Below are 56912 nucleotides of genomic sequence, written 5' to 3'. Positions count from 1 at the left end.
CAGCTTTTAATTCTCTTGCTTTTTGTGTAACAGCAATAGTAGGTGAAGGTTTAATCTTTTTTAAACTGTCTGATATTATGCTCATTGAAATATAAATAAATCCTATTACGTTGTTTAATATATGGAAAATACTTATCAAGATTTAATTACAGATATTCAGAGTAAAAATCCTAAAATCAGTGGAAAACTCGAGGGTGGAAAAAAATTTAAAATTAAATCTGATTTTAAACCTGCAGGTGATCAGCCTGAAGCAATAAAAAAATTAGTTAATGGTGCTAACAAAGAACAATTTAATCAAGTTCTTCTTGGAGTTACGGGATCTGGAAAAACGTTTACTATGGCCAAAGTTATTGAGGCCACCAACAGACCTGCCTTGATATTGGCTCCAAATAAAACACTTGCTGCTCAACTTTATGGTGAAATGAAAACTTTTTTTCCCGATAATGCTGTTGAGTATTTTGTTTCTTACTATGACTATTATACTCCAGAGGCTTATGTGCCAAGATCTGACACATATATAGAAAAAGAAGCCTCTATTAATGAACAAATTGATAGAATGAGGCATTCAGCAACAAGATCTCTATTGGAAAGGGATGACGTGCTAATTGTTGCAAGTGTTTCTTGTATTTACGGTCTTGGATCTGTTGAAGCATATAGCAAAATGACTTTAACACTTCAGAAAAATTATGACTATAACAGAGAAGAAATAATTAAATCATTAGTTGCTCTTCAATACAAACGTAATGATCAAAATTTTTATAGAGGAACTTTTAGAGCAAGAGGAGAATATTTAGAAATTTTTCCATCACATTTGGAAGATAGAGCTTGGAGGTTATGTTTATTCGGTGATAAACTTGAGCAAATAGAAGAATTTGATCCATTAACAGGTGATAAAGTAAGAGAATTAAGCTTAGTAAAGGTTTATGCTAATAGTCACTATATCACACCAAAACCAACAATTGAACAAGCGGTAATCAATATTAAAAAAGAATTAGAAGTTACTTTAAAAAAACACCGAACTGAAAATAAATTGTTAGAGGCCCAAAGATTAGAGGAAAGAACTAAATTTGATCTTGAAATGATTGAGGCAACTGGTTCTTGTGCAGGCATTGAAAACTATTCTAGATTTCTATCTGGAAGAAAGCCTGGAGAGCCTCCTCCTACTCTTTTTGAATACTTCCCTGATAATACTTTAATATTTGTCGATGAGTGTCACGTTACAGTTCCTCAGCTTAATGGAATGTATAAAGGAGATAGATCAAGAAAAAGTACCTTAGCAGAATATGGATTTAGACTTCCTTCATGTATGGATAATCGGCCACTAAAATTTGAGGAATGGGACTTAATGAGAACTCAGACTGTTTTCGTTTCTGCAACGCCTGGTCCATGGGAACTAGAACAAACAAAAGGTAAATTTATTGATCAAGTTATAAGACCAACAGGTTTAATAGATCCACCTGTAGAAATACGTCCAGCAAAAAATCAGGTCGATGATTTAATGCATGAATGTAAACGAGTTATAGAGAATAATCATAGAGTATTAGTAACCACACTAACTAAAAAAATGGCTGAAGATTTAACTGAATATCTTCATGAGAATGGAGTCAAAGTAAGATACCTCCACTCAGATATTGATACACTTGAAAGAATTGAAATCATGCGAGATTTAAGAATGGGTGTATTTGATGTTTTAGTTGGAATTAACTTATTGAGAGAAGGATTGGATATTCCTGAATGTGCATTAGTTGGAATTTTAGATGCTGATAAAGAGGGTTTCTTGAGATCTGAAACTTCATTAATTCAAACAATTGGTAGGGCTGCAAGAAATGTTGATGGTAAAGTAATTTTATATGCTGACAAAGAGACAAAAAGTATAAAAAAAGCAATTGCAGAAACTGATAGAAGAAGAAAAATTCAATTAGCTTATAACAAGAAACACAAAATAGATGCAAAGTCGGTAAAAAAAGATATCAGCGATATTCTAGAAAGTGTCTATGAGAAAGATTACGTCAAAATAAGCGAGGGTTCAAATATTGGTGGAAATCTTAAAAAACATCTCAAAGGCTTAGATAAAAAAATGAAAGAAGCAGCGTCTAATTTAGAATTTGAAGAGGCTGCTAAAATAAGAGATGAAATAAGAAAATTGGAAAGCACTGAATTAGAAATTACATTAAATCCAAAAATAAGGCAGTATGATGTAAAAAATAAGCTTTATCCAAAAGGTAGATCAACTATGGGTATGCCAGGTACAAAAGTTACAAAAAAAAGAGATAAAAAATGGAAGCACGGAAAATAATCATAACTGGTGGAGCAACTCGAATGGGAGCAGCTATTGCAAGAAAATTATCTGGCCCAAATATAGAAATTTTGATCCATTTTAACAAATCGAAATTAAAAGCAGAAAAATTAAAAAAAGAATTATCTAGTAAAGGTACAAAAGTTTACTTGGTCAAAGGTGACCTAAGTAAAGAAAATGATTTAAATAAAATAGTAAAATTTGCAAAATCCAAACTTAAATATTTTGATTGTTTAATTAATAATGCTTCATTATTTGAAAATGACAAATTAGAAAATTTTACAACAGATGGTTGGGGACAACATCTAAGAACTAATTTAAGAACACCAGCATTGTTGTCTAAAGAATTTGCAAAAAATGTTAGAAAAGGAAATAACAATATTATTAATATTATAGATCAAAGAGTATTTAAACTAACTCCATATTTTTTTTCTTATACTATAAGTAAAACAGGTCTTTACACTCTCACAAAAACTAGCGCCATGAGCTTGGCTCCAAATGTAAGAGTAAACGCAATTGCACCTGGCCCCACTATAAAAAATCAAAGACAATCTGAAAAACATTTCAAAAAGCAATATTTGGCAACCCCTTTAAAAAGACAAGTTGATGTCGAGCAAATATGTAATGCTGTTGACTTTTTTATTAAAAATATATCTATTACTGGTCAAGTTTTAGCTATTGATAGTGGTCAGAATCTTAACTGGCAAACACCAGATGTTATGGGCAAAGAATGAAAAAAAATAATTTGAAAATTGTCAAAATAGATAAACATAAAAGCCTATTTAATTATGAGAAAAAAATCCTAATTAATGAATTAATCTTAGATTTAAAACTTGGTTATTACGATTTTGAAAAAGAAAAGCCTCAGAAAGTAAAATTTAGTCTTGAAATAGACTACGAGGACAAAAAACCTTCAAGCGACAAAGATATAAAATCCATTGTTAATTATGGAACTATAGTAAAATTAATTACGAAACTTGTTAAAAAGAAACATTATAATTTCCTAGAAACTTTAGCAGAAGCTGTTTTTGATGAATTATTTAAAGACAAAAGAATCGGTAAAATAATGCTGAAAATTGAAAAATTAGAAATCTTAAAACAATGTTCATCTGTTGGTATTCAAATTACCAAAAAGAGAAGCCATGATAAGCTCTGAAATAGGAAAAGAAGTAATTAAAAAAGAGCTACCTCTAGTACCAAAACTTCCAGGCGTATACAGGATGCTTAATGAAAAGAATGAAATTCTTTATGTAGGTAAAGCCAAAAATTTGACAAATAGATTAAAAAGTTATGTTGCAGAAAAAAATCATATAATTAGAACTGAACGAATGTTATCTCAAACAAGAAAATTAGAGATAACAACTACATCTAACGAAAGTGAAGCATTACTTCTAGAAGCAAATCTAATTAAAAAGCATAAACCAAAATTTAATATCCTATTACGTGATGATAAGTCATTTCCATTTATATTTATTGGTAATAAAGATAAATGGCCTCAAATAAAAAGACATAGAGGAAAAAAAACAAAAGAAGGTTTTTACTTTGGACCATTTGCTTCTGCTGGTTCAGCTAATTGGACAATTAAAATGATACAAAAAATTTTTCATTTAAGAGTTTGTGATGACACCGTTTTCAAAAATAGAGAAAGACCTTGTATTTTATATCAAATAAAAAGATGTTCTGGACCTTGTGTAGGGTATGTAAAAAAAGAGGAATACAATCAAACAGTAGAAGATGCTATTGAATTTGTTTCAGGCAAATCTAGGAAAATTCAAAAAAATCTTTCTAACCAAATGGAAAAGGCAAGTGAGGATCTTGATTTTGAAAAAGCTGTAATTTTAAGAGATAGAATTAAAGCATTAAACATCATTCAATCTTCACAAAGAATTAATGAAGCAAACTTAGTTGAGGCAGATGTTATTGCTGGATATAAAGAATCAGGAAAAACTTGTATTCAAGTATTTTTTTATAGATCAAAACAAAATTGGGGTAATCAAGCTTTTTTTCCAAAACATGATCCAGATGAAAAGTTTAGTGAGATCCTTAATTCTTTTGTTTCTCAATTTTATGAAAATAAAAGTGTTCCTTCCTCGGTTATCCTTTCAGAAGAAATAAAGGAAAAAGGACTAATTGAAAAAACACTGACACAAAAAGAAGGTAAACAAATAAATATTTCGGTTGCGAAAAAAGGCTCAAAACTAAAAGTAATTAATCAAGCAATTAAAAATGCAAAAGATAGTCTTAATAGAAAACTTTATGAAAGTCAGAATAATAAAGAATTATTCGAAGCTGTAGCTAAAAAATTTAATTTAGAAACTAATATAAATTTAATTGAAGTTTATGATAATAGTCATATTCAAGGTACAAATAGTGTTGGCGCTTTAATAGCTTACGGTGATGAAGGGTTTATTAAAAAAAGATATAGAAAATTTAATATTAAACACAAAAAAAATGAGCAAGACGACTATGGAATGATGAGAGAGGTATTAAATAGAAGGTTTAAAAGAGCAGTTCAAGAAAAAGACAACTACCTCGCATTTCCTGATTTGGTTCTAGTAGATGGGGGAAAAGGTCAATATTCAGTTGCTAGAGAAAGTCTTAATGAGTTGGGGCTTCACGACATTCCAATTATTGCAATAGCAAAAGGTAAATTTAGAAATAGTGGAAATGAAACTTTTTTTCACAATGGCAAAGAATATAAATTCACCAGAAATGACCCTACCCTATTTTTTCTTCAAAGAATAAGAGATGAATCACATAGATTTGCCATAAGCGCTCACAGAGCGAAACGAAAAAAAGGTATCAGCAAATCTCTATTAGATCAAATAGAGGGTATTGGGGCTATAAGAAAAAGAGCTTTATTGAACCATTTTGGATCTGCAAGATCGGTTGAGTCCGCTAGCTTGGATGAAATAAAATCTGTAGAAGGTGTTGAAGAAAAAGTAGCAAAAAAGATATATAACTTTTTTCACGAATAATTATGCTAAAAAAAATTCCAAACATATTAACGATAGGGCGAATAATAATTGTTCCCTTTTTTGTTTTAGCTTTTTATCTTCCAGGATTTTATGGTGATCTTACTGCTTTAATATTATTTATTGTTGCGTCATTTACAGACTTTTTAGATGGTATGTTGGCCAGAGTGTTTGGGGTAGAGTCAAAACTGGGTGAATTATTAGATCCTATAGCTGATAAAATTATTGTTGCTACAGCATTAATACTTCTAGTTATGGATGGAACGATCAGAAATTATGAAGTAATTGCAGCAATAATAATACTCACAAGAGAAATTTTAATTTCAGGTTTGAGAGAGTTTTTAGCAAAGGGAAAAATAAAACTTCCCGTTTCAAACCTTGCTAAGCTTAAAACAGTATTACAAATGGTATCGATAGCTCTATTATTATCTGGAGATACAGGAAATAAAATAATTAATTTCCAAGATTATAACGCTCAAACAATAGGTATAATTCTTTTGTGGTTATCAGCTGCTTTAACACTTTTTACTGCATATGATTATATGCGTAAAGGTATTGATCATGCTATGTCTGAAGACGGTAAAGACTAGGCTGCTTTTTTCTTCCTCACTAATCCTTGATAACTTTTATTTAAATCAATAATAGTATCACAAACTTTAAATTGATTTTCAGCAATGCATGATACAGGTGTTACTTCTGCTGCTGTTCCAGTTAAAAAACATCCAACAAAATTAGGTAATTCAATTGGACTTATTTTTCTTTCATGTACTATTATATTTTTCGATTTTGCAATTCCAATTACAGTTCTTCTTGTAATACCATCTAAAAAAGAGTCTGGTATTGGAGTGTGAATTTCCCCATTTTTATCTTTGAAAAAAATATTAGCTCCAGTTGCTTCAGCAATATTCCCTTCGTGATCAAGCATTAAAGAGTCTGTATATCCTTGCTTTTCTGCCTCATGTTTTGAAAGAGTACAAATCATGTAAAGACCTGACGCCTTCGTATCCCATGGGATTGTGTTTGGCGCTGGTCTTCTCCAATTTGAAATATTTAATCTAATTCCTTCTACTTTAAGTTTAGGATCAAAATATGATCCCCATTCCCATGTTGCTATAGCAACATGTATTTTTGTTTGTTGCGCAGAAATAGCCATCATCTCACTACCCCTCCAAGCAACAGGTCTTACATAACCATTTTCTACTTTTTGAGTTGCTATAATTTTATTTGATGCATTATTGATTTCTTCTTCTGTATATGGAATTTCAAAACCCATTCTTCTTGCAGAATGAAAAAATCTGGCTGTGTGCTCTTCTAATTTAAAAATTGAACCATCATAAACTCTCTCACCCTCAAATACACAACTAGCGTAGTGCATACCATGGCTTAAAACATGTAGTTTAACGTCAGCCCAATCAACTAATTCGTTGTTGTACCATATTTTTCCAGATCGCTTGTCATAAGGTATCATGTGTGAAAATTTTTTTAATTTATAAATGAAAAATATCTTTGTATCTTTAATATGTCAATATAACTTACCTATTATGAAAGAACTTTTATATTTAAAAGATGACCAGCTTAAAGATCTAATTGAAAAACTATTCGTAAGCTATAGAGAAACCTTTTCTGACTCTAAAAAAATATTAGATAGATATTCAATTGGTTTAGCGCACCATAAAGTAATTCATTTACTGTCAATGTATGAGGGGATCTCAATTTCTGAGCTGCTTAAGAGATTAAAAGTCACAAAACAAAGCTTAAATCGTGTTCTCAAAGATTTGATTGCACTTGAAATCGTTATTTTTAAAAAAGATGACCAAGATACTAGAGTAAAGCATGTTTTTCTTAATGATAAAGGTAAAAAAATTTTTAATGAAATTTTCAATTTACAAAAAAAGAGAATTTATAATGCTTTGCTAAATTCAAGTTCTGAAGAAGTTATAAATTTTGATAATGTACTAAGTAAAATAATTAATGGATAAGTTTATTGCGCATATACTAGTAGTTGATGATGATGATGGAATTAGATCTCTCGTAAAAAAGTATTTAAATGAAAATAAATTCCTAGTCACTACTGCAGAAAGTGCAGAAAATGCTTTGGAGAAAATAAAAATAATAAAGTTTGATTTAATAGTTTTAGATATCATGATGCCAGGTAAAAGTGGACTTGAATTTTTAGAAGAAAATAAAAAAAAATTAGATACGCCAGTTATACTTCTAACAGCTAAAGGAGAGGCAAGTGAAAGGGTTGAAGGTTTAGAAATTGGTGCTGATGATTATTTGCCGAAACCATTTGAACCAAAAGAATTAATTTTAAGAATACAAAACATATTAAATAAAACTATTAAAACAGATCAGAAAAGGGTTATAGAATTTGCAAATGTGAAAATTGATTTGAATAAACTTTTAATATTTAAAAGTGATAAAGAATTTAAGATTAATGCAACCGAAAAAACGATTTTAGAAAAAATGATTAATAACCCAGGCAAAACATTTTCTAGGGAAGATATTGGTCAATTAATTAATCTAGATAAAGAGAGATCAATAGATGTTATAATTACTCGGCTTAGAAAAAAAATTGAGATTGATCCAAAAAATCCAAAATTTTTACAGACAATAAGAGGTGCAGGATATGTTCTCTGGATTGAGTAATTACTTAAAAAAAATATTACCAAAAAGATTATTTTATAGAGCGCTTCTCATAGTTGCTATTCCTGTTTTGGTTTTGCAACTAGTAATTACAATTGTTTTTTTTGATAGCCTTTGGATCAAAACAAATAAAGGTATGACAAGAACCTTGGTAAATGAAATTAGTACATTTATTGAAGCCTATGGAAGTGAGCAAGAAAATAAACAAGAGTTGGTAGATCTCTTTTCCATATTTTTAGATTTAAATATTGAGTTCACCAATAACGAAAAATTGCAAAATACTGATACTGAAAGATGGTTTAGTCCTATAGATAGAACTTTAAGAAGAGAACTAAAATCTAAATTTGGATTAGATAAATACTGGTTTGATACAACAAGTTATAAAGAATTAATTGATTTAAGAATTAAATACGAAGATGGTTATTTTAAATTTTTAGTGCCTAAAGATAGAGTTGCAAGTTCTTCAGCAAGAATATTTGCACTTTGGATCACAGTACCTGCAATTATAATGGTAATTATTTCTCTAATATTTTTAAAAAATCAAACTAGACCCATCACTAACCTAGCTCGTGCAGCTGAAAGGTTTGGTAAAGGAGAAAATATTGAAGAGTTCAAACCTTCTGGAGCCCTTGAAATAAGACAAGCAGGACATGAATTTGATAAAATGAGAAAGAGAATTGAAAGACACATAAATCAAAGAACAGAAATGTTATCTGGAATAAGTCATGATTTAAGAACACCTTTAACAAGGATGAAACTACAATTAGCTTTTATAAAAGATAAAGAAACTGTTAATAAATTGACTGAAGACATCAATGAAATGGAGAAAATGCTAAATGAATATTTGCAATTCACCAGCTCATCATATGTTGAAAAAGATGAAATGTTTAATCTATCTGAATTAATTTCAGAAGTTATTGAAAAATATAATAATGAAAATATTTCACAAAACTTGACACCAAGAATTTACTTTAATGGCAGGAAAAATTTAATTAATAGATGTGTAAATAATTTAATTGATAATGCACTGAAATATGGAAATAAAGTTGAAATTAGCTTAAATAAAAAAAATACAAACTTATACATTATTATTGATGATGATGGTCCTGGAATACCAAAAAAAGAGTATGAGAATGTATTTAAACCTTTCTATAAAATAGATAAGGGTCGGGCAGAATCTAAATCAAGTGTTGGTCTTGGCTTATCAATTTCATCAGATATTATCAAATCTCATGGAGGAAATATAATGTTAGAAAAATCAAAAATGGATGGTTTAAGAGTTAAGATTTTCTTGCCTGTTTAACTTTTTTACTTTTTTTTTTCTTAAGTTTATTTATCATATTTTCAAGATTCTCAACACGTTTTGAGAGTACTTCAAACTCATCTTTGCTTGTAAGTTTCATTTTAAATACAAACTCATCTCTTTTAGATTTTAAAATATTAAATAATTCAGTCGTTAAGTCTTTTGAAGATACTAGTCCCTGCTCTATTAATTTAGCAAACTTATCAATTATAAATTTAGAATTTTTCATATTTAAGATATACAATATAAGTATTATTAAAAATGTTCATTAATAATTTTGACCCAGTAGCCTTAGAAATATTTTCTTTAGAAATCAGGTGGTATTCTTTAGCTTATATATTTGGAATTATATTAGGCTGGATTCTTGCTAAAAAATTATTTATCCAAGACATAGAAGTTAAAAATAAATTTGATGATTATTTAACTTATTTAATCATAGGTATAATTTTAGGGGGAAGACTTGGTTATATTTTAATTTATAATTTAAGTTTTTATATAAATAATCCATTAGATATATTTAAAATTTGGCAAGGAGGAATGTCCTTCCATGGTGGTTTAATTGGAGTTATTTTCGCATCTATATTTTTTGGAAAAAAAAATAATCAAAACCCATTCTTATATTTGGATATTGTCGCTTTAGTAGCTCCAGTGGGGTTATTTTTTGGACGAATAGCAAACTTTATAAATTCAGAGTTATATGGAACTATAACTAATGTACCCTGGGCAGTAACATTTGTTCAGATAGATAATCTTCCTAGGCATCCCTCGCAATTATATGAAGCACTATTAGAGGGTTTATTTTTATTTTTATTATTAATTTATTTTAAAAACAAATTTTCAAATAAACCTGGTGTAATTTCAGGATTATTTTTAATAATTTACTCAATCTTCAGATTTATTGTTGAATTTTATAGAGTACCAGACGAACAGCTAGGTTTTATATTTTTAAACTTAACGATGGGACAAGTAGTAAGTTTAATATTTATATTATCAGGGGTAATCTTATTTTATTTAAAATATGAAACTCGCTAAAATAAATAATTTACCATTAGATCAATTTATAAATTTTGCTCTTTACGATAAGGATAAAGGTTTTTATATGAAAAAGAATCCTTTTGGTGAAGATGGAGATTTTATTACTGCTCCCAATATCACAAGATTATTTTCAGAGATTATTGCAATTTGGATAATTACTTTTTGGAAAAGTTTAGGCTCTCCAAAAAAATTTAATTTGCTAGAGCTGGGAGCTGGAAATGGCGAAATGATGAAAGTCATTGATGAGACACTTATAAATTTTCCCAAATGTTACAATGCCTGTAGTTTTATAATTCATGAAAAAAGTGATTTTTTAATAAATCAACAAAAAAAAAATTTAAATTTTAAAAAATTTTCATGGTTAAAAAATATTGAAAAAATAAACTCCAACCCAACAATTTTTTTAGCTAATGAATTCTTTGATGCCGTACCAATCAAACAATTTTTTAAAAAAAAAGATGGTTGGTTTGAAAGATACGTGTTTATGAATGATGCAAAAAAAGCTGAATTTAAGGAAGAAAAAATAGATATAGAAAAAATTGAAAAATATCTAAATTTTGAAATATCAAAAAATCAGAACATAATAGAATATTCACCAGACACTTTTAAATATTTAAGAACAATTTGCGACCTTGTGCAAAAAAATGATGGAGGAATGTTAATAATTGATTATGGTTACGCAGACAGCAAAATGCATGAAACCCTTCAGGCTGTAAATAACCATAAATATTCTAACATTTTAGAAAATATTGGAGACTCTGATATTACTTACAATATAAACTTTCATTCTTTTGAGAAATTTATAAGTCAGTTTAAGGAAATTAATTCAATTTTTACAAATCAAAAAAAATTTTTAACAAGTATGGGTATTATTCAAAGAGCAGAAATAATCAGCAAAAATATAGCATTTTCTAAAAAAGCAGATTTATTTTATAGGGTAAGACGTTTGATAGATGACAAACAGATGGGTGAATTATTCAAAGTCATGCTTATAAAAAATAAGAAAAATAATTTTAGAACAGGTTTTCAAAATTGATAAAATCAAAAAAACTCTCAAAAATTAAAACTATTAAACATGGTTTTTTTAATAAAACTGGCGGTAAATCAAAAAAAATTTATAAAAGTTTAAACTGTGGTCCTGGTTCTAAAGACAATCCGTCAGATGTTAAAAAAAATTTAAAAATAGTTATAAAAAAAATAAAAAGCACCGCTAAAAGTATTTTTTTACTTCATCAAATACATAGTAATAAATTTGTTTATATTGATGAAAAAAACTCACTTAAATCAAAACCAAAAGCAGATGCAGTAATTACAAATCAAAAAAACATGCCAATTGGCGTTTTAACTGCTGATTGTGTACCAATTTTAATCTGTGATGAAAAAACAAAATTAGTTGCAGCAATTCATGCGGGGTGGAAAGGTGCATACAAAGATATAATTAGCAAAGTAATCCAATTTATGATCAAAAAAGGATCTAATCCTAAAAATATTACTGCAGCTATCGGACCTGCTATCTCGGCTAAAAATTATGAAGTAAAAGCAGATTTTAAAAGAAAATTTATAAAAAAGGATAAAAAAAATAATAAATTTTTTAGAATTAAGTACAAAAAGCTTTATTTTGATTTACCTAAATATGTAAAATCATGTCTTTTAAAGAATAAAATAAAAAATATTGAGTCTTTAAATATTGATACATTTGATATTAATAATAATTTTTTTAGTGCAAGAAGAGCGTTAAGGCTAAATCATGATGATTATGGTAGAAATATTTCAATAATTATGCTTTATTAAGCTTTTTTAATGAAATTATTATCCGGAAATAGCAACAAACCATTAAGCAAGAGTATTGCTAAATATCTAAAATCTAAATTAGTAAACTCTAGTATTAGAAATTTTTCTGATGGAGAAATCTATGTGGAAATAAATGAAAATATTAGAGGTAATAGTATTTTTTTAATTCAATCTGTTTCATCTCCTGCAAATGATAACCTAATGGAATTACTACTATGTATTGATGCACTTAAGAGATCGTCAGCAAAAAATATTACTGCTGTTATTCCATACTTTGGTTATGCTAGACAAGATAGAAAAGTAGCACCAAGAACCTCAATTTCAGCAAAACTTGTCTCAAATCTAATTACTAAAGCAGGAGCAGATAGAGTTGTTACTGTTGATTTGCATGCAGGACAAATTCAAGGATTTTTTGATATCCCAGTAGATAACTTGTTCGCAACACCTATTTTTGCAAGACATGTAAAAAAAAAGATAAAAAGTAAAAATCTAATTTGTGTTGCACCAGATGTTGGTGGTACTGAGAGAGCTAGAGCACTAGGAAAGATTTTAAATGTTGGACTAGCAATTGTAGATAAAAGAAGACCAAAGCCAGGTCAATCTCAAGTAATGAATATTATTGGAGATGTTAAAGGAAAAACTTGTATTCTTGTTGACGATATAATCGATTCAGGTGGTACAATTGTAAACGCAGCTAAGGCTCTTAAAGATCGAGGTGCCAAAGAAGTTTATGTTTACATTACTCACGGTGTACTTAGTGGAGAAGCTGTAAATAAAATTAAAAAATCAGTAATTAAAAATTTAGTAATAACTGATACAATTGATAACATGAACAGAGTTAAAGGTGCTAAAAACATTGAAGTTCTGTCAATTTCAGGTCTTATGGGTGAAGCAATTAAAAGAATATCTAATTCAACTTCAGTATCAGATTTATTCAAATAAATACCTTGAGTTATTAAGGAACTTGAGCTAAAAACCTTTGTTTTTATGAATTCATTAGACGCTAACATCAGAACTACAAAAACTAAAGGTGAGCTTAATTCGCTGAGGAGTAACGGTAATGTGCCCGCGATAATTTATGGCGGTGAAGCTCAAAACGAAAAGATTTCAATATCTAAAAAGGTACTTAAATTACTAATTGAAAATGAAAATTTTTTATCAAGCATCATAACTTTAAATGTTGATGGCAAACCTCAAAAAGCTCTTCCAAGAGAAATAAAATATGACATTATTTCAGATGAACCAATTCATGTAGACTTTCTAAGAATAGTAGCAGGAATAAAAGTTAGAATTGAAGTTCCAGTAAAATTTTTGAATCATGAAAAATCTCCTGGTTTGAAAAGAGGTGGGGTTTTAAACATTGTAAGAAGAAAAGTTGAGCTAAAATGTCCAAGTGAAAAAATTCCTGAAAATCTTGTAATAGATCTTGATGGAGTTGATATTGGAGAGAGTTTTAAAATTTCTTCTATAAATCTTGACAGTGATGTTACTCCTACAATTCAAGGAAGAGATTTCGTAATTGCAACTCTAGCAGCTCCGACTGTTATGAAAGAACCTGAGAAACCTGCAGAAGCTGAGGCGGCTGAGGGAGAAGGTGCTGAAGGAGCAGAAGCAGCAGCAGCTGAGAGTGGAGATAAGGCAGCAGCTGAAGGTGATAAAAAAGAAGGTGAAGATAAAAAACCCGCTGAAGAAAAAAAATAAGTTAATTTAAATTGAATTTTATCCTCCAATATTAATATTTTATGCTTCTACTTGTAGGATTAGGCAATCCAACCCCAGACAGTGAAAACAATAGACACAATATTGGTTTCAAGATTATAGATGCAATAAATAAAAAATTTGGACTTTCAAAACAAAAACCAAAATTCAAAGGACTTCTTACAACTGGTACTGTGGGAGACCAAAAAGTTTATGCAATTAAACCCTTAACATTTATGAATAATTCTGGAATTTGTATTAGAGAATTAATTGAATATTTCAAAATAGATGCTGAGGATGTTATCGTATTTCATGACGATCTAGATGTAGAATTTGGAAAAATAAAAGCAAAATTTGGTGGCTCTGATGCAGGACATAACGGAATTGCATCGATAGATAAATTTATCGGTAAAGATTATTCAAGAGTGCGAATAGGAATTGGTAAACCAAAAGATAAAATGGAAGTTAGTGATTTTGTTCTTCAAAATTTTGATGAGGAAGAAATGCTTGGATTGGAAGAAATTACCAATAACATCACAGACTCTATTTCAATACTTATAGACAAAAAATTAGATTTATTCTCTAGCAGTGTAAATAATAAATAATGAGTTTTAAATGTGGAATTGTTGGTTTACCTAATGTGGGTAAATCTACACTCTTCAATGCTCTAACAAACTCAAGCAAAGCCCAAGCTGCAAATTTTCCATTTTGTACGATAGATCCCAATGTGGGAGTAGTACCTGTTCCAGATGAAAGATTGAATAAATTATCAGAAGTTTCAAAATCAAAAAAAACAATAAATACAACTATTTCATTTGTGGATATAGCTGGTCTTGTTAAAGGTGCATCTAAAGGCGAAGGATTAGGCAATAAATTTCTGTCCCACATAAGGGAAGTTGATGCAGTTATTCATATGATTAGATGCTTTGACTCAGACGATATTCAAAATGTTAATCCTGACGTTGACCCTATAAGAGATCTTGAGATCATTGAAACTGAGATGATGCTAGCTGACCTAGAATCAATACAAAAAAGACTTGAAAAAAATAATAAAAAAAATTTGGACGAAGACCAGCTAAAGATTTTAGAGATTGCATCAGACTGCATTAATAATGATAAAGATATATCAATATTAAGTTCTCAATTTGATACAAAACAACTTAATCAAAGTGGTCTTTTATCAATAAAACCAAAGATCTATGTTTGTAATGTAGATGAACAAAGCGTACAGAATGGAAATAAATATACTAAAGACTTTATCGAAAAATTTGGAAAAGATAACACTCTGATTGTTTCTGCAGACATAGAAAACCAAATAAATGAATTAGCAGAAGATGAAAAAAAAAATTATATGGATATGATTGGTTTAAAAGATACAGGTTTAAGTATGTTAATTCAAAAGGGGTATAAAATATTAGAACTTGATACATATTTTACCTCTGGACCTGAAGAAACAAGAGCGTGGACAATACAAAAAAATTGTACTGCACCTAAAGCTGCAGGAGAAATTCATACAGATTTTGAAAAAGGTTTCATTAGAGCTGAAACTATATCTTATGAGGATTTTGTAGCCAATAATGGATGGGTAAATTCTAAGGCTAACGGAAAAATGAGATTAGAGGGTAAAGACTATATTGTTAAAGATGGAGATGTATTAAACTTCAGATTCAACACGTGACCAGATTCTTTTCATACTAAAATAAACTAAAACAGTTAAAATAATTAAATAAACAATCGCTTTAAAGCCCATTTGATGTCGAGATTCTAAATGAGGTTCAGCTGACCACATTAAGAAAGTCGTTACATCTTTTGACATCTGTTCTACTGTTGCATTTGTTCCGTCACCATACTCTACTAATCCATCTGATAATGGAGCAGCCATTCTAATTTTATTACCATACATATATTTGTTGTAATAAACTCCGTCATCTAAAGATACGTTGCTAGGAGCTTCTTCATATCCTTGTAATAAAGAATATATGTAATCAACTCCACCACCTCGAGCTTTAACCAAAACAGACATATCTGGAGGGTATGCACCACCATTTGCCGCTTGGGCAGCTTTTACATTGTCATATGGCATTACAAATTTATCAGATAATTTACCTGGTCTTGTAAACATTTCACCATCTGAATTTGGACCATCAGTTACTTCAAATGAAGCTGCTATAGCTTTAGCTTGAGCCTCAGAAAATTCTGGCCCTCCTGGCTCTGCTAAATTTCTATAACTTAAATACTTCATCGAGTGACATGAAGCACATACTTCAGTATAAACTTGATAACCTCTTTGAAGAGAAGCTCTATCAAATTTTCCAAATATACCCTTAAAACTCCAATCAGTTTTTAGATATTCTGCTTTTTCAGCAGCAAAAGAATATGAATTTGATGTAATAATAAAGATTATGATAGAAAATAATTTAAATAAACTTTTCACCTTATTCTATTTTACTTTCTTTATTTCTGGCGGCAGCTAGATTTGGTGAACCACCTAGAACAGGTTCGGTAATACTTAGAGGCACTGGTAAAGTTTTTTCTTTAAACCCTAAAACAGGAAGAATAACTAAAAAATGTAAAAAGTAATACGCTGTTGCAACTCGTGCTATCAACAAGTAAAGTCCTTCAGCTGGCATCGCGCCCACATAGCCAAGTATCAAAACATCTGCAACTAATATCCAGTAAAATTGTTTATATAAAGGTCTAAATACTGCTGATCTTATTTTTGAAGTATCTAACCAAGGTAAAACTGCTAATATTAATATTGCAGATAACATAGCCACAACTCCTAGTAATTTATCAGGAACTGATCTTAATATTGCATAAAAAGGTAAGAGATACCATTCAGGAACAATGTGTGCGGGTGTTACCATTGGGTTTGCCTCGATATAATTATCCGCGTGACCTAAAATATTTGGTGCGTAGAATACAAAGAAAGCAAACACAATCATGAACATTAATAAAGCAAAACCATCTTTAATTACTATGTAAGGATGGAAAGGTACAGTGTCTTTAGAAGGTTTTTTTATATCTATTCCAACTGGATTGTTGTTACCAGGAACATGTAAAGCCCATATATGTAAAACAACTAATCCTAAAATTAAAAATGGAATTAAATAATGCAAAGTAAAAAATCTAGTTAACGTAGGGTTGTCGACTGAATAACCTCCCCACAACCAAGTGACAATACCCTCTCCAACTAATGGAATAGCACTAAATAAATTTGTGATTACAGTTGCTCCCCAAAAGCTCATTTGTCCCCAAGGCAATACATAGCCCATAAATGCAGCCGCCATCATTAATAAATAAATTATTATTCCTAAAATCCATATTATTTCTCTTGGAGATTTATAAGAACCATAGAATAATGATCTAAATATATGAATATAGACCGCTAGGAAAAACATTGAAGCACCGTTTGCATGAATATATCTGATTAACCATCCATAGTTAACATCACGCATGATATGCTCTACACTTTCAAAAGCCATATCAGCATGAGCAATATAATGCATTGCAAGAGTTAATCCGGTAACAATTTGAGTGATTAAACAAAAAGTTAAAATTCCACCAAATGTCCACCAATAGTTCAAATTTTTAGGTGTTGGGTAATCTGTTAAATGATTTGCAAGAGTTAATAGTGGCAATCGATCATTAAACCATTGTCCTACTTTCGATTTTGGTCTGTAATCATGGTCACTCATTTTTCTTTATCCAATTTTAATTGTATTTGCATTAACGAATTCGTATTTAGGCACTTCCATATTCCAAGGTGCTGGTCCTTTTCTAATTCTTCCAGAAGTATCATAATGAGATCCATGACATGGACAGAACCACCCATTATAATCACCTTTATCATTTAGAGGTACACATCCAAGGTGTGTACATACACCTAACATAACAAGCCACTCAGGGTTTTTTGCTCTATCTTCATCTTTTTCTGGATGAATTAAATCCTCCATCTTTACGGCTCTTGCCTCATTAATTTCTTCTTGAGTTCTTCTTCTTATAAAGACTGGTTTACCTCTCCATAAAACAGTCAATGTATTTCCAGGTGTTAATGAACTTACATCAACCTCTGTACTAGCTAATGCTTTAACAGAAGCATCTGGATTCATCTGATCTATCATTGGCCACACTACTGCAGCAGCACCAACAGCTCCTACCGCTGTAGTAGCTGTAAATAAAAAATCTCTTCTTTTTGTTTTTTTTTCAGACACTTTTAGTAGCTTTAATTATTATCTCTTTTTGATTTAAAATAGTTAATATACGAATTCATATAATATAAAATAATTATTTTACTACTGAAAGAATGACACAGAATTCACCAATTTTAGGACCCAAAATAGCTTTGTATGAGCCTGATATCCCTCAGAATACTGCTGCAATCATAAGAACTTGTGCTTGTTTGGGTGCTAAACTAGAAATAATTGAACCATGTGGCTTTCTATTATCAGACAAACGTTTTAAAAGAGTGGTTATGGACTATATGGACTATAGTCAAATAGAGTTCTATCAAAGTTCGGAAAAATTTTTTAAGGCAAAGAAGAAACAAAGAATCGTATTGATGACAACTAAGGGTTCAATAAATTATACTAAATTTAAATTTAAGCCTGATGATACTATTTTGTTTGGAAGAGAAAGTGCTGGGGTACCCGAAAAGGTTCATAAAATTATTAAAAATCGTTTAAAAATACCAATGAATAACCAAGTAAGGTCTCTTAATATTGCATCCTCTGTTGCCATTGTTTTGGCAGAAAGTTTGCGTCAAATAGAATTGATATAAAATGGATATTTCAATTAAAAAAGACTTAGCGAGTAATTGGTTTAAGCTATTACAAAATGCAATATGTGATGACATTTTAAAAATTGAAAAATATAAAGTAAATTTTCAATCAACTTCTTGGAATAGAAGCAGTAAAAAAGATGAGGGTGGTGGTGAATACAGAATACTTAAAAATGGAAAAATTTTTGAAAAGGTAGGAGTAAATTTTTCAAAAGTTTATGGAAAATTTCCAAAGCAATTTCAAGAGAATATACCGGGCGCAAGTAAAGATCCTAGATTTTGGGCATCAGGAATATCAATAGTTATGCACATGCAAAATCCCCATATTCCTGCAATGCATTTTAATACCAGATTTATTTGTACAACAAAGAATTGGTTTGGTGGAGGTATGGATGTAACCCCAGCAATAAAAGATGAAAAAGAAAAGAAAAACTTTCATAAAATATTAAAGGCAATGTGCGATAGACATAATAAAAATTATTATAAAAAATATAAAAAGTGGTGTGATGAATATTTTTATTTACCTCACAGAGAAGAAGCCAGAGGAATAGGTGGAATATTTTTTGACTATAAAAATGATAATTTTGAAAATGACTTTAAATTTGTCAGAGATGTTGGTGTTACATTTCAAATGCTATTTAATGAAATAATTAAAAAAAAATTAAAAAGAAAATGGACTTTAAAAGATAAAGAGTTTCAGTATATTAAAAGAGGTCGATACACAGAATTTAATTTACTCTATGATAGAGGAACAAAATTTGGGCTACAAACTGGTGGTAATGTTGAAGGAATTTTGATGTCATTACCTCCGGTTGCAAAATGGAAATAAAAAAATGGATAAAGAGCCAATAACATTAAACGGATTAAATAAACTAAAAGAAGAATTAGTTTTTTTAAAAGAAAAAAAAAGACCTGAGATAGTAGCTGCAATTGCTGAAGCGAGATCTCATGGAGACCTTAAAGAAAATGCTGAATATCATGCAGCTAAAGAAGAACAATCTCATAACGAGGGAAGAATTACAGAAATTAACGATATTATTGCAAGAGCAAATGTTATTGACGTTACAAAACTAAACAACGAAGGAAAAGTAATTTTTGGATCTACAGTTTATTTAGAAGATTTAGATACTGGTGAAAAAATTTATTATAAAATTGTGGGAAGAGATGAAGCAGATTTAAAACAAAAACTTATTTTCTTTCAATCACCAATTGGCAAAGGTTTGATTGGAAAAAATAAAAGTGATTTAGTTGAAATAAATACACCCTCTGGTGTAAAAAATTTTGAAATTAAAGACGTTAAATATATTTAACTTTTAACTATTTGTTGAACCTGCTTATCTGAAATTTGAAATCCGTTTTGAACCCAAGTTTCTTCTATCCTTTTTAATTTGTTACCTAAAGTTTTGCCCTCAGGAATTTGAAATTTAGACATTAATAGATCGGCCCCTATTGGCAAAGTTGGAATTACTTTCTCTTTATAAGTATCTAATAATTTGATTAGTTTTTTCTCTACTTTGTTTGAGATAAATATTTTAAAATTAATTATATCTATTACAGCCTGTCGCCCATTAAAATAAAAAAATTTATTCAAGTTTTTCTCTGTAAAGTTGTTTAAAGTTACTTTTTCTCTGTAAAAAAGATCTATTAATTTTAATCTTTTCTTATCTTTGTTTGATATTTTAAATTTATAAAGAAAATAGTCAGCATTATCAGTCCCATCAATAACTAAAAGCGCAATTAAGAATATAAAGTCAATTTTTAAAAAATTCTCTGCAGCATAAGAATTTTGTTTTTTAAAATTTTTAATATTCTTAAGTTGAGGGAAAATTATTTCTACGAGTTCTAAACTTTCTTTATCTTTAAAAAGTTTTAAAAATCCATTTGAACTAGTTATTTTTTTAAGTTCATCGATTAATCTTTCAGATGATATATTTGAAATTCCATCAATATTTTTTTTTATATTTTTTATTATTTTTTGCTGGTGCTTATGATTTGAGTAATTTAAATAAAATCTTAAATACCTCAAAATACGTAAATAATCCTCCTGAATTCTTTTTTCCGCATTGCCAATAAAGTTAATATGACCCTCCTCCAAATCTTTTTTACCATTAAATGGATCAAATAAATTACCATCACCATCTGCATAAATTGAATTGATAGTAAAATCCCTTCTAGAGGCATCTTCCTTCCAATCTAAAGAGAATTCTACTTCAGCATGCCTTCCATCAGTTGAGACGTCTTTCCTTAAAGAAGTAATTTCATATTTATATTCATCAATTATTGCTGTTATAGTTCCGTGTTCAATTCCTGTTTCGTAATAACTTATTTGTTTGTTTTTAAGAGCCTCACAAACTTCCAGTGGAGTTAAATTTGTTGCTAGGTCAATATCATCAACATTTTCTTTTTTTATGACTTTTCTTACACAACCACCCACATATCTGATTTCACTATTCTGTGAAAAATTATTAATTGCTTCAAAAATTTTATTTGCTGGTGTTGTTAAAGTAATTTGTTTTAAATTTTGACTGATATAATCAAGATTTTTTGATCTGGAAAAAAATTTATCTAAAAAATTTTTCATAAGTGGCTGGGGCGCTAGGATTCGAACCTAGGATGCAGGTACCAAAAACCCGTGCCTTACCGCTTGGCTACGCCCCAATACTAGCTTCCTATAACATAAAAATATAAAATTCATATAGTTTTTGCTGTAACACACCAATAATTTTTATATTTTCTTTTAAATTTAGCTTTTGCCAATTTACAACTCTTTAATGAATTATAATAGGCAACAATTGTTGATCCTGAACCAGTCATTCTTACAAATAATGGATTATTTGTACTTTCTAAGAACAACTTTATTTTTTTAAGTTTTGGATATTTTTTAAGTGCTATTGTTTCAAGGGCATTTTGTTGATCAATCAAATATTTTATTCCAAACATGTTTTTTTTAGGTTTGTTATATTTTGATTTTGTATACTTTCGAACAAAAGAGTATATTTTTTTAGTTGAGCACCCAAAATCAGGCTTTACTAAAGTAGAGTAATATTTTGGAGTATTATAAATCTTTTTTATTCTACCACCTGATGACAATACACAGCTAGATGAAATGGTTCCCAGAATAACATCGGAACCAACCAAGTCGCAGATACTTCGAGTTTTTTGATGATTAGGATTAATAATTTTTTTTTTAACCAGATAACTAAACACACTAGCTGCGTTCATCGATCCCCCACCCAACCCAGCTTCTTGAGGGATTAATTTTTTAATTTTAACTTTGAATTTTTTATTTTTTAACAAATTTTCTTTATCTAATATTTGAAATAATTTTTGAACAGTATTTTTTTTTCCGATATTTTTAGAAAACTTTCCATAAAAAGAAATATGATGTTTTTTTCCATTATGTTGATTGATTGAAATAACATCATGTAAATCTATGAAACCAATTATACTTTCAATTTTATGTAAAACCTTTTTTTTTCCAGTGATATTTAGTGCTAAATTTAACTTTGCATTAGATTTAATTTTATTAAATTTCATTTAGGAATTTTTAAGACCCTCAATTACTTTAATATTGATTTTTTCTATCATATCATCTTCTGTGTCATCAAAACTTAATACGTTGTTCCAAAAATATCTTGCTTGAATTTTACGATTTAATTTCCATAAAATGTCTCCATAATGATCATTCACGATTGGGTCATCTGGCATTAATTCTACAGCTCTTTTTAAATACTTTTCAGCTTCTACATAATCCTCTATTAAAAAATAAGCCCATCCAATTGAATCAATAATATATGGATCATTGCTTTTTAAATCATATGCTGTTTTCAACATATCCATTGCTTCATTAATTTTATAATCACGCTCTAACCAAGAGTAAGCAAGGTAATTCAAAATATATGCATCACTAGGATCAATTTTAAGTGCGTGCAATAAATCTTCATCTGACTTTTCATAATTACCCATTCTTTCATAGCTACCACCTCTACGATACAATACATCTGATTTAATTAGTGAATTGTCATCCAGTGTTAAAATAATTTCTGTATAACGATCTATTGCCTTTTCATAATTTTTAGAATTTTTATAAAAATTAGCTAAATCAAAAATCATTTTTATATTTGGATTTTCAATTTTATTAAATTTTGAATCTATATATTTAATTCCATTTTCATAATCCTGCTCTTGAATTATTATTTGAGCTTCTTTTTTTAATCTAAACCAATAATAAAATTCATCTTCTTTTTTAAAATTTTTTAAGATTCTTTGTACTTTATCAAATTCATCATTAAGATAAAAATTTTCTGCAACCAATGACAGATTAAATTCAAACTTAGGATTTAAATAGTTTGACAAATTTAAATAAAAATTTGATTTTTCAAAATTATCCTGAGAAGAATAAAGATTAGAGATTAAAAATAAAAACTCACTTACAAGATCATTATGATCTTTGCATGAAAAAATTTTTCCAAAATCATCGAATTTTTCTTTGTCTACCCAACTTTTACTTTGTGAAAGTAAAAGTGTCGAATTTATGTAATCAATTTGCTCAACAACTAATCTTGCTTCATTTAATTTATCGTTGTCAATTAAATGATTAAGATAAAAGAAAATGTATCTTGAATAATCACCTTGTTGATTATTTATTAAATTAAGAAAAAATGATGAGGTTCTTTTATCTTCAATATAACATCTTTGGAATGTCTCAGCTATAAGAGACAGATTCCCAAAATTTTTTTTGTTGTCTAATATTTTTTTATTTTTAAATGTATAAATGTACTGTTTTAAAGTTTCAAATATAACTAGGTTTATCCTATCTTCATCTTGAAATTTTAAACTTTGTGTTAAATATTTGTCAGCCTTTTTAAAGTTATTTTTTTTTAAACTATCAATTATTAAAATTATATAAGCATCATAAAAATCTGAATTAGATTTGTTTGCATTATTATTTAATACATTAATTGCTTGAGGCACTTTATTATCTAAAACTAAAGAGTTAACATATCTTTTTAAATAACTGTCATGTTTGTTAATTAATACTTTGGTTAAGTTAAAAAATTTTAAAGCTTCAGAATTATCTCGATTTTCAAATGCAACAATTCCAGAAAAATAATTTGATAAATCTCTTGAGTTGAAATCGTTAAAAGTAGCACTTTTAGAATACAAAGGTGTCTGATAAGATAGGAATATTAATAGTACTAATTTAAGAAATTTTAAGAACATGTAAACATACTATGACTAAAAAAGTGATAAATCAAAATACCAAATTAAACCAAGAACTAATTAATACTATTGAGCCAAAATTTATATTCGCAGATAAGCCAATAAATAGATTTAATATTTTAGAAACGGATAATGACACCCTGCAGATTAATAAAGAAGAATTACTTAAAAATTTAAAAGATCAAATAAATTCAATTGAAAATTGTAAATTGAAAGAATATTCAAACAAAATCATTTTAGGTGAGGGAAATATAAATAGCCCTTTGATGTTAATTGGAGAATCTCCTGGGGCTGAAGAAGAAAAATTGGGTGTCCCATTTAAGGGTGAAGTTGGCGAACTTCTTAACAAAATGCTTATAGCTATCAATATTAAGAGACAAAATATTTACACTAGTTATGTAATCAATTTTAGACCACCTGATGACAGAAAACCAACCTCAACTGAAATTAAAAGATACTCAGTATTTTTGAAGGAGCATATATCCATTATAAACCCAAAGATTATTGTTTTGATGGGTAGTTCAGCAATGGAGGCTGTAACAGGAATAAGTGAAAAAATAACTACTGAAAGAGGACATTGGAAGGAAGTGATTTTAAAAAACAAAACATTCCCTTTAATGATAACTTTTAATCCATCTTATTTAATTCGTTTTCCAGAAAATAAAAAACACTCATGGGAAGATTTAAAGAAAATTAGAGACAAAATCAAAGATCTGAAGTTAAAAATTTGATGAAGATAATTGCTGGGGTTGATGAAGTTGGTAGAGGAAGTTTAATTGGGCCTGTTTATGCTTCAGCAGTAATTTTAAAAAAATCAATTAATTCAAAGTTGTTAAAAGATTCAAAATCATTAAGTAAAAAAGATAGAGAGTATCTGTGTACATATATAAAGAAAAATTCTACTTGGTCCATAGGCAAAGCTTCTGTCAAAGAAATAGAAAAGCTAAATATACTGCAAGCAAGTTTGCTGGCTATGAAAAGAGCCATCAAAAAACTTAAGAGAAAACCAACACACGTTCTGATAGATGGAAACAAAACTCCAGAGTTAGAAAATTATAATTTAAAATCAGTTATTAAAGGAGATAAAAAAATCCCCTCTATTTCGGCAGCTTCTATAATTGCAAAAGTATCCAGAGATAAATTTATAACCACCTTATCAAAAAAAAATAAAGGTTATGATTGGGATAAAAACTTTGGGTACGGAACAAAACAGCACTTAAAAGCTTTGAAAAAATTAGGTATTACTAAACATCATAGAAAAACTTTTTCACCTATATCTAAAATAAATTAACACTACATCTAGTTACCTTGTAATTTCCTAACACTAATCGAATCTAAATTTTTCAATCTCAGGTTGACCGAAGAATCCATTTGGAGTCTAATTAATATTTACAAATGAAAACTGATTTCAAAAATAAAATAATTAATGGAGATAGTCTCGAAGAATTAAAAAAAATTCCACGTGAAACTTTTGATTTAATTTTTGCTGATCCTCCTTACAACTTACAATTAAAAAGTGAATTAACTAGACCCGATAGATCAAAGGTTAGTGCGGTAAATGATAAGTGGGATCAATTTGAAAATTTTAAAAAATATGATGATTTCACCTATGAATGGCTTAGTGAATGCAAAAGAATTTTAAAAAAAGATGGAGCTATTTGGGTTATAGGAAGCTACCATAATATTTTTAGAGTTGGCGCAGCAATACAAAATCTAGGTTTCTGGATTTTAAATGATGTTATTTGGAATAAAAATAATCCAATGCCAAACTTTAGAGGTACACGATTTACTAACGCTCATGAAACTTTAATATGGGCTTCTAAAAGTGAGAAATCAAAATACACATTTAATTATCAATCTTTAAAATGTTTAAATGATGATCTTCAAATGAGATCTAATTGGGATCTTCCAATATGCAACGGTTCTGAAAGACTTAAAAAGGATGGAAAAAAAATTCACTCAACACAAAAACCAGAGGCACTATTACATAGAATTTTACTAGCTACATCAAATAAAAAAGACCTGATACTTGATCCTTTTTTAGGATCAGGAACAACAGCTACAGTGGCAAAAAAACTAGGGAGAAATTATTTCGGAATAGAAAAAGAAAAAAATTATTTTAAAGCTGCTGAGCAACGTATAAAAACTACAAAGCCTATTGAAGACGATTTATTAGATACGCTAAAAAATAATAGATCAAAACCAAGAATTCCTTTTGGTTCATTAGTTGAGCTTGGAATAATTAAACCTGGAACTAATATTTTTGATAATAAGAAAAAAATAACAGCCAGAATTATGGCTGATGGCAGTATAAAACATAATCAAGCAGAGGGTTCTATACACAAAGTTGCAGCTACTATTTTAGGAGCTGAAAGTTGCAACGGATGGACTTTTTGGCACTGTGATATAAATGGACGAACTTATCCAATAGATTATCTAAGACAAAGATTAATTTCTAAAAATTAACCTTTATAAATTTTACCCAAATAACTTTCTAAAAATTTTTTATTTTTAGTTAAAAGTTTTAAAAAAATATTTCTAAATATGATCATAATTGGATTTGATAAATGGAAGGCAAATTGATTGAAATTAGATCTACTGTTAATCATTTTTACTCTCTTTAATCTGATATCATAAAAATTATTATTATTTATTAAACATTTATATAATTCATTAGCCCCCTCAATTGATTGGGAAGCTCCCTGCGCGAATGAAGGTGAAAAAGCAAAAAATGCATCTCCTATAAGGAATATATTTTTCGGAGGATTGTATAAATTTTTACTTACAAATATTGGAAATAATTTAATATTTTGAAGACTTTCCAAAAAACTTTGGGAGACTTTTTGAGATAATATAAATTTAATATTTTTTATAAAAGGACTTTCGTTAAAAAGATTATAGTTCTTTTGCTCATTTGAATTTAACTTATGTTTTAAAATGCCGATAAAATTTAATTTTTTATCATTATTAATTGGATAAACAACATAATGAAAATTCGGTCCTAAAAACAAAGAAATATTTTCTTCATTTATATTTTGAAAACTTTCTCTCAATATAGTGCCCCTAATAGCAATCATATCATTGTAAATTGGTTTTGATTTATAGTTTGAAATTAATAACTTCCCTTTAGAAAAAACACCGTCCGAAATAATTAAGTAATCACAAGTTATATTATTTTTATCAAATATTAATTTTATTGAATCTTTATCGTAAACAATCTGTTCAATACTATGGTTATATTTAATTATATCTTCGTTTATTTGTTTTTTTAAAAATTGAAGCAATTTTGATCTTTTCAATGTTGTGTATTTACAATCTTCAGAATTAAATTTTGAAATGTCTAAGTCACAAATTTTTTTTGAATTTTTAATTTCATAAAAATCAATTTTTTTTGGATTAAATTTTTCTTCATCAGTGAAAGAAGTGAAGCCTATTTTATTTAAAAGCTTTACACTATTTACCGACAACTGAATTCCATAGCCTTCTTCCATTTCTATTGAATTCCTTTTTTCATAAATCGTAACCTGATAATCCTTATGATCTTTAAATAAATTGGCAATATACAAACCAGAAATTCCAGCACCAATTATTGCAATTTTTTTCATTTATGACTTTCTAGAAATTTAACTATTTTTTTTGTAAATGTTGGCAGTGTATAATTTTGAAGCTTTGTTGGATCAATCCAATAATTATTTTTATTTAAATTATATTTATTTTTAAATTCGATTTTAATATTCATACTCATATTAGACATTTTAAAATTCAAATCTTTATCAAAATTTTTAGGATTATTTACTTCCTCCATCGGGAAGATATTAAAATTTTTCAAAAAATTAAATTTATTATTTTTGATTAATAAATAATGATTATTTTTTTTATAAACATTTAGCTTGTAAAAAGTTTCCTTATCTTTTTTTTTAAATTTTACTAAATCAAAATGTTTATTTTTAAATGATTTGCATTTTTTTACTAATGGACAGTTCTTACAATTAGGACTAACAGGTTTACAAATTAGTGCCCCTAATTCCATTAAAGCTTGAGCATAATCACTAGACCTTTTGATAGATGTTCCAAAAATTTTTTTTTTCTCGTGTAAATTTTCTTTTTTTATTTGATCTTGTTTTTTTAAAAATAAGTATCTCTTTAGTACTCTTTCAATATTACCATCTAGAGGAATTATTGGTTCATTGAATGCAATTGCAGAAATTGCACTTGCTGTATAATCTCCAATTCCTGGAAGAGACTTTAAATCCACAAAATTTCTAGGTATTTTTTTATCAAAGTTTTTAACAATTATTTGAGCTGTTTTTTTTAAATTTCTTACTCTTGAATAGTATCCAAGACCCTCCCAAAGTTTAATTAATTTTCTATCATCATATTTAGATAATTTTTCAATTGAAGGAATATTTTTTATAAATCTGTTAAAGTAAGGTATTACCGTTGCAACCTGGGTTTGCTGCAACATAAATTCACTTATTAAAGTGTAGTATTGCTTTTTTGTTTGAGAAACATTCTTTCTCCAAGGTAAAGATCTTTTATTTAAATCATACCAATTAAGAATTTTATTTGTTATTATTGGATCTTTCATATGCAATCTAAAAATAATACTAAGCAGAGAAACGCTAGCATTCAAGGATTAAGATCTTTCAAAGACACTTTGCCAAAAAATGTCAAAAAAATAATAAATAAAAAAGGTCATGTATATTCAGAAACGCTGAGTAATTGGAAATATTTAGTTGGAAGCGAATTATTTAAAATTTGCTATCCAAAAACATTTAAAAATTCAAATAAATTTGGTGTTAACACCTTAGTGGTTATGGTCAAGCGAGGACATGAAGTTGATGTAGAATATTCTAAAAAAGATATTTTAAATAAAATGAATAATTTTTTTGGATATTCTGTTGTTGAAAAGCTTAAATTCATAAGTTTTGATGATGAACATGAAATGACGGGCTCAGGTGAAACAAAAGTTAAAAATGTGGCAATTAGTAAATATCAAGATAAGATTAAAGGTGTTAAAAACGAAAAAATTAAAAAATCATTAACAGAGTTAACTAGGGTTTTTAGAGAGAAATGAAAAAAATTATATTCCTAATATTAATATTTTTTTCTACAGTCTTAAATGTGCAGGCGGAGGAAATTAAAAGGATAATTGTTGGTAACAAAGATGCAAAAATAACTATTATAGCTTTTGAATCATTAACTTGTAGTCATTGCGCTAATTTTCACAAAAATGTTTTTCCTGAACTTAAGAAAGAATTTCTTGATACTGGAGTCGTTAAGATTGAATTTAGACATTTTCCATTAGACATAGCGGCCTTTAATGCATCTAAAGTTTCTCAGTGTAAGAATGATGGAAATTCAGATATCCTTGAAAGTTTATATGCTAATCAACAAAAATGGGTGAAAGGAAGTTCAATAGAGGAGGCAAATAAAAATCTACAAAAATTTTTAAAAAGTGAGGGATTTAGTATTGATTTTGATACTTGTATAAATAATAAGGAAATTGAAGATTTTATATTAAACGATCGAATCGATGGAGCAAAGAACTTCAAAGTGAACGCAACTCCTACGATTATTATTAACGACGAAAAATTCGAAAAAACTCTAAATTATAAAAATTTAAAAAAAGCGCTAGAAAAACTGATATAAGTTAGTGCATGGAGTTTAAAAAAATCCAATTAAACGGATTTAAATCTTTTGCTGAAAAAACCAACTTCTTAATTGAGGATGGTCTTACGGGTATAGTGGGTCCTAACGGCTGTGGAAAATCAAATATTGTAGAATCTTTAAGATGGGTAATGGGAGAGACCTCGGCAAAAAGTATGCGTGGATCTGGTATGGAGGATGTTATATTTTCAGGAACATCTAATAAAGCATCAAAAAATATTGCTGAAGTATCTATTGAAGTTGAAAACAAAGATAAAGAAGGCCCAATCCAATACCGTGAATTGGAACAAATACAGGTTAGAAGAAAAATAGAAAAAGATAAAGGATCTAAATTTTACATTAACGATAAGGAAGTAAGAGCAAGAGATGCGCAAATGTTTTTTGCAGATCTTTCGACTGGTGCACACTCTCCATCTATGATTAGCCAAGGAAGAATAGGTGCATTAGTAACTGCGAAACCTACAGATAGAAGAGCTATTTTAGAAGAAGCTGCAGGAATATCTGGTTTGCACGTTAGAAGACATGAGGCTGAATTAAGATTAAGTGCGGCTGAGAATAATTTAAAAAGAGCAGATGAATTAAGAAGACAGCAAGAAAAACAATTAGCAAATCTTCAAAAACAAGCTGAAGAGGCAACAAAATACAAACTAATTTCAGATCAAATTAAAAAAATTGAAGCAGGTTTATATTATTTAAAATTACTAGAAATAGACAAAGAAATTAGAATAGAAAATGAAATTAATACTGAGGCTGAAGGAGAAGTAGAAGGATTTAATAACAAAATATCTGAATTAGAAAATTCAATTAAAACTTTTACAGATAAAGTAAATCCATTGAGAGAGAAAAATATAGAAAATTTATCTAGGATACAAAGACTTAATCTAGAACTTCAAAGTTTAGATGAGGAAAATACTAGAATTCAAGATGAGATAGAAAGCATCAAAAAATCAATTCAAACACTTGATGATGATATCACGAGAGAAAAAGGGATTATTGTAGACGCTAACTCAAATGAAAAGAGATTGAAGGAAGAAAAGACTGAATTAATTGAGACAGACTCGAAGTATTTTGAAACAGAAAAATTATCTAATGAAGAGTTAGAAAGTGCAAAAAATAAACTTAAAGAAGAACAAAAAGCTGTTGATGAAGTTGTAAATAATTTAGCTGAAGAAACTGTCAATATAAGTGTTGGTCCAATAAGAAATGTAAAAAATACAATATCAAAGGTAAAAGAATTAATAGATAGTAATGAAATAAATCAAGCAGTAACACTTCTAGACAGATGTAATATGGAACTAGATAGTTTTTTAAGTGATTTAAAAAATGAGAGATATAGAACTGAGTTATTAGGAGTTAGTGAAAAATCAGAAAATATAAAATTACTCCAAGAAAAATATGCCGATGCATATAGTAAAAATCAATCAATTAAAAATGAGTCTATAAAAAGAAATGAAAGAATTAAAACCATTGAAAAGGAAATTGAAAGTTGGAAAAATTTATTAATTAACTCAGAAAAAATGGTTAATGAATTGACGCAAAGAAAAGAAAAATTATCAAAACAATTAAGTGATTTGGAAAACCAACCTAGAGCACAAGCTGAAAGAAAAGGTCAAATTTCAGAAAATTTAAGAATTTCAGATAAAGAAAAAATTGATAATGAAGCGATTATAGATGAAACAGATCAAAAAATTGAAATGTTAAGATCGCAATTAAATGCAATACAAGAACAATCAATTCAAATCAGAGAAAGAAAAGCAAGCTCAGGAGCTACAATTGAAGGCCTACAAAAAAGAAAAAATGATCTCCTTGATAGAATTAGTTCTGAGTTAAATTTGAATGAAGATAATATTTTAGAAAATTCAAATTTAAACGGAGTAGAAGAGCTTCCAAATCCAGTTGATCAAGAAGATGCTTTAGACAAGAAAAAACAAGAAAGAGAAAAATTAGGATCTGTAAATTTAAAAGCAGATGAAGAAACAAGTAAATATGAAGAAGAGATAAAAAAAATGGAACAGGATCGTGCCGATCTTGTTACCGCTATCGTAAAACTTAAAGATAGCATTAACGAACTTAATCAAAAAGGAAGAGAAAGATTGATTGAAGCTTTTGAAAAAGTTAATAGAAAATTTAATGAAGTTTATACAAAACTTTTCAATGGTGGAAATGCCAAACTAGAATTGGTGGACTCTGACGATCCACTTGAGGCGGGTTTAGAAATGCTGGTTAGTCCTCCGGGAAAAAGACTTCAATCTATAACTTTGTTATCTGGAGGTGAGCAAGCATTGACTGCTCTCTCATTAATCTTTGCAGTGTTTTTAACAAACCCTTCGCCTATATGTGTATTGGATGAGGTTGATGCACCGCTTGATGATGCTAACGTAACAAGATTTTGTAGTTTACTTGAGGAACTAATTAAAATCACTAATACCAAATTCATAATTGTGACTCATCATGCTTTAACCATGTCAAAAATGAACAGGCTATATGGGGTAACTATGCCTCAAAAAGGAATTAGTCAGCTTGTGGCTGTTGATTTACAAAAAGCAGAGAGTATGGTTGCTTAAACTATATAAATGCCAAAAGACCCTTTCAAAACTCGCTTAGAGATTGCAAAAAGCAAGATTTCAAAGAAAAATCTCTACAATAAGAAGAATGACCCCTCGCCCATAGGAACTGCATTCAAATTGAGCACTGAACTTGTTTCTGCAGTGGCTGTGGGGACAATTATTGGGTTTATTTTTGACAAGACCTTTGGTACTAAACCCTGGTTTATATTAATATTTTTTTTTGTTGGTGTAGTTGCTGGAATAACCAATGTGATTAGATCTGCAAAAAAAATGCAAAAATAAATAAGTATTATGGCAGCAAATCCTATGTCCCAATTCGACGTTTATAGAATTGGACCAGAAATTAAAGTTGGAGCATTCGATATATCATTTACGAACGCAAGTTTGTTTATGATTTTAAGTACTGTATCTATTTTATTGATCTTTGATTTAGGATCAAAAAAAAATTCAATACTACCAAACAAAATTCAATTATTAGCAGAACTTAGCTATACCTTTGTATCTAAAATGATTAGCGATACAGCTGGATCAAAAGCTAAACCATACTTTGCATTTATATTTTCTCTATTCATGTTTGTTTTATTTTGTAACATGTTTGGAATGATACCTTATACTTTCACTGTAACCAGTCATATCATTGTAACATTTGTGCTAGCAGCATTTATATTTATTGGAGTGACTGTAATTGGGTTTATTAAACATGGATTTGGGTATTTAAAATTATTTGTTCCCAGTGGAGTGCCTGCAGTATTACTCCCTTTAATTGTTGTTATAGAAATTATTTCTTATTTAAGCAGACCTATAAGTTTATCAGTTAGATTATTTGCGAATATGATGGCTGGCCATACAATGATGAAAGTTTTCGGAGGCTTTGTAATTAGTCTTGGAATAGTTGGTGGGTGGCTTCCACTAAGTTTTTCGGTTGCGTTAACTGGTTTGGAGATCTTAGTTGCTTTTCTTCAAGCTTATGTTTTTGCAATCTTAACCTGCATCTATTTAAATGATGCATTAAATTTACACCATTAATAACAGAGGAGGATATAATGGAATTAGAAGCAGCAAAAATGATCGGAGCTGGTTTAGCAGCAATTGCTTTAGCTGGAGCCGGTGTTGGTATCGGAATAATTTTTGGAAATTATTTGTCTGGTGCAATGAGAAATCCATCTGCAGCACAAAAACAATTTCCTAACTTACTTTTAGGTTTTGCACTTGCAGAAGCTACAGGATTATTCGGATTGGTAGTTGCGTTAATCATTCTCTTTGCGTTTTAAATTGATGGTTAAAAAAATATATTTTCAGTCAATATTTTTTAGCTTCTTTTTTATTAAAGAAGCTTTTGCTGCTGAAAGTGGAGGTATGCCTCAATTAAATCCAGAGTTTTGGGTTTCTCAAATTTTTTGGCTAGTACTTACTTTTGGTATTATGTATTTAGTTTTATCTAAACTAATACTACCAAAAATTAGTAACAACTTAGAATCGAGAAAATCTCAAATATTAGAAAATATTGAGGCTGCTGAGAAGCAAAGAGAAGATAGTGATGCAAAACTAAAAGAATACGATAAAATTATATCTAAAAGCAAACTTGAGGCTAATAATATTTTCAATCAAGCAAGAGAAAAAGCACTAAAAGACATTGGTGCAAAAAGAGAAGTGATTGATAAGCAAATTGATAATGAAATTGCTGATGCTGAAAAAGAAATAGATGCATTAAGAAAAAATGCGCCAGATAAAATAAACAAAATTGCTATTGAGACTTCATCTGAGTTATTGCAAAAACTAATTGGAGCTGAAGTAAATAATAGTAGTATATCTGCAATTGTTGACGATCTATCTAAAAGAAATGGAGACAAATACTATGGCAATTGATGCAACATTTTGGGTAGCCGTATCATTTATTATTTTTTTTGGAGCGTTAATTTACCTTAAAATTCCTCAAAAAATTTCTGAAATGTTAGATAAAATGATATCTGACATTAAAAATGAAATTGATGAAAGTGAAAAATTAAGAACCGAGGCAAAAACACTATTAGATAACTCACAAAAAAAATTAGATGCAGCTAAGTCTGTTAGCAACGAAATTCTTGAGAACGCCAAAAAAGATGCGGATCGATTAATAATTGAGATGAATGATAAGTTTCATAAATCATCAGAAATTAAAAAAAATTTAGCTGAAAATAAAATAAGTCAGATGAAAGAAGCGGCTTTAAAAGAAATTAAGGACGCATCAATAAAGATTGCCGTGGACTCAGTTAAAAAGATAATAACCACATCTGTAGACAAGTCAAAATTAGATGCTGTGTTTCAAAAAAATTTAGATGAAACTAAAGCAGAGTTAAAAAAAATTAACTCATAATACACTTACAATTTTTCAAAAAAGCTATAAATTATCAAAATGAACTCTATAGTCATTGGATCAGGATTTGGTGGGATCGCAGCAGCACTAAGACTTAAGGCAAAAGGACATAACGTAAAATTAATAGAAAAACATCCAGATCTAGGTGGAAGAGCAAGAGTTTTTAAAAAAAACGGATTTATATATGATGCTGGACCAACAGTAATTACTGCACCCTACTTAATTAATGAATTGTTCGAGTTATTCAATAAAGATCCAAAAAATTATATAGAACTAACTCCACTTAAAATTTGGTACCAGTTTATTTTTGAGGACAAAACTAAATTTAACTATTCAGGCGACGAAATAGAGATGAAAGAGCAAATTGAGAAGCTTAGCAAAGAAGATGTAAATGGATATGAAAAACTAGTTAATTTCACAAAAAAGATATTTGATAAAGGTTTTTCAGAACTTGCAGATGTGCCATTTAATAAACCTTTTGTAATGATGCAACAATTGCCTGCACTATTAAAACTTAAAAGTTACAAATCAGTTTACTCACTTGTTTCATCTTATATAAAAAATGAAAAACTCAGAAGAATGCTTAGTATGCATCCTTTACTAGTTGGGGGAAATCCTTTTACCACCACTTCAATTTATGGCTTAATTCTTTATTTAGAGAAAAAATGGGGAATACATTATTCAGTTGGAGGGACAGGAAATATAATCAAAGGTTTTGAAAAGTTAATGAATGAGGTTGGTATTGAAATAATAAAAAACAGCGAAGTAACAGAAATTATAACAAAAAATAATAAAATAACTGGTGTAAAATTAAATAATGAAAATGAAATTGCTGCAGATAATGTTGTTTGTAATGCAGATCCGCCTGCATTTTATGAAAAAATGTTAAGCAAAAGCAACGAGAGTTCCATGTTGTTTAATTGGAAAAAGAACCGAATGGAATATTCTATGGGTTTATTTGTTTACTATTTTGGAACAAAAAAAATTTATGAGAATGTTGAACATCACACAATAAAATTTGGAAATAAATATAAGGAACATCTTGATGACATATTTGATAAGAAAAAATTAAATAATGATATTAGCTATTACCTTCACAGACCTACAGCGACTGATAAGACTATGGCTCCAGAAGGAAATGATTGTTTTTATGTGTTAGTGCCAGTTCCTAACAATCAGTCAAAAATAAGTTGGGAAACTGAGGGTGAAAAAATGAAAAATCTTGTAATTGAAAAAATGGAAAAAGACTTAATGCCAGATCTTAAAAAAAATATAGTTGAAGATTTTTACTTAACACCTGATTACTTTGAAAAAGAATTAAACACAAAATTTGGATCAGGTTTTTCAATTCAACCTAAATTTACACAATCCGCATATTTTAGATTTCATAATAAATCAGAAATATATGATGGTTTATACTTTGTTGGTGCGGGCACACATCCTGGGGCCGGTGTTCCAGGTGTTCTCTCTTCAGCGAAGGTTTTAGATAAATTATTTTAATGTTAACTAAGAATTATTTAGCTCTTTACGCAAAATCTTTTAATTGGGCAGGTTTTTTTTTACCAAAAAAAACCTATGAAAAATGCTCTGCGCTTTATGATTTCTGTAGAGAAGCAGATAATATTGCTGACGATGCAAATAAGATTGAAATAAAAAAAGATAATTTTATTAAATTTAGGAATAATTTTGTTAATAAAAATTATGATGATCCAGTTATTAAAAACATGTGGGATCTTATTAATGAATTTAGTATTTCAACTAAAATTGTAGACGATTTATTTGAGGGTATTAATTCTGATATAAAAAAAAATGTTAAACTTAATTCAAAAAAAGAATTATTAATTTATTCCTATAGGGTGGCTGGAACAGTTGGATTGATGATGGCTAAAATATTGAATGTTCACAAAGAACAATCTTTAAAATCAGCTATTGATCTTGGAATTGCAATGCAATTAACAAATATTTCTAGAGATGTAATAGAAGATAAAAGAAATAATAGATTTTATATAAACGAAAGTTTTGAAGATATTGAAGCTGCAATCAAACTTTCAGAAAAATTTTATGAAAACTCATTTTACTCAATAAAAGAAATACCACTTAGCTTCAGATTTTCTATTTTAGTTGCAAGAAGAGTTTATAGAAAAATAGGATATAAAATTTTAAATAAAAAAAACTTAGAAAATTATAAAAATTCAGGGAAAATTTACGTTTCAAATATTGAGAAAATAATTGAAACTTTATTATCGATTTTTGACTTAATTAAGTTATCACTTATAAGTAAAAACGATGATAATATTGAACATGATCATGATTTAATTTACGAAGAAATAAATTTAAATGAAAGAATTTGATTACGTTATTATAGGTGGAGGCTGCGCAGGTCTTTCATTAGCATATGAGTTAGAAATTCATGATAAATTAAAAAATAAAACTTTAGCAATCATTGAACCAAGAGAAGAGTATAAAAGAGATAAGACTTGGTCTTTTTGGAAAGTTTTTTCGCATAACTTTGATGACTGCGTTAAAAAAAATTGGATTAATTTCACAATAAATACACCAAATGAAACAAAACATGTAGATTGCCAGTCTACTCCATACCAGACTATTGATAGTGGTAGATTTTATGAAAAAATACTTTCAAAACTTAAACTAAATAAAAATATTCAGTTTTTTAAAAATATTGATGAAGTAGATAAATCAGATTCTATTGTTTTTAATAGTGTGCCTAATTTTGATAACAATCAAGGTAGGTTGTGGCAACATTTTTATGGAGTAGAAATAGAGACTGATAAAGACTTTTTTGATGATGAAATTTTCAATTTAATGGATTTTGCTTGTGATCAGAGAAACAGAGTTCATTTTTTTTACACTCTTCCATTTACAAAAAGAAATGCGCTAGTAGAAACAACATGGATATCAGAACTAAATAATGAAAACCTTGAGGATTATGAAGATCAAATTGATAATTACTTGGGCAATGATCTTAACATAAGAAATTGTAAAATTAATTTTAAAGAAAAGGGTGCTATCCCACTTTTTAGAGAAAAAATAAATAATTCTAAAGAAATATTTATTGGTTCCGCAGGAGGAATGACAAGATTGAGTACTGGATACACTTTCTTGAACATTCAAGAGCAAAGTAAGTACATTAGAGAAAACATCGAAAATATTAGAAAAGTAAAAGCATATAAAATCCATAAAAAGTATGATTTTTTAGACAAAATTCTTTTAAGAGTTTTGAAAAATAATTCCTCAGAAATGGGAAATATATTTCTGAAAGTATTTAATGCCGAACCGAAAACTGCAATAAAGTTTTTATCAAATAAAAGTGATCTTTCTGAAGATTTAAAAGTTATACTTAAAATGCCTAAATGGAAATTTGTAAAAGAAATAATCTAATATGAATAATAAGATTAAAAAAATAAATTTGAATCATTCATTTATTTTTTTCTTTGTTGTAAATATTTTTTGCATTTTATTGTTTAAGTTTAAAAATTTAAATATTTCATCAATTTTATGTTTGCTTTTAATTTTAATTGTGGGCGTATCTCATGGTTCGTTAGACCATATTAAAGGAAAAAAACTACTAAGATTATTCAATATAAAGTCAACTTATATTTTCTATATTATATATATTTTAATTTCAGCAACAGTCATAGTAACTTGGATGATATTACCATCTTTGACTTTAATTCTTTTTTTAATAATAGCCTCATACCACTTTGGTAGAGAAGATACACAATTTTTGATTAATGATAGTTCATATTTAACTCAAATACTTTATTTTTTTAAAGGATTTTTAATTATACTTGCTCCTTTGTATTTTCATTTTCAGGAAACAATAGCGATTTTTAAATTATTATTAGTCGATAATGAGGTATTTTATTCAAGTTTAAATTTTATTGAATCAAATAATATAATTCAAATAGGAATAATCTGCAGCACGCTTTCTAGTATTTTTCTTTTTTTAATGAATTTTGAAATTAAAAAATTTGTAGTTTTTTTAGATTATTTTTCAATTTTAATATTAAATTATTATTTATCTCCTCTAATAGCTTTTACTGTTTATTTCTGTTTTTTACATTCGATTAGACACTCAATTTCACTAGCTATTGACCTTGATCCAAATAATTTAATTAATGGATTTAGATTGTTTGTTAAAAAAGCTTTACTTTTAACAATTTTGACGGCTGTTTTTTCTTTTTTTGTACTATATCTGCTTAGTTATTCTAACAATTTAGATAGTGCAATTTTAAAAATAATATTTATAGGTTTGGCGTCTTTAACCTTTCCACATATATTGCTGGAATATTTTTTAGAAAAAAATGAAAAATAAAGAATTAAAAATATTATTGTCTGCACCTCGTGGATTTTGTGCTGGAGTAGAAAGAGCAATTGAAATAGTAGAAAAATCTATACAAAAATTTGGAGCTCCAGTTTATGTGCGTCATGAAATAGTGCATAATAAGTATGTTGTAGATGATTTAAAAAATAAAGGGGCAATATTTGTTGAAGAGCTGGAGGAGATAAAGGATAAATCAAGACCAGTAATTTTTTCAGCGCATGGTGTTCCGAAAAAAATACCTGAAGATGCAAAAAGTTATAAAATGACTTATGTGGATGCTACATGCCCACTTGTTTCTAAAGTTCATAGAGAAGCAGAAAATCTTAATAAAGCTGGTTACCATATAATTTTAATTGGTCATGAAAATCATCCTGAAGTAATTGGAACTATGGGTCAATTAAATGAAGGTTCTATAGATTTAATTCAAAATGAGGAAGATGCTTTAAACTATAATAATAAACTAGACAAAAAATTAGCATATATTACCCAGACTACTTTATCAGTTGATGACACAAAAGAGATAATCAAAATTTTAAAAAACAATTTTCCTAACATAAAAGAACCAATGAAAGAAGATATTTGTTACGCAACTACCAACCGTCAAATGGCAGTAAAAAATATTGCAAAGAATTGTGATATGTTTTTTGTTATTGGAAGTAGAAACTCTTCGAATTCTGTTAGGCTAGTTGAAGTAGCAAAAAAATCAGGCTGTGAAAATTCGCAACTTATTCACTCAGAAAGCTCAATACCATATGATCAAATAGAAAATTGCAACACTATAGGTATATCATCAGGGGCATCTGCACCAGAAATATTAGTTGAAAATTTTATTAATGATTTAAAAAATAAATTTTCTATAAGTATTAATGAAATTGAAATAATTAAAGAAGACGTAGTATTTAAAGTTCCCAAAAAATTAAATTAAAAAATGGCTGTTTATACAAAAATAAATCAAAAAGAAATAAATATTATTAATCAAAATTTTCATATTGATAAAATAAAAAGTTTTAAAGGTATCAAACAAGGAATAGAGAACACAAACTATCTTCTTAAATCAAAAAAGAAAAAATACATTTTAACTATTTTTGAAAAAAGAGTTTTACAAAAAGAAATACCTTTTTTTATGAAGTTAATGGATAATTTGAATAATTCAAAAATAAATTGTCCCAAGCCACTGAAAACCAAAGAAAATAAATATCTTATTAAATTAAAAAATAAAACTGCATGTATTGTATCATTCTTACAGGGCAAAGATAAAAAAATATTAAATATAAATGATTGTTATATAATTGGTAAAACAGTTGCTCGAATGCATGTAGCAACAAATAAAATGAAGCTTAATAGAAAAAATTCGATGGGTATAAGGAATTTAAAACCTTTACTGGAGAGTATTAAATTTAAGTCAAAAAAGTTTTCAAATTTAAAAGTATTCTTAAAAAATAACCTAAAAGATATTAATAAAAATTGGCCTAAACAATTGCCCAGTGGTATTATACATGGTGACTTATTCATAGATAATATATTCTTCAAAAAAAATAAACTTTCAGGAATTATTGATTTTTACTTTGCTGCTAATGATTATTTTATGTATGAAATTGCTATATGCATCAATGCTCTTTGTTTTGACTATAAAAAGAGAAAATTCCAAATGAATCATAAAAAAATTAAAAATTTAATCAAAGGATATGAAAGTGTTAAAAAAATTTCAATAAAGGAAAAGAAATCTATAAATATTTTATGTAGAGGTGCAGCATTAAGGTATTTGTTAACAAGATTGTATGACTACTCAAATACACCAAAAACAGCATTGATTAAAATTAAAGACCCTAATGAATATTATCAAAAATTGCTTTCTCACAATAATTTAGGTTCATTTAAAGACTATTTAACTTAATGATTACAATTTATACAGACGGTTCTTGTTTAACAAATCCAGGTGATGGTGGATGGGCTGCAATTATAAATGATGGAAAAGAAATAAAAAAAATTAGTGGTAATGAAAAAAATACAACAAATAATAGAATGGAGTTGTTAGCCCCAATTAATGCATTGAAAAAAATGAAGCCTGGTGTTGAAATAAAAATATATACCGACTCTCAATATGTAAAAAATGGAATAACTGAATGGATTAATACTTGGTTAGCTAATAATTGGAAAACCTCAAAAAAAGAAGATGTTAAAAATAAAGATTTATGGATTGATCTATATAATTTAAATAAATCGCTTAATATTCAATGGAATTGGGTTAAAGCTCATGATGGAAACCCTTTAAATGAAGAGGTGGACTTACTAGCTAAAAAGGCTGCAAATTTAGATTAATTTTAAAAAATTTTGAGCTGCTGAAATTTCACAAGTGGCAGTATCTTCTTCTGCTTGTATTTTCTTTACAACATTGTCGTCAATTAACATTGTATACCTTGCTGACCTCATTCCCTGACCCCGATCGTGTCTATCTATTTCTGCTCCAATTGATTTAGTAAATTCACAATATGGGTCTGCAGCCATAAATATTTTATCTTCAACTTTTTGACTATCTCCCCATGCTTTCATCACATTTGGATCATTAACTGAAACACAAATAATTTTTGTAACCCCTTTATTCTTTGCTTCCTCGTAATTATTAACATACCCTGGAAGATGTTTTGCAGAACAAACTTTTGTAAATGCTCCAGGAACACCAATCACAATTGTTTTATGATTTTTAAAAACTTCTGCTGTAGTTATTTTTTTTGCTGCTCCACTTGAGTCTAAATAATAAAATTCTGAATTTGGAAGTTGTTCCCCTTCTTTAATCTTCATTTTGTTTTACCTATAATATAGTTTTTAATTTTTTCTAAATTATTTTCTACTATATCATAATCTTCTTTTTCATTCAAAATAAACTCGAGTTCTTTTGGTAAATCAGATTTTAAATTAATAGCTTTGGAAACAGCATCAGGAAATTTGCATGGATGTGCAGTTGCTAATACAATATTATTTCCTCTTAGGTTGTGTTTGTCGAAAGCACCATATCCAATTGCTGTGTGTGGATCTAAAACTACAGAAAATTTTTCATACACCTTTTTAATAACCTCCAAAGTCTCATTCTCACTCAGACTAGCTGATAAAAAATTTTCTCTAATTTTATTTAATTTATCATCACCAATTAAATATTTTCCATTCTCTTTAATATTTTTCATATCTAATGAAGTCTGTTTATCATCCTCATTATTAAGATCGAATATAAGTCTCTCGAAATTACTAGCTATTTGAATATCCATACTAGGAGAAATAGTTTCTGAAACCTTTTCTGCTTCATAACTACCTTTTGATATTGCTCTATGTAAAATGTCGTTTTGATTAGTTGCAACAATTAATTTATTTATAGGCAAACCCATTTTTTTGGCTAAATATCCGGCATAAACATCTCCAAAATTTCCTGTTGGTACTGAAAAATTTGTTGGTTCACCTGTATTTTCAACCAATGAATAACTATAAAAATAATAAACACTTTGGGCAATAATCCTCGCCCAATTAATAGAGTTTACCCCTGACATTTTTATATCATTTGAAAACTTCTTATCTGCAAACATAGATTTAACCAGATTTTGGCAATCATCAAAATTTCCCTTTATAGCTATATTGAATACATTTTCATGTTTACCTGTTGTCATTAATTTTCTTTGAACTGGTGAAACACGATTGTCTGGATGAAGCACAAAAATATTAACATTTTTTTTACCTTTAATTGCATCAATTGCTGCAGCACCAGTGTCTCCAGATGTGGCAACAACAATATTAATTTTTTGATTTTCATTGTTTAGGTAATATTCGTAAAAGTTACCTAAAAGTTGCATGGCAACATCTTTAAAAGCTAGAGTAGGACCATGAAATAATTCTAATATTGTTTTGTCTCCAATCTTTATGAAATCTACAACGTTGTCTTTTCTAAATGTGGAGTAAGATTTATCAATAATTTTACTCATTTCAGATTCAGATATAAAATTACCAATAAATGGATAAACAATTTTTTTTGCTAACTCTGAATAACTAAGTTTTTTAAAATCTCTAATTTCATTTTCCCCATATTTCACTAATACTTCTGGAACAAATAAACCTCCATCATCAGCAAGGCCTTTGATAAAAACGTCTTTAAATTCAAAGGTTTTTGATGTGTCTCTAGTACTTACGTATTTCATTTAATAATTTTTTTTCCTAAAATATAAATATATTAAAAGAATTGAAATCGCCATAGAAAACCAAGTAATTGCATACTTCTTATGGTTATTTGAAATTTTAGCAGTAATAACTCTTGGTTTTGGAATTTTATAATCACCGTTTAAATAAATGACATAGTCTGAAAAATTTCTTCCAGTAAATTTTGAAATATCTTCTCTATCCAAAGTAAACCAATAATTTTTCTCAATATCGTTTTCTGGTTTGAATATACTTGGTTTAGTTTGAAGCATAAGAGTGCCAACTATTTGATTTTGATCAACTAAATTTATTTCTGGTAGGTTTTTTTTTTTAAAAGGTATCCATCCCCTATTTATTAAGTAATTTTCGTCACCAATTTTTATTGGATTAATTACCTCAAATCCAGGTTTCCCTGCATCATTTAAATTGTACAAGTAAATTTGTTTATCAAAATCAATATCTCCACTTGTTTTTATTCTAAGATAGTTTTTTTTTTCAACATTGGATAATTCCACTGGGTCATTTTTTAAAGTATTTTCTATTTGCTCAATTAATTCTAATTTCCAATTTAATCTATAAATCTGCCAAAACCCTAGGGAGAGAAGAGTTAAAATAATAAAATAAACAAATACTGAAAATAGAAATTTATTCTTCAAGGATAAATATTAACTTCCCCAAATATAAATTGCAGCAAATAAGAATAGCCACACTACGTCAACAAAATGCCAGTACCAAGCAGCCGCTTCAAATCCAAAATGGTGATCTTTAGTAAAATGACCAAGTCTTCCTCTCCACAAACATACTGCTAAAAATATCGTTCCAATTATGACGTGAAAACCATGAAAACCTGTTGCCATATAAAATACAGCTCCATAAATATGGCCTGAGTAAGTAAAAGTAGCGTGATGGTATTCGTATGCTTGCAATAATGTAAAAAAGAAACCAAGAATAACAGTCAGTGTTAAACCTTGTATAAAGCCTTTTCTATCATCTTCTAATAAAGCGTGATGAGCCCAAGTAACGGTTGTCCCTGATAATAATAAAACTAAAGTATTTATTAAAGGAATGTCCCAAGGATCAAATGTTTCAATATCTTTTGGTGGCCATACATTTCCAACAAATTCATTTGGAAATAAACTTATGTCAAAGTAAGCCCAAAACCATGCAACAAAAAACATTACCTCTGAAGCAATAAATAAAGTCATTCCATATCTATGATGAATTTGAACAACTGGAGTATGATGACCTTGATGCTCAGCTTCAATAACTACATCTCTAAACCACATGTACGCACCATAAATTAATAACGCTAAACCAAGATACATTCCCCAGGAAATACCGTTATGCATATAAAAAATTGCACCTATTGCTAATACTAAGCATGCAAAAGATGTATAGATTGGCCAAGGGCTTGGATCAACTAAGTGGTAATCGTGTTTTTTCTCTGCTGACATTTTTCGTGATTATGATTGTTTATAGTAATCTGTCGAGAAAAAAGTGTACGACATAGTTACATCTTGTAGATTTTTTGTTGTTGGGTCGTTCACAAGGTCAGGGTCTAAATAAAAAGTCATTACGTAAGTTGCTTTCTCTCCAGCCTTCAACTCTTGTTTTTCAAAGCAAAAACATCCTAATTTACTATAATATTTACCAAAACTCGCCGGTGAAACATTGAAACTTGCTACACCATAAGTCGTTTCGTCTCCAATATTCTCAACTTCAAATTCTATTCTGTTGACCTGGCCAACTTTCACATCAATCACGTTTGATTTTGCTTTAAAATTCCATTCAAGATTGTTTACATTTGTATCAAACCTCACGCTAACAACCTTATCTAATACTATTTTAGGAGCTTCTTTAGATACTTGGGTTGTTCCTCCGAAGCCTGTAACTCTACAGAATAGATCATACAAAGGTACTGCTGCAAAAGACAATCCCAACATAAGGACAAAAATCCCAGCTAAAAGTAAAGGAGTTAATGTTTTGCCTTTAATCATATCTGTCTATCAAATACTCCTACATTGTATAAAGTAAAAACAAATAAAAATACCATAAACGCTAAAATTGCTATTGCAGTTATAATATTTTTTTTCTTTGTTTTTTTGTCAGGTGTTATCATAAAATTTTATCAATTAAAAAAAGAACAAAAATTAAGAATAAATACAAAATTGAATATCCAAAAATAGATTTTGCTTTTTTTGCATCAAATTTGTTTTTTTTAAATTTATAAAGGTCGAAACATAAATAATTATAATAAATTGTCAAAATTAAAGATGGGATTAAAAAAGTTATACCTACAAAGTTAATTGCATAAGGTAGAACAATTACTGGTAACATTGTTAAAGAATAGACAAATATATTTAATTTTGTACTCTCAACACCGTTTGTTAGTGGAAGCATTGGAATTTTCGCTTTTTTGTAATCATCTGATTTATACAAACTTAAAGCCCAAAAATGTGAAGGCGTCCAAAAGAATATAATCAAAAAGAATGTAATTGGCTCAAGAGTTAAAGAATTAGTAGCTATAGTCCAACCAATCACTGGAGGTAATGCTCCTGCAGCTCCTCCTATCACTATATTTTGTGGAGTTTTTCTTTTTAACCAAATTGTATAAACAAACACATAAAACAAAATAGTAAAAAGTAATAAACTAGCTGATATTCTGTTAGAATAATAATCAAGCGCAATTACAGAAAAAATCGAAAGAGAAATTCCAAATACTAGTGCTTGATTTCTATTTACCTTGCCTGTCGGAATTGGTCTCAAACAAGTTCTTGTCATAAGAGCATCTAAATCTGACTCATACCACATATTTAAAGCCCCAGCTGCTCCTGCTCCAATTGAAACTAAAATTATTCCAATGATTGCATCTTTTGTTGGAATTATATTTGGAGCCATTAACAATCCAACTGCACATGTAAATATAACCAAAGACATTACTCTTGGTTTCATTAATTTAAATAATTCAGATAAATTAAAGGCGTCTTCTTGAGATAAGTTTCTATTTTTTAATTTAGACTTAATCATTAATTTATAGTTAAAAAATCTTATTTACTATATTTAGCTAGTAGATTTTTCAACACCCTCTTCATCTTCAAACTTTGGTAATTCTTCAAAAGTATGAAAATTAGGCGGAGATGGTACAGTCCATTCTAAAGTTGTAGCACCTTCTCCCCATGGGTTTTGTGCAGCAGCCTTTTTCTTATAAAACGCATAAGCAAGGTTAATAAAAAATACTACCAATCCAATTACAGAAATATATGAACCAATTGAGGAAATGTAATTCCATCCCGCAAAAGCATCTGGATAGTCAGCATATCTTCTTGGCATTCCCGCAAGGCCTAAAAAGTGTTGTGGGAAGAAAACTAAGTTCACTCCGATAAAAGTTAACCAGAAGTGTAATTGACCCATCCACTCTGAGTACTCGTAACCAGTCATTTTTCCAAACCAATAGTAAAATCCTGCAAAAATTGCAAATACAGCTCCTAAAGATAGTACGTAATGAAAGTGAGCAACAACATAATAAGTATCATGCATTGCAGTATCCACTCCAGCATTCGCAAGTACTACTCCAGTAACTCCACCAACTGTAAATAAAAATATAAATCCTAAAGCCCAAACCATTGGAGTTTTAAATGAAATCGAACCACCCCACATAGTTGCTATCCATGAAAATATTTTTATACCTGTTGGAACTGCAATGATCATCGTTGCAGCTAAAAAGTATGCTTTTGTGTCCGTGCTTAAACCAACTGTATACATGTGGTGTGCCCAAACAACGAAACCAACTATTCCAATTGCAACCATTGCATAAGCCATTCCTAAGTATCCAAAAACTGGTTTTCTAGAAAATGTTGAAACAATATGACTGATCATTCCAAAACCTGGTAAGATTAAAATATAAACTTCTGGGTGACCAAAGAACCAAAATAAATGTTGGAATAAAACAGGGTCTCCACCAGTTTGAGCATCAAAGAAAGCTGTTCCAAAGTTTCTATCTGTTAGAAGCATCGTAATCGCTCCTGCTAAAACTGGTAATGATAACAATAATAAGAAAGCTGTTACTAATATTGACCATGCAAATAAAGGCATTTTATGAAGTGTCATACCAGGAGTTCTCATATTTAAAATCGTAGTAATAAAGTTTACTGCACCTAAAATCGAAGAAGCTCCAGCTAAGTGTAAACTTAATATTGCAAAATCCATTGCTGGACCTGGTTGACCTGCTGTAGATGACAATGGAGGGTATATTGTCCATCCACCACCAACACCTGTTTGACCTGGAGGACCATCCATGAAAATCGACATAATTAACAATATGAAAGACGTGGGCAGCAACCAGAATGAAATATTATTCATTCTAGGAAAAGCCATATCCGGTGCACCGATCATTATTGGGACAAACCAGTTACCAAAGCCACCTATCATTGCTGGCATAACCATAAAGAAAATCATGATCAAACCATGACCAGTAACTAAGACGTTATACAAATGATAGTTTCCACCTAAAATTCCATCACCTGGATGCATCAATTCCATTCTCATTAAAACTGAAAATGCAGTACCTATCACACCTGCAATAATTGCAAATATTAGATACATAGTTCCAATATCTTTGTGGTTAGTTGAATAAGCCCAACGTTTCCAACCAGTTGGCGTATGATGATCGTCGTGTGATGCTGTTTGTGTATACATATTATTTACTCGCTAGTTTTTTAAATTGATCTTGTTCATTAATTTCTTTTGCAAATTTTACTTTAGCGTCTAACAACCAGTCTTCATATTCTTCTTCAGTAACAACTCTAACTTCAATTGGCATAAACGCGTGTTTAATTCCACACAGTTCAGAACATTGACCATAATAAGTTCCAACTTTTTCTGCTTTAAACCAAGTTTCATTTATTCTTCCAGGCACAGCGTCTCGTTTTACTCCAAATGAAGGCAGAGCCCAAGCATGTAGAACATCATTAGCAGTGATCATTACCTTAACAACTTTATTTACTGGAACAACCAGTTCATTATCTACAGCTAACAGTCTTGGCTCATTTTCTTTTAAGTCTTTAGTTTCGATCATGTAAGAGTCGAAGAAAATATTTTCGTCTGGGTACTCGTATCCCCAGTACCATTGATATCCAATAGCTTTAACAGTTATGTCTGCTTTTGGAATTGCATCTTGTTTGTATAAAATTTTAAATGATGGTACAGCCATCACGATCAGAATTAAACATGGAATTAAAGTCCATAAAACTTCAACAGCAACATTATGAGTTCTTTTTGATGGAACTGGATTTGCTGAAGCTCTAAATCTTATACAAGCATAAACCATCAGAAATAGAACAAAAACACTGATTGTTATTATAATTGGTAACAACAATTTATCATGAAAGTTAACTATATCTCTCATAGTCTCGGAAGCAGCCTTTTGAAACCCTAATTGCCAATCAACTGGTTGATTAGCGAATGCGCTTGAAGTGATTAAGAATGTTAGAAATATATATAAAAATTTTTTCATTTTTTTAACTTATATAGAGTGTCTTTTAAAAAAATACACTTTTACTTTTAGCGACAAAATATCAATTAATGGCGTAATTTATGATCGATAGAGCAGAAATTACAGCTGTTTCAGATCTCAAGATGTTTTCATTGATTTTAACAGACTGAACACCGTTAAATTTGAGAATCTCCTCCCTCTCCTGCTCAGAAAAATCTCCTTCAGGCCCTATGATTACACAAGTGGGTTTAGTTGTTAACTTTGAAAGATCAATTTTTGTATTAGCAGTATTGAGGTCAGTAAATATTAAATCCATATCATTATTTAGAAAGCTTTTTAATTTTTGAGGATCATCAATTGATGGAACTGTTATTCTATTTGACTGTTCAGCTGCTTCTATGATTACTTTTTTCAATCTCTCTTTATTTATCTTTCTGACAATCGTTCTTTCAAAGATGACTGGTAAAAACTTAGTTACACCAAGCTCTGTAGCTTTTTGTATCATAAAATTAAAGTAATTTGATTTGATAGGAGAGAATGCTAGCCAGAGATCTTTGATATTTTCTTTCTGTCTTAATTGTTTTGTAACATAAAATTCAACTACGCTTTTGGTTATATTCAAAATTTTAGCTTCCCATTCACCACTACTATTAAAAAGAGAAAAAACCTCTTTCTCTTTAAGTCTCATAACTTTTGAAACGTAGTGAGATTGAGATTTATCAAGTTTGTCAGTCAAATTAAGAGATAAACTTTTTGAATAAAATAATCTAATGTTACTCATATTGATAAGTTAGTTTATGAAAAATATTAAAGCAATAATTTTTGATGCTTACGGCACCTTATTTGATGTCAACTCGGCTGCTGAAAAATGTAAAGATAAAATAGGTGATAAGTGGGAAGGTTTCGCTAATTATTGGAGAACTACACAATTAGAATATACTTGGCTAAGAAGTTTAATGAAACGTCATAAGGATTTTTGGCAAGTAACAGAGGATAGTTTAGATAAATCAATGGAAACTTATGAGATAGACACTTCAATGAAAAATGAGTTATTAGATCTTTATAAAATTCTTTCACCATTTAAAGAGGTTCCCGAAGTTTTAAAATCATTAAAAGAAAAAGATTTTAAACTTGCTATTCTTTCAAATGGTACTCCTTCCCTTCTTAATGAATTGGTTAAAAGTAATAATTTAGAAAATATATTTGATGATATTTTTTCAATTGATGAAGTTAAAGTTTATAAACCAGACTCTAAAGTTTACGATATACCAATTAAAAAATATAATATTAAAAAAAATGAAGTTGCTTTTTTAAGTGCTAACACTTGGGATGTATCAGGTGGTGGAAATTATGGTTATAATTCTATTTGGGTTAATAGAAATAGTAATATTTTTGATAATCTAGATTATGTACCAAAGCATCAAATCGAGGACCTTAGTAAGCTACTTGATATAATATAAAAAATTCTTATGTGTAAAATATGAAAAATATTGAAGTAAGTAAAATTATAGACCCTATTTCAGCTTCTGATGGTGCCGGAGTTAAATTGAAAAGAAGTATTGGTGTTGAGCCAAACTATTTTGATCCTTTCTTAATGCTTGATGAATTTGGTTCAGAAAATAGTGAGGATTATATAGCGGGTTTTCCACCCCACCCTCATCGAGGAATTGAAACAGTTACTTATATGTTAGCTGGAGATTTTGAGCACAAAGATAGCACTGGTGGTGAAGGAAGAATGACTGCTGGTGATGTTCAGTGGATGAAAACAGGTAGTGGAATTATTCATTCTGAAATGCCTGCAATGAAAGAGGGAAAACTTCATGGATTTCAATTGTGGATCAATATGCCGGCTAAATTAAAAATGAGTAAACCTGAATATATTTATATTGATGCTGATAAAATGAGTGTTCATAAAGATGATGATAAACAAGTAAAAGTAATAGCTGGAAAATTTGAAAAAGCTGAGGGACCATTAAAAGGTCATAACGTTGAGCCAGTTTATTTTGATGTTAAACTCAGCAAAGGTAAATATTTCAATTTTAAATTACAATCTACCCACAATACTTTTGTTTATTTAATTAGTGGTGAAATTGAAATAGGCAAAAACAAACATGAAAATGTGAAAGATAGTACTTTAATACTTTTAACAAGAGGTGAAGATTTAACAGTTAAAGCTAAGTCAAATGCAAAATTCTTGGTTATTTCAGGTAAGCCAATTAACGAGGAAATAGCTAGAGGTGGGCCATTTGTAATGAATACCAAAGCTGAGATCTTGCAAGCAGTTCAAGATTATCATAATGGTACATTTGTAAAATAAATTATGAAAGCTGTAGAAATCAATAAAACCGGTGGACCTGAAGTTTTAGAAGTTAAAGATATATCTTTAGATAAACCTGGACCAGATCAAGTAACCATTGAACAAAAAGCAATTGGTCTTAATTACATTGATACTTACCATAGATCGGGTTTGTACCCGTTAAAACTCCCGATTGGTTTAGGTCTAGAAGGCGCTGGGGTTATTACTGATGTTGGGGACAGCGTAAAAGACTTTAAGGTTGGTGATAAAATTTCATATGCAGGTATTCCTTTAGGTTCCTATTCTTCACATAGAAACTATCCAACTAAAAATTTAGTTAAAGTACCAGATGGTATTGATCTCGAAATAGCAGCAACCTTGATGACCAAGGGATTAACAACTTTTTATCTTTTACATAAAACTTATCCAGTTAAATCAGGAGAAACAATTTTATTTCACGCAGCTGCTGGTGGTGTAGGTCAGATTTTTGGACAATGGGCAAAAAATTTAGGATGTACTGTTATAGGTACAGTTGGATCAGAAGAAAAAGTAAATATTGCAAAAGAAAATGGTTACGATCATGTAATTAATTACAATAAAGAAGATTTTGCAAAAAAAGTTTTAGAGATTACTGACGGTAAGGGTGTCCCTGTTGTTTATGATGGTGTTGGTAAAGATACATTAGATGGATCAATTGAATGTTTAGCAGTTAGAGGAATGATGGTCTCATTTGGAAATGCATCTGGACCATTATCAGATATTAATGTACCAAAAGTTATTCAACCAAAAGGACTGTATCTTGTAAGACCTTCTATGCAACAATACCTTTCAACAAGAGAAGAGTTAGATGAAGCCTCAGAAACAATGTTTGAAAAAATTAGCTCTGGTAAAGTAAAAATTAAAATTTTTAAAAAGTATAATTTAGAAGAGGTGGTTCAAGCTCATAAAGATCTTGAAGGAAGAAAAATTTTAGGACCTGCTGTAATTGTTCCTAATTAACATCAACATCCATATCTGACATATGAAGTTTAAGTGCATTTGTTGAAATTTGAATTTCTCTAATAAAAAAAATTATAGATATAATCATCGATAGACAACAAGATCCAAAAATAACTCTGGCAAGAAAAACTTCATCTAAATAAAGAGCAAATACAGTTAACATGTTAAATAGAAATCCAAAAGCTGCAAAAAGTATAGTCCACCTAAGAAGTGTTATTCTTCCACTCAAATTAATAAACTGTTTTTTCCATTCGGGCGGAATATGTTTTTCGTAAACATGCTCGTCATGAAGCTGACGAATTAAAATACTGAGGGAATGAAATCTGTTACTATATACACCCATTAATAAAGGAATTGCTGGAAACATTAGTGCTGTGACTGTGTAATCAATATTCATACGAATCAATTTGATTATGAAACTAGCCTTTGTTATTTACAAGTAAAATATTATGAACCAAGTAAAACTTTTCATTGAGTTAACCAGATTAAAAAAACCTATAGGTTTTATGCTTCTGTTCTGGCCATGTGCTTGGGGACTAACAATAGCATATGATTTTTCCTCAAATCTAAATAACTATTTTTTTTATTTAATTTTATTTTTTTTAGGTTCAGTATTGATGAGGTCTGCCGGATGTATAGTTAATGATATTCTTGATAAAGAGTTTGATGCCAAAGTATTCCGTACTAAAAATCGCCCGATTGCCTCTGGTAAGGTGTCAGTAAAGCTTGCGATTATTTATTCGATGATTTTGTGTTTTTTAGCATTATTAGTTTTGTTAAATTTTAATTTATTTACAATTATTTTAGCATTAGGTTCTATGCCGCTTGCTTTCACATACCCTCTAATGAAAAGGTTTACTTATTGGCCTCAATTATTTTTAGGTATAACATTTAATTATGGATTAATACTTGGATGGACAGCAACCAAGGGCCAAATAGATTTAATTCCAATTGTGTTTTATTTTGGAGCCATATTTTGGACATTGGGTTATGATACAATATATGGGTTTCAAGATTTAAAAGACGATGAGATAATTGGATTAAAATCAACTTCAATTAAATTTAAAAAAAGACCCAATGCTTTGTTAATTTCCTGCTATTTAATTTTCTTCACGAGTTTAATAATAATTGCTAACTATATGAATTTTAATAATCTAAGTCTGGTCATATTTATAATTATACTTATTCACATGTTTTATTTTCAAATTAGAAAACTAAATATAAACGACGAAGAAAACTGTCTTAAGATATTTAAATCCAACAATATGTTAGGGCTAATTGTGTTTAGTGCCCTAATTGCAGGTAAACTTTAAAATGAATAAACTAGAAATAATTAAGAGACTTTACAAAAGTTATACACATAGATATATGAAGACTATAATTATCTCATTTGTTTTTTCATTATTACTTGCGGGAAGCACTTCCTCTGTTGCTTACCTGCTTGATCCTGCGATAAAAAAACTTTTCATTGAACAAGATCAGTCTTTAGCAATTGTTATTCCATGTCTAATAGTTCTAGCTTTTGCAATTAAAGGGGCTTCTTTATATTTTGCAAGAGTATTAATGATTGGTGTATCTGAAGAGGTTAAAAAAGATATACAAAATGATGTATTCGCATCGTTAATAAAGGCAGATACTGATGTAATTGACAACAAACATTCAGGAAAATTTATTGCGAATTTAACTAACGATGTAAGTCAGATTACAAATTTACTAAGTACAGTTGTATTAAATTTATTCAAGGACTCCTTAACCCTGGTGGGATTATTAAGTGTAATGTTTTATCAAAATTGGAAATTGTCATTAATTGCAATAATTATGATACCTTTAGCAAGTTTTGCAGCAAAAAGTTTAGGTAAAAGAATTACAAAAGTTGCTACCCAACAAATGGTCAGGGCAGGAATACTTACTTCATATTTGATGGAGATTTTCAAGAACCACAAATTAATTAAGATTTTTCAAAAGGAAAAATACGAAAAAAAAAGAGCTTTTGAGTTTATAAATAATCTAAAAGATGCACAAAAAAAAATTGCTATTGTTTTTGTGAGAGCCTCTCCAATTATGGAGTTTTTAACTGGAATAATGATTGCTTTTTTAATTTTTTATGCTGCGAATTTAGTGTCTAAAAATGAACTTGAGGTTAATAATTTTTTCTCATTTCTTGCCGCAATGATGTTGGCTTACCAACCAGTAAGATCTCTAGCAACTATTAACATATCTATTCAACAAGGAATTGCTGGAGCTGTAAGAGTTTTGCCTATAATTGATAGTATTCCATCAATAACAGAAAAAAATGACGCAAAAGATATAATTGTTAACGAAGGAACAATTTCTTTTGAAAATGTAACTTTCAAATATCCAAAAACTGAAAAAGATATTTTGTCAAAAATAAATTTAAATTTTGCTGGATCTAAAATGACAGCACTAGTGGGGCACAGTGGGGCAGGTAAATCAACAATATTAAATTTAATTCCAAGATTTTATGACATAAATAATGGCGACATAAAAATTGACAAACAATCAATATATAATTCTACTATAAATTCACTTAGAATAAATATTTCGCTTGTTAGTCAGGATACTACTTTATTCGATGATACCATTATAAATAATATAAGATACGCAAATTTAGATGCTTCCATGGAAGATATAGAACAGGCAGCAAAGTATTCTTTTGCGAATGAATTTATTGAAAAACTCCCTGATAAATATGAAACTCTTATTGGTGAAAACGGAATAAGATTGTCTGGAGGTGAGAAACAAAGACTTTCAATTGCGAGAGCAATTTTGAAAAAAAGCCAAATAATCTTGCTTGACGAAGCAACATCCTCATTAGATGCAGAAACAGAAGATAAAATACAGAAGGCAATAAATTTTCTAACAAAAGGTAGGACAACTATAGTAATAGCCCATAGATTATCAACAATTCTTAATTCAGATAAAATTTATGTAGTTGATAAAGGTAAAATAAGCGCTGAGGGAGATCATGAAGAACTTTTAAAATCGTCAGATATTTATAAGAACTTTTATCAAAAACAAATTAAAAAATCTTAATGATACATATTTACAGATTTTTAATCAATATAACTTATATTATTTCACCCATAATTATTGCTTTTAGATTATTTAAAAAAAAAGAACACCCAGAAAGATTTAAGGAAAAACTGTGTTATTTTTCAAAGTTTAAAAAAAAAGGTAAGCTTGTTTGGTTTCATGGTGCAAGTGTTGGTGAAATACAAAGCATTATACCTTTAATAGAAAAGTTTGAAAAAAAAAAAGAAATTGTCAATATTTTGATTACATCTAATACATTAAGTTCCTCAAAAATAATTGAAAAATTTAAATTTTCAAAAGTCATTCACCAATTTTTTCCTATAGACACTAATTTTAACTGCAAAAAGTTTATAAATTATTGGAAACCATCTGTAGCATTTTTTATTGACTCAGAAATTTGGCCTAACACAATTATAAATTTATCAAAAAAAAAAATTCCTATAATTCTCTTAAATGGAAGGATAACTAAAAAAACTTTTCAAAGATGGAAAAATTTTCCTAAATTTTCAAATTTTATATTTAAAAAAATAGACTTGAGTTTTGCTTGTAGCAATATATCAAAAAATTATTTAAAGAAACTAGGTGTAAAAAATTTGAAATATTTTGGAAATTTAAAATTTTCTCAATCCGAAAATGAAAAAATTGTTAAATTTAAAAAATTAGAAAAATTTATATCATCAAAGAAAATTTGGTGTGCATCAAGCACACATTTCAATGAAGAGAAATTATGTGGCCTTACACATAAAAAACTAAAGGAAAAATATAAAAATGTTTTAACAATTATAATTCCTAGACATATTGAAAGAACCCATATTATAAAAGATGAGCTCAGCAAGTTAAATTTACTGGTGTACGAACACGAATCAAAAAAAAAAATAAACAAAAATACTGATATTTATATAGTTAACTCCTATGGACAAACCAAATCAATTTATAATATTTGCAAGAATGTATTCCTGGGGGGATCCTTAATAAAACATGGTGGACAAAATCCTCTTGAGGCAACAAGGTACGGATGCAATATTTTGCATGGACCAAATACTGACAATTTCAAAGAAATTTATGAATATTTAGACAGATTAAAAGTTTCAATTAAAATTAACAACACAAGTCAAATGATAAGAGGTTTGAATAAATTTTTCTTAAAAAATGATAATTCTAAAAAAATTAAACTTAAATTGACTAAAATTGGAAATAAAATTTTAATTAATACTTATAATGAAATCAATGAATTTTTAAAGAATGAAACTTATAAAACCTAAATTTTGGGACTTAAAAAAACCAAATGTATTAGCTTATTTATTGCTACCTTTTACGATAATTTTAATTATAAAAAATTTTTTCTTAAATCTTAAAAAGAAAAAAAAATATATAAAAATAAAATCAATTTGTATTGGTAATATCTACGTGGGTGGAACTGGAAAAACACCATCAACAATAAAAATTTACAAAATTTTACAAAGATTAAAGTACAAAACTGTAGTAGGGAAAAAAAAATATAAAAACCAGGTTGATGAAATTGCTGTCTTAAAAAAATATTCAAAAGTAATTAGCTTAAATACAAGGCACAAAATTTTTAATCTAGCTATAAATAACAAAAATAAAGTAATTGTATTTGATGATGGACTTCAAGATGATAAAGTTACTTATGATTTGCAGATTTTATGTTTTGACACAAAAAATTTGATTGGAAATGGTAATCTTTTACCATCTGGACCTTTGAGAGAGAATATTAATAGTATTAAAAAATATGATTGTGTACTTCTAAAAGACAATATCAAAAACGCAAAAAACTTTGCTAAAAAATTAGTTAAGATTAACAAAGATTTAAAAATTTTTTATACATTTACCTCAATAGTAAATTTGAAAAACTTTAATAAATCAAAAAAATATTTAATTTTTTCTGGAATAGGAAATCCAGAAAACTTTAAAAAAATATTAAAGAAAAATAAATTTAATATTACAAAAGAAATAATTTTTCCAGATCATTATAATTATAAATCACAAGATTTAAAAAACATAAAAAAAGAAGCAAAAAAATTTAATGCAGACATAATTACTACTGAAAAAGATTTTGTAAAATTATCTAAGAAGGATCAAAAACAAATTAAATTTGTGAAAGTTGAAATAAACTTTATAAATGAAAAAAATTTTGTAAAATATTTAAAATCAAAAATTAATGAGAAAATTTAAATATTTTTTTCAATATATAGT

64 protein-coding genes and 1 tRNA gene (1 of these 65 running past the window's edge) are annotated in these 56912 nt (G+C 28.7%); 43 read left to right on the top strand and 22 right to left on the bottom strand.

The window, feature by feature from the left end; genetic code table 11:
- On the bottom strand, window positions 1-85 hold the 5' portion of the coding sequence (locus ACTT9R_RS03475) for a pyridoxal phosphate-dependent aminotransferase (protein ID WP_440926666.1). 1115 nt of this gene lie to the left of the window's left edge; 85 of the gene's 1200 nt are visible here — the first part of the coding sequence; it begins with the start codon at window positions 83-85; its stop codon lies beyond the left edge, outside the window.
- Window positions 86-121: 36 nt separating this feature from the next.
- Here ACTT9R_RS03475 and uvrB point away from each other — a divergent pair, with 36 nt between their 5' ends.
- Genes uvrB through pgsA form a run of 5 tightly spaced genes read left to right on the top strand, consistent with a single transcriptional unit; the run spans window position 122 to window position 5861 of the window.
- A complete protein-coding gene (uvrB, locus tag ACTT9R_RS03470) occupies window positions 122-2296 on the top strand; it encodes an excinuclease ABC subunit UvrB (RefSeq protein WP_440926665.1) in 2175 nt (724 codons plus the stop codon).
- A complete protein-coding gene (locus ACTT9R_RS03465) occupies window positions 2278-3030 on the top strand; it encodes an SDR family oxidoreductase (RefSeq protein ID WP_440926664.1) in 753 nt (250 codons plus the stop codon). Before uvrB ends, ACTT9R_RS03465 begins: the two co-directional genes overlap by 19 nt.
- Window positions 3027-3452, top strand: a complete 426-nt coding sequence (locus ACTT9R_RS03460; RefSeq protein ID WP_440926663.1) for a dihydroneopterin aldolase — start codon at window positions 3027-3029, stop codon at window positions 3450-3452. The genes ACTT9R_RS03465 and ACTT9R_RS03460 overlap by 4 nt, the downstream gene beginning before the upstream one ends.
- Window positions 3439-5274, top strand: coding sequence for an excinuclease ABC subunit UvrC (uvrC, locus tag ACTT9R_RS03455; RefSeq protein ID WP_440926662.1), 1836 nt, complete (start codon window positions 3439-3441; stop codon window positions 5272-5274). Before ACTT9R_RS03460 ends, uvrC begins: the two co-directional genes overlap by 14 nt.
- Before the next feature lie 2 nt (window positions 5275-5276).
- Window positions 5277-5861 (top strand): CDP-diacylglycerol--glycerol-3-phosphate 3-phosphatidyltransferase, encoded by a 585-nt coding sequence (pgsA, locus tag ACTT9R_RS03450; protein ID WP_440926661.1) that lies wholly within the window; start codon window positions 5277-5279, stop codon window positions 5859-5861.
- Here pgsA and ACTT9R_RS03445 read toward each other — a convergent pair.
- On the bottom strand, window positions 5858-6739 hold the full coding sequence (locus tag ACTT9R_RS03445; protein WP_440926660.1) for a branched-chain amino acid aminotransferase: 882 nt from the start codon (window positions 6737-6739) through the stop codon (window positions 5858-5860). The genes pgsA and ACTT9R_RS03445 overlap by 4 nt on opposite strands.
- 73 nt (window positions 6740-6812) lie before the next feature.
- Here ACTT9R_RS03445 and ACTT9R_RS03440 point away from each other — a divergent pair, with 73 nt between their 5' ends.
- Genes ACTT9R_RS03440 through ACTT9R_RS03430 form a run of 3 tightly spaced genes read left to right on the top strand, consistent with a single transcriptional unit; the run spans window position 6813 to window position 9220 of the window.
- The gene (locus ACTT9R_RS03440; protein WP_440926659.1) at window positions 6813-7250 is read left to right on the top strand and encodes a MarR family winged helix-turn-helix transcriptional regulator; all 438 of its coding nucleotides are present in this window, start codon (window positions 6813-6815) and stop codon (window positions 7248-7250) included.
- Window positions 7243-7920, top strand: coding sequence for a response regulator (locus ACTT9R_RS03435; RefSeq protein ID WP_440926658.1), 678 nt, complete (start codon window positions 7243-7245; stop codon window positions 7918-7920). Before ACTT9R_RS03440 ends, ACTT9R_RS03435 begins: the two co-directional genes overlap by 8 nt.
- Entirely contained in the window at window positions 7901-9220 is a 1320-nt protein-coding gene (locus ACTT9R_RS03430) for an ATP-binding protein (protein ID WP_440926657.1), read from the top strand. The genes ACTT9R_RS03435 and ACTT9R_RS03430 overlap by 20 nt, the downstream gene beginning before the upstream one ends.
- Here ACTT9R_RS03430 and ACTT9R_RS03425 read toward each other — a convergent pair.
- Entirely contained in the window at window positions 9198-9449 is a 252-nt protein-coding gene (locus tag ACTT9R_RS03425; RefSeq protein WP_440926656.1) for a hypothetical protein, read from the bottom strand. The two genes, ACTT9R_RS03430 and ACTT9R_RS03425, sit on opposite strands and share 23 nt — an antisense overlap.
- A 32-nt stretch (window positions 9450-9481) precedes the next feature.
- On the opposite strand from ACTT9R_RS03425, the gene lgt reads away from it, so the two are divergent.
- From lgt to ychF, 7 genes are read left to right on the top strand one after another with little or no spacing between them, the layout of a single operon-like run.
- Window positions 9482-10252, top strand: a complete 771-nt coding sequence (gene lgt, locus ACTT9R_RS03420) for a prolipoprotein diacylglyceryl transferase (protein WP_440926655.1) — start codon at window positions 9482-9484, stop codon at window positions 10250-10252.
- Window positions 10239-11291, top strand: coding sequence for an SAM-dependent methyltransferase (locus ACTT9R_RS03415; RefSeq protein WP_440926654.1), 1053 nt, complete (start codon window positions 10239-10241; stop codon window positions 11289-11291). The genes lgt and ACTT9R_RS03415 overlap by 14 nt, the downstream gene beginning before the upstream one ends.
- The gene (pgeF, locus tag ACTT9R_RS03410) at window positions 11288-12046 is read left to right on the top strand and encodes a peptidoglycan editing factor PgeF (protein WP_440926653.1); all 759 of its coding nucleotides are present in this window, start codon (window positions 11288-11290) and stop codon (window positions 12044-12046) included. The genes ACTT9R_RS03415 and pgeF overlap by 4 nt, the downstream gene beginning before the upstream one ends.
- Window positions 12047-12055: 9 nt before the next feature.
- A complete protein-coding gene (locus ACTT9R_RS03405) occupies window positions 12056-12988 on the top strand; it encodes a ribose-phosphate pyrophosphokinase (protein ID WP_440908289.1) in 933 nt (310 codons plus the stop codon).
- Between the two features lie 45 nt (window positions 12989-13033).
- On the top strand, window positions 13034-13747 hold the full coding sequence (locus ACTT9R_RS03400; RefSeq protein ID WP_440926652.1) for a 50S ribosomal protein L25/general stress protein Ctc: 714 nt from the start codon (window positions 13034-13036) through the stop codon (window positions 13745-13747).
- Between the two features lie 41 nt (window positions 13748-13788).
- Complete coding sequence (gene pth / locus ACTT9R_RS03395) at window positions 13789-14349, top strand: aminoacyl-tRNA hydrolase (RefSeq protein ID WP_440926651.1); 561 nt, start codon at window positions 13789-13791, stop codon at window positions 14347-14349.
- The gene (gene ychF / locus ACTT9R_RS03390) at window positions 14349-15422 is read left to right on the top strand and encodes a redox-regulated ATPase YchF (protein ID WP_440926650.1); all 1074 of its coding nucleotides are present in this window, start codon (window positions 14349-14351) and stop codon (window positions 15420-15422) included. The genes pth and ychF overlap by 1 nt, the downstream gene beginning before the upstream one ends.
- Here ychF and ACTT9R_RS03385 read toward each other — a convergent pair.
- Genes ACTT9R_RS03385 through petA form a run of 3 tightly spaced genes read right to left on the bottom strand, consistent with a single transcriptional unit; the run spans window position 15399 to window position 17958 of the window.
- Window positions 15399-16151: a cytochrome c1 gene (locus ACTT9R_RS03385; protein ID WP_440926705.1), complete on the bottom strand. Its 753-nt coding sequence runs from the start codon at window positions 16149-16151 to the stop codon at window positions 15399-15401. The genes ychF and ACTT9R_RS03385 overlap by 24 nt on opposite strands.
- Window positions 16152-16179: 28 nt before the next feature.
- Window positions 16180-17442, bottom strand: coding sequence for a cytochrome b (locus ACTT9R_RS03380; protein WP_075485340.1), 1263 nt, complete (start codon window positions 17440-17442; stop codon window positions 16180-16182).
- A gap of 6 nt (window positions 17443-17448) precedes the next feature.
- On the bottom strand, window positions 17449-17958 hold the full coding sequence (gene petA / locus ACTT9R_RS03375; protein WP_440926649.1) for a ubiquinol-cytochrome c reductase iron-sulfur subunit: 510 nt from the start codon (window positions 17956-17958) through the stop codon (window positions 17449-17451).
- A gap of 92 nt (window positions 17959-18050) precedes the next feature.
- Between petA and ACTT9R_RS03370 the strand changes: the two genes are divergently transcribed.
- From ACTT9R_RS03370 to greA, 3 genes are read left to right on the top strand one after another with little or no spacing between them, the layout of a single operon-like run.
- Window positions 18051-18524, top strand: a complete 474-nt coding sequence (locus tag ACTT9R_RS03370; protein ID WP_440926648.1) for a tRNA (cytidine(34)-2'-O)-methyltransferase — start codon at window positions 18051-18053, stop codon at window positions 18522-18524.
- Window position 18525: 1 nt separating this feature from the next.
- Window positions 18526-19353: an oxygen-dependent coproporphyrinogen oxidase gene (gene hemF / locus ACTT9R_RS03365; protein ID WP_440926647.1), complete on the top strand. Its 828-nt coding sequence runs from the start codon at window positions 18526-18528 to the stop codon at window positions 19351-19353.
- Between the two features lie 4 nt (window positions 19354-19357).
- Window positions 19358-19834: a transcription elongation factor GreA gene (greA, locus tag ACTT9R_RS03360; RefSeq protein WP_440926646.1), complete on the top strand. Its 477-nt coding sequence runs from the start codon at window positions 19358-19360 to the stop codon at window positions 19832-19834.
- Here greA and ACTT9R_RS03355 read toward each other — a convergent pair.
- The 4 genes from ACTT9R_RS03355 to ACTT9R_RS03340 all read right to left on the bottom strand — a co-directional run bounded on the left by ACTT9R_RS03355 (window position 19831) and on the right by ACTT9R_RS03340 (window position 23747).
- Window positions 19831-21105 (bottom strand): CCA tRNA nucleotidyltransferase, encoded by a 1275-nt coding sequence (locus ACTT9R_RS03355; RefSeq protein ID WP_440926645.1) that lies wholly within the window; start codon window positions 21103-21105, stop codon window positions 19831-19833. The two genes, greA and ACTT9R_RS03355, sit on opposite strands and share 4 nt — an antisense overlap.
- 3 nt (window positions 21106-21108) lie before the next feature.
- Window positions 21109-21182: transfer RNA gene (locus ACTT9R_RS03350), tRNA-Gln, on the bottom strand.
- A 33-nt stretch (window positions 21183-21215) separates the two neighbouring features.
- Entirely contained in the window at window positions 21216-22061 is an 846-nt protein-coding gene (locus ACTT9R_RS03345; protein WP_440926644.1) for a GHMP family kinase ATP-binding protein, read from the bottom strand.
- Complete coding sequence (locus ACTT9R_RS03340) at window positions 22062-23747, bottom strand: tetratricopeptide repeat protein (protein WP_440926643.1); 1686 nt, start codon at window positions 23745-23747, stop codon at window positions 22062-22064. It abuts the gene before it with no gap.
- 11 nt (window positions 23748-23758) lie between these two features.
- On the opposite strand from ACTT9R_RS03340, the gene ACTT9R_RS03335 reads away from it, so the two are divergent.
- From ACTT9R_RS03335 to ACTT9R_RS03325, 3 genes are all read left to right on the top strand, one after another.
- The gene (locus tag ACTT9R_RS03335; RefSeq protein WP_440926642.1) at window positions 23759-24478 is read left to right on the top strand and encodes a uracil-DNA glycosylase; all 720 of its coding nucleotides are present in this window, start codon (window positions 23759-23761) and stop codon (window positions 24476-24478) included.
- Complete coding sequence (locus ACTT9R_RS03330) at window positions 24478-25038, top strand: ribonuclease HII (RefSeq protein WP_440926641.1); 561 nt, start codon at window positions 24478-24480, stop codon at window positions 25036-25038. Before ACTT9R_RS03335 ends, ACTT9R_RS03330 begins: the two co-directional genes overlap by 1 nt.
- A 104-nt stretch (window positions 25039-25142) precedes the next feature.
- Window positions 25143-26213 carry a site-specific DNA-methyltransferase gene (locus ACTT9R_RS03325; protein ID WP_440926640.1) on the top strand — a complete coding sequence of 357 codons (1071 nt, stop codon included), beginning with the start codon at window positions 25143-25145 and terminating at the stop codon, window positions 26211-26213.
- Here the strand turns inward: ACTT9R_RS03325 and ACTT9R_RS03320 are convergent.
- Together ACTT9R_RS03320 and ACTT9R_RS03315 are read right to left on the bottom strand one after the other, a co-directional pair.
- A complete protein-coding gene (locus ACTT9R_RS03320) occupies window positions 26210-27352 on the bottom strand; it encodes an FAD-dependent monooxygenase (RefSeq protein WP_440926639.1) in 1143 nt (380 codons plus the stop codon). The two genes, ACTT9R_RS03325 and ACTT9R_RS03320, sit on opposite strands and share 4 nt — an antisense overlap.
- Window positions 27349-28335, bottom strand: coding sequence for an A/G-specific adenine glycosylase (locus tag ACTT9R_RS03315; protein WP_440926638.1), 987 nt, complete (start codon window positions 28333-28335; stop codon window positions 27349-27351). The genes ACTT9R_RS03320 and ACTT9R_RS03315 overlap by 4 nt, the downstream gene beginning before the upstream one ends.
- On the opposite strand from ACTT9R_RS03315, the gene ACTT9R_RS03310 reads away from it, so the two are divergent.
- The 15 genes from ACTT9R_RS03310 to rnhA are packed head-to-tail and all read left to right on the top strand — an operon-like array spanning window position 28336 to window position 41001.
- A complete protein-coding gene (locus ACTT9R_RS03310) occupies window positions 28336-28824 on the top strand; it encodes a DUF721 domain-containing protein (protein WP_440926637.1) in 489 nt (162 codons plus the stop codon). It begins immediately after the preceding gene.
- Window positions 28821-29399 (top strand): thioredoxin domain-containing protein, encoded by a 579-nt coding sequence (locus ACTT9R_RS03305; protein WP_440926636.1) that lies wholly within the window; start codon window positions 28821-28823, stop codon window positions 29397-29399. Before ACTT9R_RS03310 ends, ACTT9R_RS03305 begins: the two co-directional genes overlap by 4 nt.
- A gap of 8 nt (window positions 29400-29407) precedes the next feature.
- Entirely contained in the window at window positions 29408-31981 is a 2574-nt protein-coding gene (locus ACTT9R_RS03300) for a chromosome segregation SMC family protein (protein ID WP_440926635.1), read from the top strand.
- A gap of 9 nt (window positions 31982-31990) precedes the next feature.
- Entirely contained in the window at window positions 31991-32266 is a 276-nt protein-coding gene (locus ACTT9R_RS03295) for an AtpZ/AtpI family protein (protein WP_075484905.1), read from the top strand.
- A 9-nt stretch (window positions 32267-32275) separates the two neighbouring features.
- Window positions 32276-33010 (top strand): F0F1 ATP synthase subunit A, encoded by a 735-nt coding sequence (locus ACTT9R_RS03290; RefSeq protein WP_440926634.1) that lies wholly within the window; start codon window positions 32276-32278, stop codon window positions 33008-33010.
- 17 nt (window positions 33011-33027) lie between these two features.
- Window positions 33028-33255 carry a F0F1 ATP synthase subunit C gene (locus ACTT9R_RS03285; RefSeq protein ID WP_006997791.1) on the top strand — a complete coding sequence of 76 codons (228 nt, stop codon included), beginning with the start codon at window positions 33028-33030 and terminating at the stop codon, window positions 33253-33255.
- A gap of 4 nt (window positions 33256-33259) precedes the next feature.
- Window positions 33260-33850 carry a F0F1 ATP synthase subunit B family protein gene (locus tag ACTT9R_RS03280; protein ID WP_440926633.1) on the top strand — a complete coding sequence of 197 codons (591 nt, stop codon included), beginning with the start codon at window positions 33260-33262 and terminating at the stop codon, window positions 33848-33850.
- Entirely contained in the window at window positions 33825-34337 is a 513-nt protein-coding gene (locus tag ACTT9R_RS03275) for a F0F1 ATP synthase subunit B family protein (RefSeq protein ID WP_440926632.1), read from the top strand. Before ACTT9R_RS03280 ends, ACTT9R_RS03275 begins: the two co-directional genes overlap by 26 nt.
- 39 nt (window positions 34338-34376) lie before the next feature.
- Complete coding sequence (crtI, locus tag ACTT9R_RS03270; RefSeq protein ID WP_440926631.1) at window positions 34377-35837, top strand: phytoene desaturase family protein; 1461 nt, start codon at window positions 34377-34379, stop codon at window positions 35835-35837.
- Complete coding sequence (locus ACTT9R_RS03265) at window positions 35837-36688, top strand: phytoene/squalene synthase family protein (RefSeq protein WP_440926630.1); 852 nt, start codon at window positions 35837-35839, stop codon at window positions 36686-36688. The genes crtI and ACTT9R_RS03265 overlap by 1 nt, the downstream gene beginning before the upstream one ends.
- Window positions 36675-37736 carry a lycopene cyclase family protein gene (locus tag ACTT9R_RS03260; RefSeq protein WP_440926629.1) on the top strand — a complete coding sequence of 354 codons (1062 nt, stop codon included), beginning with the start codon at window positions 36675-36677 and terminating at the stop codon, window positions 37734-37736. The genes ACTT9R_RS03265 and ACTT9R_RS03260 overlap by 14 nt, the downstream gene beginning before the upstream one ends.
- Before the next feature lies 1 nt (window position 37737).
- Entirely contained in the window at window positions 37738-38673 is a 936-nt protein-coding gene (locus ACTT9R_RS03255) for a Brp/Blh family beta-carotene 15,15'-dioxygenase (RefSeq protein WP_440926628.1), read from the top strand.
- The gene (gene ispH / locus ACTT9R_RS03250) at window positions 38663-39607 is read left to right on the top strand and encodes a 4-hydroxy-3-methylbut-2-enyl diphosphate reductase (protein WP_440926627.1); all 945 of its coding nucleotides are present in this window, start codon (window positions 38663-38665) and stop codon (window positions 39605-39607) included. Before ACTT9R_RS03255 ends, ispH begins: the two co-directional genes overlap by 11 nt.
- 3 nt (window positions 39608-39610) lie before the next feature.
- On the top strand, window positions 39611-40576 hold the full coding sequence (locus ACTT9R_RS03245) for a homoserine kinase (protein ID WP_440926626.1): 966 nt from the start codon (window positions 39611-39613) through the stop codon (window positions 40574-40576).
- Window positions 40576-41001 (top strand): ribonuclease HI, encoded by a 426-nt coding sequence (rnhA, locus tag ACTT9R_RS03240; RefSeq protein WP_440926625.1) that lies wholly within the window; start codon window positions 40576-40578, stop codon window positions 40999-41001. Before ACTT9R_RS03245 ends, rnhA begins: the two co-directional genes overlap by 1 nt.
- Here the strand turns inward: rnhA and ACTT9R_RS03235 are convergent.
- From ACTT9R_RS03235 to ACTT9R_RS03195, 9 genes are all read right to left on the bottom strand, one after another.
- Window positions 40993-41481, bottom strand: coding sequence for a redoxin family protein (locus ACTT9R_RS03235; protein ID WP_440926624.1), 489 nt, complete (start codon window positions 41479-41481; stop codon window positions 40993-40995). The two genes, rnhA and ACTT9R_RS03235, sit on opposite strands and share 9 nt — an antisense overlap.
- Window positions 41478-42860 (bottom strand): threonine synthase, encoded by a 1383-nt coding sequence (thrC, locus tag ACTT9R_RS03230; protein WP_440926623.1) that lies wholly within the window; start codon window positions 42858-42860, stop codon window positions 41478-41480. The genes ACTT9R_RS03235 and thrC overlap by 4 nt, the downstream gene beginning before the upstream one ends.
- Window positions 42861-43514, bottom strand: coding sequence for an SURF1 family protein (locus ACTT9R_RS03225; RefSeq protein WP_440926622.1), 654 nt, complete (start codon window positions 43512-43514; stop codon window positions 42861-42863). It lies immediately after the preceding gene.
- 9 nt (window positions 43515-43523) lie between these two features.
- Window positions 43524-44312: a cytochrome c oxidase subunit 3 gene (locus ACTT9R_RS03220; RefSeq protein ID WP_023854769.1), complete on the bottom strand. Its 789-nt coding sequence runs from the start codon at window positions 44310-44312 to the stop codon at window positions 43524-43526.
- Window positions 44313-44321: 9 nt separating this feature from the next.
- Complete coding sequence (locus ACTT9R_RS03215) at window positions 44322-44855, bottom strand: cytochrome c oxidase assembly protein (RefSeq protein WP_440908323.1); 534 nt, start codon at window positions 44853-44855, stop codon at window positions 44322-44324.
- Between the two features lie 118 nt (window positions 44856-44973).
- On the bottom strand, window positions 44974-45885 hold the full coding sequence (gene cyoE / locus ACTT9R_RS03210) for a heme o synthase (protein WP_440926621.1): 912 nt from the start codon (window positions 45883-45885) through the stop codon (window positions 44974-44976).
- A gap of 33 nt (window positions 45886-45918) precedes the next feature.
- The gene (gene ctaD, locus ACTT9R_RS03205; RefSeq protein WP_271560297.1) at window positions 45919-47553 is read right to left on the bottom strand and encodes a cytochrome c oxidase subunit I; all 1635 of its coding nucleotides are present in this window, start codon (window positions 47551-47553) and stop codon (window positions 45919-45921) included.
- A gap of 1 nt (window position 47554) precedes the next feature.
- Window positions 47555-48370, bottom strand: a complete 816-nt coding sequence (gene coxB, locus ACTT9R_RS03200) for a cytochrome c oxidase subunit II (RefSeq protein WP_440926620.1) — start codon at window positions 48368-48370, stop codon at window positions 47555-47557.
- 61 nt (window positions 48371-48431) lie between these two features.
- On the bottom strand, window positions 48432-49130 hold the full coding sequence (locus ACTT9R_RS03195; protein ID WP_440926619.1) for an RsmE family RNA methyltransferase: 699 nt from the start codon (window positions 49128-49130) through the stop codon (window positions 48432-48434).
- 16 nt (window positions 49131-49146) lie between these two features.
- Between ACTT9R_RS03195 and ACTT9R_RS03190 the strand changes: the two genes are divergently transcribed.
- The 3 genes from ACTT9R_RS03190 to ACTT9R_RS03180 are packed head-to-tail and all read left to right on the top strand — an operon-like array spanning window position 49147 to window position 51644.
- Entirely contained in the window at window positions 49147-49809 is a 663-nt protein-coding gene (locus ACTT9R_RS03190) for a haloacid dehalogenase type II (protein ID WP_440926618.1), read from the top strand.
- Between the two features lie 20 nt (window positions 49810-49829).
- The gene (locus ACTT9R_RS03185) at window positions 49830-50666 is read left to right on the top strand and encodes a pirin family protein (protein WP_440926617.1); all 837 of its coding nucleotides are present in this window, start codon (window positions 49830-49832) and stop codon (window positions 50664-50666) included.
- Between the two features lie 3 nt (window positions 50667-50669).
- Window positions 50670-51644: a quinone oxidoreductase family protein gene (locus tag ACTT9R_RS03180; protein ID WP_440926616.1), complete on the top strand. Its 975-nt coding sequence runs from the start codon at window positions 50670-50672 to the stop codon at window positions 51642-51644.
- On the opposite strand, the gene ACTT9R_RS03175 is transcribed toward ACTT9R_RS03180, so the two are convergent.
- Window positions 51637-52041 carry a DUF2721 domain-containing protein gene (locus tag ACTT9R_RS03175; RefSeq protein ID WP_023854756.1) on the bottom strand — a complete coding sequence of 135 codons (405 nt, stop codon included), beginning with the start codon at window positions 52039-52041 and terminating at the stop codon, window positions 51637-51639. The genes ACTT9R_RS03180 and ACTT9R_RS03175 overlap by 8 nt on opposite strands.
- A gap of 52 nt (window positions 52042-52093) precedes the next feature.
- Between ACTT9R_RS03175 and ubiA the strand changes: the two genes are divergently transcribed.
- From ubiA to lpxK, 4 genes are read left to right on the top strand one after another with little or no spacing between them, the layout of a single operon-like run.
- The gene (ubiA, locus tag ACTT9R_RS03170) at window positions 52094-52957 is read left to right on the top strand and encodes a 4-hydroxybenzoate octaprenyltransferase (RefSeq protein WP_440926615.1); all 864 of its coding nucleotides are present in this window, start codon (window positions 52094-52096) and stop codon (window positions 52955-52957) included.
- A 55-nt stretch (window positions 52958-53012) separates the two neighbouring features.
- On the top strand, window positions 53013-54698 hold the full coding sequence (locus ACTT9R_RS03165; RefSeq protein WP_440926614.1) for an ABC transporter ATP-binding protein: 1686 nt from the start codon (window positions 53013-53015) through the stop codon (window positions 54696-54698).
- Window positions 54698-55960 carry a 3-deoxy-D-manno-octulosonic acid transferase gene (locus ACTT9R_RS03160; RefSeq protein WP_440926613.1) on the top strand — a complete coding sequence of 421 codons (1263 nt, stop codon included), beginning with the start codon at window positions 54698-54700 and terminating at the stop codon, window positions 55958-55960. Before ACTT9R_RS03165 ends, ACTT9R_RS03160 begins: the two co-directional genes overlap by 1 nt.
- Window positions 55941-56891, top strand: a complete 951-nt coding sequence (gene lpxK / locus ACTT9R_RS03155) for a tetraacyldisaccharide 4'-kinase (protein ID WP_440926612.1) — start codon at window positions 55941-55943, stop codon at window positions 56889-56891. The genes ACTT9R_RS03160 and lpxK overlap by 20 nt, the downstream gene beginning before the upstream one ends.
- Window positions 56892-56912 lie beyond the last annotated feature (21 nt).

This window comes from Candidatus Pelagibacter sp., assembly GCF_052049835.1.
Taxonomy (GTDB): Bacteria; Pseudomonadota; Alphaproteobacteria; order Pelagibacterales; family Pelagibacteraceae; genus Pelagibacter.
The sequence above is the reverse complement of the archived record's forward strand: the minus strand, read 5'-3'. Positions and strand labels throughout refer to the sequence as shown.

Coding starts and splice junctions, on each gene's coding strand:
- ctaD (WP_271560297.1), bottom strand. CDS start 47,553: ATGTATACACAAACAGCATCACACGACGATCATCATACGCCAACTGGT.
- ACTT9R_RS03325 (WP_440926640.1), top strand. CDS start 25,143: ATGAAAACTGATTTCAAAAATAAAATAATTAATGGAGATAGTCTCGAA.
- greA (WP_440926646.1), top strand. CDS start 19,358: ATGGATAAAGAGCCAATAACATTAAACGGATTAAATAAACTAAAAGAA.
- ACTT9R_RS03185 (WP_440926617.1), top strand. CDS start 49,830: ATGAAAAATATTGAAGTAAGTAAAATTATAGACCCTATTTCAGCTTCT.
- ACTT9R_RS03260 (WP_440926629.1), top strand. CDS start 36,675: ATGAAAGAATTTGATTACGTTATTATAGGTGGAGGCTGCGCAGGTCTT.
- ACTT9R_RS03460 (WP_440926663.1), top strand. CDS start 3,027: ATGAAAAAAAATAATTTGAAAATTGTCAAAATAGATAAACATAAAAGC.
- pgsA (WP_440926661.1), top strand. CDS start 5,277: ATGCTAAAAAAAATTCCAAACATATTAACGATAGGGCGAATAATAATT.
- ACTT9R_RS03180 (WP_440926616.1), top strand. CDS start 50,670: ATGAAAGCTGTAGAAATCAATAAAACCGGTGGACCTGAAGTTTTAGAA.
- lpxK (WP_440926612.1), top strand. CDS start 55,941: ATGAAACTTATAAAACCTAAATTTTGGGACTTAAAAAAACCAAATGTA.
- ACTT9R_RS03465 (WP_440926664.1), top strand. CDS start 2,278: ATGGAAGCACGGAAAATAATCATAACTGGTGGAGCAACTCGAATGGGA.
- ACTT9R_RS03355 (WP_440926645.1), bottom strand. CDS start 21,105: ATGAAAAATTTTTTAGATAAATTTTTTTCCAGATCAAAAAATCTTGAT.
- hemF (WP_440926647.1), top strand. CDS start 18,526: ATGGATATTTCAATTAAAAAAGACTTAGCGAGTAATTGGTTTAAGCTA.
- ACTT9R_RS03440 (WP_440926659.1), top strand. CDS start 6,813: ATGAAAGAACTTTTATATTTAAAAGATGACCAGCTTAAAGATCTAATT.
- coxB (WP_440926620.1), bottom strand. CDS start 48,370: ATGAAAAAATTTTTATATATATTTCTAACATTCTTAATCACTTCAAGC.
- cyoE (WP_440926621.1), bottom strand. CDS start 45,885: ATGATTAAGTCTAAATTAAAAAATAGAAACTTATCTCAAGAAGACGCC.
- ACTT9R_RS03295 (WP_075484905.1), top strand. CDS start 31,991: ATGCCAAAAGACCCTTTCAAAACTCGCTTAGAGATTGCAAAAAGCAAG.
- ACTT9R_RS03415 (WP_440926654.1), top strand. CDS start 10,239: ATGAAACTCGCTAAAATAAATAATTTACCATTAGATCAATTTATAAAT.
- ACTT9R_RS03345 (WP_440926644.1), bottom strand. CDS start 22,061: ATGAAATTTAATAAAATTAAATCTAATGCAAAGTTAAATTTAGCACTA.
- ACTT9R_RS03265 (WP_440926630.1), top strand. CDS start 35,837: ATGTTAACTAAGAATTATTTAGCTCTTTACGCAAAATCTTTTAATTGG.
- ubiA (WP_440926615.1), top strand. CDS start 52,094: ATGAACCAAGTAAAACTTTTCATTGAGTTAACCAGATTAAAAAAACCT.
- ACTT9R_RS03405 (WP_440908289.1), top strand. CDS start 12,056: ATGAAATTATTATCCGGAAATAGCAACAAACCATTAAGCAAGAGTATT.
- ACTT9R_RS03305 (WP_440926636.1), top strand. CDS start 28,821: ATGAAAAAAATTATATTCCTAATATTAATATTTTTTTCTACAGTCTTA.
- ACTT9R_RS03195 (WP_440926619.1), bottom strand. CDS start 49,130: ATGAGTAACATTAGATTATTTTATTCAAAAAGTTTATCTCTTAATTTG.
- ACTT9R_RS03400 (WP_440926652.1), top strand. CDS start 13,034: ATGAATTCATTAGACGCTAACATCAGAACTACAAAAACTAAAGGTGAG.
- ACTT9R_RS03275 (WP_440926632.1), top strand. CDS start 33,825: ATGGAGACAAATACTATGGCAATTGATGCAACATTTTGGGTAGCCGTA.
- ACTT9R_RS03320 (WP_440926639.1), bottom strand. CDS start 27,352: ATGAAAAAAATTGCAATAATTGGTGCTGGAATTTCTGGTTTGTATATT.
- ACTT9R_RS03330 (WP_440926641.1), top strand. CDS start 24,478: ATGAAGATAATTGCTGGGGTTGATGAAGTTGGTAGAGGAAGTTTAATT.
- ACTT9R_RS03220 (WP_023854769.1), bottom strand. CDS start 44,312: ATGTCAGCAGAGAAAAAACACGATTACCACTTAGTTGATCCAAGCCCT.
- ACTT9R_RS03290 (WP_440926634.1), top strand. CDS start 32,276: ATGGCAGCAAATCCTATGTCCCAATTCGACGTTTATAGAATTGGACCA.
- ACTT9R_RS03255 (WP_440926628.1), top strand. CDS start 37,738: ATGAATAATAAGATTAAAAAAATAAATTTGAATCATTCATTTATTTTT.
- ACTT9R_RS03425 (WP_440926656.1), bottom strand. CDS start 9,449: ATGAAAAATTCTAAATTTATAATTGATAAGTTTGCTAAATTAATAGAG.
- ACTT9R_RS03315 (WP_440926638.1), bottom strand. CDS start 28,335: ATGAAAGATCCAATAATAACAAATAAAATTCTTAATTGGTATGATTTA.
- ACTT9R_RS03430 (WP_440926657.1), top strand. CDS start 7,901: ATGTTCTCTGGATTGAGTAATTACTTAAAAAAAATATTACCAAAAAGA.
- ACTT9R_RS03285 (WP_006997791.1), top strand. CDS start 33,028: ATGGAATTAGAAGCAGCAAAAATGATCGGAGCTGGTTTAGCAGCAATT.
- ispH (WP_440926627.1), top strand. CDS start 38,663: ATGAAAAATAAAGAATTAAAAATATTATTGTCTGCACCTCGTGGATTT.
- ACTT9R_RS03435 (WP_440926658.1), top strand. CDS start 7,243: ATGGATAAGTTTATTGCGCATATACTAGTAGTTGATGATGATGATGGA.
- ACTT9R_RS03280 (WP_440926633.1), top strand. CDS start 33,260: ATGGTTAAAAAAATATATTTTCAGTCAATATTTTTTAGCTTCTTTTTT.
- lgt (WP_440926655.1), top strand. CDS start 9,482: ATGTTCATTAATAATTTTGACCCAGTAGCCTTAGAAATATTTTCTTTA.
- thrC (WP_440926623.1), bottom strand. CDS start 42,860: ATGAAATACGTAAGTACTAGAGACACATCAAAAACCTTTGAATTTAAA.
- ACTT9R_RS03245 (WP_440926626.1), top strand. CDS start 39,611: ATGGCTGTTTATACAAAAATAAATCAAAAAGAAATAAATATTATTAAT.
- ACTT9R_RS03175 (WP_023854756.1), bottom strand. CDS start 52,041: ATGAATATTGATTACACAGTCACAGCACTAATGTTTCCAGCAATTCCT.
- uvrC (WP_440926662.1), top strand. CDS start 3,439: ATGATAAGCTCTGAAATAGGAAAAGAAGTAATTAAAAAAGAGCTACCT.
- ACTT9R_RS03165 (WP_440926614.1), top strand. CDS start 53,013: ATGAAGACTATAATTATCTCATTTGTTTTTTCATTATTACTTGCGGGA.
- ACTT9R_RS03300 (WP_440926635.1), top strand. CDS start 29,408: ATGGAGTTTAAAAAAATCCAATTAAACGGATTTAAATCTTTTGCTGAA.
- crtI (WP_440926631.1), top strand. CDS start 34,377: ATGAACTCTATAGTCATTGGATCAGGATTTGGTGGGATCGCAGCAGCA.
- ACTT9R_RS03190 (WP_440926618.1), top strand. CDS start 49,147: ATGAAAAATATTAAAGCAATAATTTTTGATGCTTACGGCACCTTATTT.
- ychF (WP_440926650.1), top strand. CDS start 14,349: ATGAGTTTTAAATGTGGAATTGTTGGTTTACCTAATGTGGGTAAATCT.
- ACTT9R_RS03380 (WP_075485340.1), bottom strand. CDS start 17,442: ATGAGTGACCATGATTACAGACCAAAATCGAAAGTAGGACAATGGTTT.
- ACTT9R_RS03445 (WP_440926660.1), bottom strand. CDS start 6,739: ATGATACCTTATGACAAGCGATCTGGAAAAATATGGTACAACAACGAA.
- ACTT9R_RS03235 (WP_440926624.1), bottom strand. CDS start 41,481: ATGAAGATTAAAGAAGGGGAACAACTTCCAAATTCAGAATTTTATTAT.
- ACTT9R_RS03310 (WP_440926637.1), top strand. CDS start 28,336: ATGCAATCTAAAAATAATACTAAGCAGAGAAACGCTAGCATTCAAGGA.
- ACTT9R_RS03335 (WP_440926642.1), top strand. CDS start 23,759: ATGACTAAAAAAGTGATAAATCAAAATACCAAATTAAACCAAGAACTA.
- uvrB (WP_440926665.1), top strand. CDS start 122: ATGGAAAATACTTATCAAGATTTAATTACAGATATTCAGAGTAAAAAT.
- ACTT9R_RS03215 (WP_440908323.1), bottom strand. CDS start 44,855: ATGATTAAAGGCAAAACATTAACTCCTTTACTTTTAGCTGGGATTTTT.
- ACTT9R_RS03160 (WP_440926613.1), top strand. CDS start 54,698: ATGATACATATTTACAGATTTTTAATCAATATAACTTATATTATTTCA.
- ACTT9R_RS03340 (WP_440926643.1), bottom strand. CDS start 23,747: ATGTTCTTAAAATTTCTTAAATTAGTACTATTAATATTCCTATCTTAT.
- ACTT9R_RS03370 (WP_440926648.1), top strand. CDS start 18,051: ATGACACAGAATTCACCAATTTTAGGACCCAAAATAGCTTTGTATGAG.
- pth (WP_440926651.1), top strand. CDS start 13,789: ATGCTTCTACTTGTAGGATTAGGCAATCCAACCCCAGACAGTGAAAAC.
- rnhA (WP_440926625.1), top strand. CDS start 40,576: ATGATTACAATTTATACAGACGGTTCTTGTTTAACAAATCCAGGTGAT.